Raw genomic sequence first — 57,671 nt, 5'->3', positions numbered from 1 at the left:
TGATGCACGTTATAGCGAAGCATGGTCATCATAGCTTCGTATACGTAAGCATTGTGATCGAGAGAGATAACCTCAGGTGTCATTACGCTAGAGACTTCATCCGATGGGTCAAGCCCTTCAGCTAAAACGCGAGTACATAAATCTCGGTCGGTGATGATGCCAATCACGGGTGTTGAGTCATCTTCATCATCTTCAACGATTTCTGGATCAATGATCAGCAGGGAAGAGACATTGTCTTCGGCCATCATAGTCGCGGCTTGTTGTATCGTACGAGTCTTCTCGATCATCGGCGCTTCGCTAGTCAGTAGCGTTTTTACCTTGGATGTCGTGAGATCGTTGGCATCGTTATTACTTGAGTTTGCTTGGCGAAGACGGGCGTTGTCTTCTACTTCTACGAAATCTGCAAAGGAGTCGTAGTTGTCGTAGAGCTCTTGGAAAATTGGCTCAGGAATGCAGTAGAGAAGAGTATCTTCGGTCGCTTTTACTGGGAAACGAACCTTGTTGTTGGTCAGTAGACCCATTTGCCCGAACAAGTGGCCTTCATCAAGGCGGTTATAGAGTTCGCCTTTACGACGGTAGACTTCGACTTCGCCACTTCGAACGATGTATAAGTCATGAATTTGATCACCAAAGTGAATGATAGGGGTATCTTGGCGGTAATAAGAAATTTCCACGCTACTGGTCACTTTCGCCAACATCTCCTCAGGGAGTTCTGTAAAAGGGGGGTATTGTGCCAGAAAGTTTTGAATCTCTAATAACTCAGCATCCATAATGATCATCCATTGGTTTGTATGATTTCATGGTACAACATTTGATAATATTTTGCCGTCACAAATCAATCTGTGAGCTAAAACCTTTTTAAAGTCTTATGGATAGACTAACCTTTCAATTAATGGAGTGACAGTTTAAGGATGATAGGAATGTCGAAGTGGAAGCTTAGTTTTGTATCTGCGGTTTTTATGTTTTCTCCAAGTTTGTGGGCGGACACTAACGCGGTGGATATTTTAGATTACGACCATATTTATGCCACGGCGCATTCGGGCAGTTTAAATGAAGATGCAGGAAGTAATAATAACGCCTCGTCGTATGGATTAGGCGTCAGTTACGCGATGACGGATGATTGGTTGTTGCTGGGAGACTACAGCGCACGCTTTATTCACCCTGATGACACCACAACTCGAATTGATACGCTGATGCCAGGTGTTGGTTACCGTTACAGCATTAAGAAAGATTTAGATATAGTGGCTTACTACCTGCTTGGTATCACAAAAGGTAAGGTTGAAGATAATGACACCAACCGAACTGAATCTTCAGACACTGAGTTCATCCAAGGGGTAAAAGCTGAGCTTAACTATGGCTTTGCGAAACGTTGGATAGCTAACGGGAGTGTGCAAGTGAATCGAAGTGACCTGTTTGATGAAGAGGTCTATCACTTAGGTTTACGTTATCTAGTGACCAATAAGTTTGCGATTGGTGGGTCATATCAACATCGAGATGGTGAAGGTAAAATTCGTAGCGAGCGTACTCACGAGCTAGGAGTGGAGTTTTTCCTAGAGTATTAGCCAGTAACGAAAAGGCTAAGTGCACTAATAGCTCTTATATACAAAGAGACAGACACAAAAAAGCCAGCTTAATTGCTGGCTTTTACACATCTATTGGTCTGCAAATACAGGTTTCGCTTTTCGATTAAAGAACCGCAGCGATACCTTTACATAGAGGACCCATGTTTGACTTAGTCATACCAGCAACACTGATACGGCCAGAACCAACAATGTAGATTGCGAATTCGTCTTTTAGGCGAGTTACTTGCTCTTTGCTTAGACCTGAGAACGAGAACATGCCGTTTTGACGTTCGATGAATGTGAAGTCTGCATCAACACCTTCTGATTTCAGTGCCGTTACGAATAGTTCTCGCATCTCTTGGATACGGTCGCGCATTTCTGCTACTTCTGCTTCCCATTCAGCACGTAGATCAGCATCACCAAGGATGTGAGTAACGACAGCACTGCCGTGCGCTGGTGGGTTAGAGTAGATAGAGCGGATAATGCTCTTAACTTGAGAGAATGCTGTTGTTGCTACGTCTGCAGATTCTGCAACCAGAGTGAATGCACCAACACGCTCGTTGTACAAGCCGAAGTTCTTAGAGAACGAGCTAGCAACAAGGATCTCTTTGTTGTATTGAGCAAAAATACGTAGGCCAGCAGCATCTTCTTCAACGCCTTTTGCAAAACCTTGGTAAGCAAAATCGAATAGAGGAAGCAGTTTCTTCTCAGCAACCAGTTTAGCCAGAACTTCCCATTCTTCAGCCGTTGGGTCGATACCTGTTGGGTTGTGACAGCAGCCGTGAAGAAGAACGATATCGCCTTCAGAAGCTTTCTCTAGGTCAGCAACCATGCCAGCGAAGTCTTTGTCTTTAGTTTCAGCGTTGTAGTAGCTGTATTGAGCAGTTTCGATACCTGCAGCAGCGAAAACGCCATTGTGGTTAGCCCAAGTTGGGTTACTGATCCAGATTTTTACGTCGCCTAGTTGGCGCTTGATGAACTCACCTGCTACGCGAAGTGCACCTGTACCACCCGGAGCTTGCGCTGTTTTAGCGCGTTGAGATGCAACGATCTCTGCGTCTGAACCAAAAAGAAGTTTCTGAACCGCTAGACCGTATTCCGCCGTACCTTCAATCGTTAGGTAAGATTTGGTTTTTTCGTTTTCAAGAAGTGCAGCTTCTGCTTTCTTTACTGTTTTAAGTACAGGCGTTTGACCATCTTCATTTTTGTAGATGCCAACACCAAGGTTGATTTTCTCTGCACGAGAGTCTTTTTTAAACTCTTCAGTAAGGCCGAGGATAGGATCGGCGGGAGCAGCTAACACTTTTTCAAACATAATCTTCATCCATGTCAATTGAGAGGGGATAGTATCTATGGGTAGTTATACCTGTATGGAATTTTTAAGACAATACGAAGTGAACAGAAAGGCTAAAAAAAATCCATTTCAATCAGATTTATTGACTAAAGAGGGTATTTGATAACAAAACACCCTACGGATTAACCTATAGGGTGCAAGAAGTTAGTGGTTTTTGAATAGATTACGCTGGTTGAGCAATAAAGCTTTCGCGCTCGAGTTCACTTGCGATATTTTTGCCATCTTTGTAGGTCGCGGCAATTGAAACAAACGCTTGTTCGACGACCAGAAAAGCTTGGACAACTTGCGGATCAAAATGCGTCCCATTGCCCTCTAAGATGATCTGTTTAGCTTGTTCATGAGTAAAGGCTGGCTTGTAGACTCGCTTCGAGATGAGCGCATCATAAACATCAGCTAATGCCATTAAACGGCCAGATAACGGGATATCTTCACCAGACAACTGATTAGGGTAACCGCTGCCATTCCATTTCTCGTGGTGAGTCAGAGATATCTCCTTTGCAACTCTTAAGAAAGAGCTACTTCCCAGCTGCTTTTCTGCAATAGATAACGCTTCAGCCCCAATCGCGGGGTGACCTTTCATTATCTCAAACTCTTCGTCCGTCAATTTACCCGGTTTCAATAACACGCTATCAGGCACACCGACTTTGCCTACGTCGTGCAAAGGCGCAGATTTGTAGAGCAACTCGATGTAGTTTGGTGTTAACAAGCTTGAGTGGGTTTCTGATTTGCTGAGCTCTTGTGCGAGTACCTTGACGTACTCTTGAGTTCTTAGGATATGTGCGCCCGTTTCATTGTCTCGAGATTCAGCCAATGCCGATAAGCTCACAATGGCAACGTCACGTGTGGTTTTGACTTCGTTTTGCGCGGTTTCGAGGCTATCAAGCATGGTATTGGTCATAGATGCCATTGATCCAAGCTCGTTGTAGCCGAAAATAGGTAAGCGAACGCCTTGCTCGCCATTGGTGACTTTGTTTAATGCGTGCTCTTGGCTTAGGAGAATACGCTTAATTAGCTTACTCCAAAGCGTCATGATGGTTATCGCGTAGCCACCCAGTACCACAGCCAAATAAATAAACTCTTTGATCACGCTGATCTTGCCGGTGCCATCCAATAAGCGGTCAGGGTTGTGTTCTAACCAGAAGATGTCTTTAACGGCAATCATCGTCAACATAGTCGTCAGTGTTACCAGAAGCACGATAACCAAGCCTATCATCTGCTTGACCAGTGAACTTCTTTCACCAACCAGTTGGAAGTCGAATTGTCCAGTCGTCTCCATTTTATCCATTTGGCTGAGCTTGGCATTCAATTGAAGAATGGTTCCGGTAAAGAAGCCGAATAGACTCATGCCAAACAGCACCTTCAAATTACTATCTATGGTGAATTCATAGCTTAAGTTGTAGTAGAGCGCGAAAGGCACACTTGCAGCAAAAAATAGCAGGGTATCGAGTTGCGTGAATCGGCCTTGCTTGACCAAGGTATGTTGCGCCAATGGGTAACGACGTGCGAGCCATAATAAGATAAACACAATACTGACTTGTGTGAAAATCTCTAACGTCGTTAAGCTATCGAGCATAGGGCACACCCGACTGCCATAGGTGCCAAACAGCACGCCAGCAATGACGTATAACTTAGTCGTTAGCGATTGATTGTAATTTGAAGTATCCATCGGTAAGCCTTTGTTCTCATTCTTATTAGATTTACGCATTCATTGATTCACGACTTTAGAATTGCGAATGATTAGCATAACTGACGTGAATAAGACCGGAAATTCTATCGATAGCTTTCGTGGATTGATACAAGAAACTGGTTTGTGTTAGAGATTTGTTAGCTAGGTGGGGGTTATTGCAGCATTTTTATGAAGATACTTGAATAGCCCCGGTCGAGGGTCGAGGCTATTCAGTCTGTGTATTGGGTTAGGATCGCGCGTGATTGAGTTCGCTATCTACTTTAACCCGTTACTTTTTGAGATTGATTTCAGCTTCGATTGAGCCGGTTTCAATCTCAGGGTGAGACGCTAGTTTGTCTGCAGCCCATTGGTTGATGTGTTTCAGAATAGCAGACACCGCGTGTTTTTCCGTTGGTGCTTGGTCTTGTTCGACATCGATCTTTTGCTTTGGATGTGAGCCTGTCGCATCTTCAGCAATATGGAGCCAATCTGGGTGCCAGTAATATGGCTGACCGCTCGGTGTTGTCCAACTGTGAACACCGTTTGACTCTCCTTTATAACTTAATTGGTCTGCTTCTATTTTTTTCATTGTTATCTCGCATGTTTTTGGGTTACATCAAATTATTGAGGTAGAAAGCCAACTTAGCTCCTACCTTGGGTACAAACTTAGCAAAGCTTACAAAGTTATCTGTGAACCAATTCACACTATTGTGGAAATTAGGTGCGATCATATGGATAGCAGCAATAGTTGTTGGCGTAAGTGATAAAATCACCGGCTCACAGAATTTCTCTAGGTAGTACAATTAGATGGCGCGTTATGAAGAGCTTGCAAAGGATATTCGAACTCAGATAGCCAACAATACGTGGCGATCCGGAGAGAAGATCCCTTCGGTACGCATGAGTTGTCGAAATTACAACGTCAGCAATAGTACTGTCTTACAAGCCTACCAGTTGCTAGAAAGCGAAGGGTGGATCATCGCTAAACCTCAGTCGGGCTACTTTGTAGCGCCAAGGCTGGACGGCGTTGACTACGCACAGCCACTCGTTAGTGAAAAGAAAGCCATTAATGACCGCTTATTTGATTTCTTGAAGTCGAGTTCAGCCGAAGGTGTGATTCCTTTCGGCTCTGCATTCCCAGATCCCGACCTTTTCCCGTTACCTACCTTGACTCGAAACCTTGCCAGCGCGGGTAGGAAGATGACTGGCGCGAGTGTGATAAATAATTTACCACCGGGCAGTGAGTCCTTGAGAAGGCAAATCGCACAGCGTTATCTGCAGCAAGGGATCACGGTTAATCATCAAGACATCGTGATTACGTCGGGTGCTATGGAAGCGCTCAACTTGAGCCTGCAAACGGTCACCAAGTCGGGTGATAACGTCGTGATTGAGTCTCCCGCCTTCTATGGTGCTCTGCAGGCTGTCGAGAGGCTCGGGCTTAACCCTATCGAAGTGGACGTTTGCCCAATCAATGGGTTGAATATAGAGCAGTTTGAAAACGCGCTACAAAACCAAGATGTTAAAGCGTGTTGGCTGATGACGACTTTTCAAAACCCAACGGGAACCAGTTTGTCGGAACAGGCAAAGCGCCGTGTGGTAGAGATTGCAGAACAGCATGGAACCTACATTATTGAAGATGACGTGTATGGCGATCTTTATTACGAAGGGAATAAGCCGAAGCCACTAAAGGCCTTCGATAAGACCGATTCCGTCTTGCTTTGTGGGTCGTATTCAAAAAGTTTGTGTCCTGGTTATCGAGTAGGGTGGGTTGTGAACACGCGTTTTAACGACGCGATTCAAAAGTTACAGCTTCTTTCTACGTTATCGAGTAGCGCTCCTGTTCAACTTGGTGTCGCTCATTTCTTAACGCATGAAAGCTACGACAATCACCTTCGTAAACTGCGTAAAAACCTTGTCGTCAGGAAAGAGCGATTTATCGATGTCATTAAGCAGTACTTTCCGCATTCAATAGAGATTGAAGAGCCGGCTGGTGGCTACTTGATATGGATTCGCTTTTCTGAAAAATTCGACAGCCAACAGTTTCATCAACTGGCTATCGAGCAAGGCATTAGCGTTGCATCTGGCGATCTGTTTAGTGAGCATGGCAGAGTGGATAACGCGATACGATTGAACTTCTCTTATGAACTGACAGAAGAGAAAGAACAGGCGCTCATCTGGCTTGGCAAACTGGCACATCAACTTACGCACTCGTAAAACCTTAAGTCCCTCATAAAAAAGACAATCATTCCAACTGTACGGGTTGTTTGTGGGGTAACTGTACGCCTAATTGACCAAAGAGTTGTGATTCAATAACGGTAGACCAAATATTGGAGATACCGTTATGTTGAAAATGACTATGGGAAATGAAGTTAAGCTGATTATTGTCGCTATTGTGTGTGCGCTTCTGCTTATTCTCGGCCACGTACTGCTGGCAAAAGCATTCGCTGATATGGCGTGGGCGGAATACACCACTGCCGCGATCCCATTCGTTATGATGGCAATTTGCGGTCTTGCAATAAAATACGCTATCGACCAAGATGTGGATTAGCTTTTGAAATAATGAGTCTCAGATAGTGGCACGCAGAAGCATCTGGACTCGTTTTATTCCGAACATAAAAAAACCTCCGCAAGTGCGGAGGTTTTTGTTTGTTCTTAACTTTTAATATCGAATAGGTTTCGAATTAGAAGTTTGCAGAGCGTGGTGTACGTGGGAATGGAATCACGTCACGAACGTTACCCATACCTGTTACGTAAGATACTAGACGCTCGAAACCAAGACCGAAACCAGCGTGTGGCACTGTACCGTATTTACGTAGGTCGCGGTACCAGCTCATGTGCTCAGGGTCGATACCCATAGCAATCATACGCTCGTCTAGAATGTCTAGACGCTCTTCACGTTGTGCACCACCGATGATTTCACCGATGCCTGGTGCAAGTACGTCCATTGCTGCAACTGTTTTGCCGTCGTCGTTTAAGCGCATGTAGAAAGCTTTGATGTCTTTCGGGTAGTTCTTAACGATAACAGGTGCTTTGAAGTGCTCTTCAGCTAGGTAACGCTCATGCTCAGAAGACATGTCGATGCCCCACTCAACGTCAAACTCAAATTTCTTACCAGAGTCTAGTAGGATTTGGATTGCGTCAGTGTAGTCAACTTGTGCGAAGTCAGCGTCAACGAATTGCTCTAGACGAGTAATTGCTTGCTTGTCGATGCGAGAAGCGAAGAATTCAAGGTCGTCGCGGCGCTCTTCAAGAACAGCAGCGAAAACGTACTTAAGCATGTCTTCAGCCAGTTTCGCTACATCGTTAAGGTCTGCAAACGCAACTTCAGGCTCAACCATCCAGAACTCAGCTAGGTGGCGGCTTGTGTTTGAGTTTTCAGCACGGAACGTAGGACCGAACGTGTAAACCTTGCTTAGTGCACAAGCATAAGCTTCAGCATTAAGTTGGCCAGATACTGTTAGGAACGTCTCTTTACCGAAAAAATCTTCGTTGAAGTCTACGTCGCCTTTTTCAGTGCGTGGTAGGTTTTCCATGTCTAGCGTAGAAACACGGAACATTTCACCAGCGCCTTCTGCATCAGATGCAGTAATAAGCGGAGCAGAAGTCCAGAAGAAACCTTGCTCGTGGTAGAAACGGTGAATCGCTTGAGATAGACAGTTACGTACACGTGCTACTGCGCCAATCACGTTTGTACGTGGACGTAGGTGAGCAACTTCACGAAGGTACTCGATAGAGTGACGCGTCTTAGCCATTGGGTAAGTGTCAGCGTCTTCAACCCAGCCTACAACTTTAACGTCAGTTGCTGCTAGTTCGAAGTCTTGACCTTTCGCAGGAGACTCAACAATCTTACCCGTTACTTCAACAGAGCAGCCAGTTGTTAGCTTTAATACTTCGTTTTCGTAATTATTAAGATTATTAGGAACCACGGCCTGAATCGGGTCGAAACAAGAGCCGTCATAAATGGCAAGGAAAGAGATTCCAGCTTTGGAATCACGACGTGAACGGATCCAGCCGCGAACAGTTACTTCACTGTCTACCGCTAGCTTGCCGCCAAGTACGTCTGTTACAGGCGCGTAAGTCATGTTGATTTCATTCTCCATTGAGGGACAAATTCAACTCAAAGTCTCTGGCATTGCTGCAAATAAATATACATTTGCACAATAATTAGCCGAAACATTAAGTTGTATAAACTTTTTAAATCGATTGAACATATTACCTGTCATACCGACAGCTTCAACCTTTATTCTTGCTTGGTGAAAGAAATATTGTGTCTACTGACGATAAATAGGCTTGAGGGTGTGTTTTTTGTTCGATCTTAGCGTCAGCCTTACCTTTCACCCTATGTGAGCTGCTGAACGAGCATGGCGTAATCGAAACCTTTGTTTTCAATAATGGGAGTGTGATTGTGTTGAGACTCACTCTACATTGGCGCGGATTCAGTCATTTTGGACTTGATCACCTTCTTAATTTCCCACTAAAGCAACAAGAGGAGTTTAATATCTACGTGTTAATTACGCCGCCTTAACCCCTGCATTCTCTCTACACCCGCACTTTTCGAGCGCTCGCTCATTCAAGAAAAACAGTCGATCAAATTATGTCTCAACAAGGCAGGACTGGCTGTACAAGTAAAAGAGAATTACATGCTTAATTATTTAAAAAAACACTGGTTATCAAACGTTAAAGGAGATTCATTATCTGGGATTGTGGTTGCACTCGCATTGATCCCTGAAGCCATCGCATTTTCAATTATTGCAGGCGTTGACCCTAAAGTAGGGCTCTATGCCTCGTTCTGTATTTGTGTCGTCACTTCTTTGGTTGGCAGTCGTCCGGGAATGATTTCCGGTGCAACAGGCGCTATGGCGCTACTAATGGTCACTTTAGTGAGAGAGCACGGACTAGAATATCTACTCGCCGCTTCATTTCTAGCTGGCGTCATTCAGATCGCAGCTGGTTATCTCAAGCTTGGTAACCTGATGAATTTCGTTTCCAAATCGGTGATTACTGGATTTGTTAACGCGCTCGCCATTCTAATTTTCATGGCCCAACTTCCTGAATTAATCAACGTCCCTTCAAGCGTTTACGTGTTAGTCGCTTTGGGTTTGGCGATCATTTATCTGCTTCCTTATTTCCCCAAGTTTGGTCGCGCAATACCTTCTCCACTGGTCGCGATTGTTACCCTGACAATCATTAGTTTGCTCTTCGGCTTAGATGTGAGAACGATTGGCGATATGGGCAAGCTTCCCGATTCACTGCCTGTGTTCTTGATTCCTAATATTCCATTCACGTTTGAGACGCTTGCAACCATCCTGTCATATTCGATTGCTCTGTCTCTGGTTGGCTTGTTGGAATCCTTGATGACAGCGACCATAGTCGATGACCTGACTGATACTGAAAGCAATAAAAACAATGAGTGTAAAGGGCAGGGCGTTGCGAACATCGTGGCTTCCCTTTTTGGTGGAATGGCGGGCTGCGCAATGATCGGTCAGTCGATCATTAACATCAAATCAGGTGGCTTAACCCGATTGTCCAGCATGATCGCTGGGGTGGTTTTGTTGCTAATGGTGGTGTTTGTTTCTGATTGGTTGAAGCTGATACCGATGGCCGCTTTAGTGTCTGTGATGATCATGGTTTCTATCGGCACATTCTCATGGCGTTCCATTGTTGAGCTTAAAGATCACACACTGCCAACCAATGTAACCATGCTAGCAACCGTGGCGGTGGTGGTGTTTACTCATAATTTAGCAATAGGTGTTGCGGTTGGCGTGGTGCTGTCGGCTCTGTTTTATGCACATGCCAGCAAATCCATGGTGTTTATATCCGATGAAGTCGTGACAAACGAAATGCACACCATTCACCGAGTAAACGGCCATGTCTTCTTTGCTTCGTCAGATGCGTTTGTCGACTTATTTGATTATGACAACGCGACCTCTTTAGTGACCATCGATATATCGGATGCGTCATTCTTAGATAATACCTCGGTCGAGGCGCTTGATAAGGTTGTGTTCAAGTTCCGTAAAAAAGGGGCTTACGTTGAAGTGTCAGGAATGAATAGCGTGATTGCGAACCTGATAGTCAAACACGCGATGTATCACAAGCATAAAGACTTAACCGCGGTTTCCATTACGCACTAATTTTGGTTTAAGGTACTTTTAAAGCCTGAAAGCCTGAACTAGACATTGTTATGAAGTTAAAGCGCTCATTGTTGAGCGCTTTTTTGTTGGCGATCTATGACTTCTTCTTTGTACTCGACAAAGTAAACTGATTAATCAGCGATTCAAGATGATCAGATAGCTCTTCTAAGTCATTGCTGATGTTGCGAGTTTCAGCCGCGGATTGCGACGTGTTGTTGGCGTGAGAGGTGATGGTTTCAACCTTTTGTTGAACATCTTGAGTCGCTTGTGTGGTGGATTGCGTTTGCTGCTGAATATTCTGTGCGTGAGCCAGCACCTGTTTCATCTCTTCGACCACACCATTCATTTCAATTGAAAGTGCGTCGATATCGGTTGAGCTTTGATGGGCTTGTTCGCAAACGCGATCGGCAGAAGTCAGCGACTCTTCGCTGCCTTGCTGGAACTGATGAATGATTGACTCAATACTGCCTGTTGCTTCAGCGGTTCGTGATGCAAGATGGCGAACTTCATCAGCCACCACCGCAAACCCACGACCTTGTTCTCCCGCACGAGCTGCTTCAATTGCTGCATTCAAGGCCAGAAGATTGGTTTGGTCAGCAATGCCACGAATCACACTCAATATTGAAGAGACCTCTCCGGTTTGCTCATTGAGTGTCAGTATTTTGTGTTTCACTTCTTCTATGCTGCTAACGAGGTTTTTTATCTCACTGCTTGCTTCGTGTGCTTGGTTGGCACTCTTACACGCCACATCAGCGGTGTGATTGATAAGCTCTGAAGCTGTTAAAGTCGCTTGTTCTACATTGACTTGCTGTGCCTGTATTCCTTCGACATTGTGTTGCACTTCTGCGGTTTCGCTTTGCTGGTCGCTGGCGGCTTGCTCGGTAATTTGCGCGACACTAGTCAGTTGGTTGGCAGACGCATTTAACTTGTGCGAGGTGCTTTGTACCTTTTCTAAGCTGTCAGATACGGTTCCCATGAACGAGTTGATGGAGTTAGCCAGCGTGCCAATCTCATCCTTGCTTTGTTCCGGCAGGCGAGTGGATAGGTTTTTATCGTTGCTGACTTGGGTCATAAAGCGAGAAGTCTGTTGCAGCGGGCGCACGATAATCTTACGAATTAATCCCATCGTAAGGACAAATCCGGCAAACGAGATCACTGCCATAATGCCAATAGCAGCCATGGTTTGAGTGTTAATCAGCGAGTTAACATGGTTGAGGTTATATTCGAGACGAATCGCACCCAACACTTCACCTTCTGGTGCCATATGACAGGCGACACAATTGGTTCCTCGGTAATCTTCACTCGACTTCATTGGCAGAGCAATAACCAAGCCTTTGCCCCAATCAGCAGAAAAAGGTTCGATAACGGTTTCGCCCGCTAGCGCTCGTTTATCAATATCGTCAACCGGTGTTTGGTTGTCATTACCTGGGCCATATAACTTGCTGACAGCGTCGGCGCGTAAAACACGAACGTCTTCAATGCCTTCTTGAGCCAGTGCTTTCTGACGAAGGGTCTCTTTTTGTGCCATGGTGCCGGTGAGCATCATCATATTGAGGCTATCGAAGTAGTTACTTGCTTTGTCGTGAAGCTGCTCACTTAACACTGAGTTTACAAGTTGCTTTTGTTGCGAATATTGGAAATAGGTCGATATTGCCAGCAAAAAGGTGAACACGATGGCGAGGGCCACTAGGATTTTAAAGGTGATTGTTGAGCGCATAAGGTGTTTGTTTTTATTAATTATAATGACGCAAATACTGTACTAGTAAGAATTCCTACCACCTATGGGGTATAACGAATTGTGTGACCACACTCCGGTTGTGGTTATGTTTCTGTGATGTAGCGAGTTTGTGTCGTGTCTGATGTTGAAATGGAACGCGCTTCAAGCTCCTCGCTGTTCTTAAAACAGACTGTTGTTTTGGGAAAATTGAAGTGCAGCATCGAGTTTTGATTGTGCTGATAATTAGAAAAGCCTAGGTTGTTAATTAGCTCGATGTATTTGTCCGCTTGTCTTTTATCAATAAAGACTATTGTTTTAGACGACTTAGTGGTCAATTTATATCCAAATGGTTGTTTTGTTCAATTTAATAGCAAAAATTGTGGTTATAGCGTTGTGTTTCGAGGCTCATTCGATAAGATGAAAAGACCTCTATGATAGAGGTAGGGCAGCAACGGATACGCTGCTTCAAATACTATGGAATGTGACTTATTGGACACATACATGAAATTCAAGATTACATCACCGATTATTGAACCTACGGAAGGTTCACCACATCAGTTAATGCTTACTCACGCTTCTCGTTTTACCTCTTTTAAGACAAGCTCCCCTTTGAACGCCCTGTTCGACAACGTCTCTGCACGCTTCTTTACCGCTTATCGCTCCTATTGTTATTCGTTTTATAACTTTATTTCTATCTGAACTCCTTTGTCATCCGCTCGATGAACGAAGAATCACATCTATAAAAACTAAACAAATAAGTTAAAAACAATGAATATTAAAATGATGGGTAGCTCCCTAATTATCGCTGGTACCGCTCTCGGTGCTGGTATGCTTGCGATCCCAATGGTATTAGCTCAATTCGGATTGCTTTACGGCACACTGCTTATGGTACTGATCTGCTTCGGTACGACTTACGCAGCATTACTACTTCTAGAAGCGACCATCAAAGCGGGTGGCGGTCTAGGATTAAACTCTATTGCCCGAAAAACCTTGGGTAAACAAGGTCAGTTGCTTACCAACGGCTTGCTATACGCGTTGTTGATTTGCCTATTAATGGCTTACATTCTGGGCGCAGGTGACTTGCTGAGTAAGTTACTGTCTAACTTTGGCGTCGAAATTACCGCGACTACCAGCCAAACCGTGTTTACCTTGCTTGCTGGCGCAGTAGTCGCAAGTGGTACTGGTGTGATTGATAAGCTCAATCGAGCATTGTTCTTCGTGATGCTTGCTAGTTTGTTTGCAACCATGGCCTTCTTAGCGCCGAGCATGACTCAAGAAAACTTGATGCAGGTAACCAGCCATGACCACGTTGACCTAATCAAAACCAGTGCCATCCTGTTTACGAGCTTTGGCTTTATGGTGGTGATTCCAACCTTGGTTTCTTACAACCACGAAGCGACAGACAAACAGCTGCGTAACATGGTGATCATCGGTTCTCTGATCCCATTAGTGTGTTACTTGTGTTGGTTGTTTGCGGTAGTGGGCAACTTGAGTGAAGAGCAATTCAGAAGCTTTGAGAACGTATCAGATTTGATGGCGGCGTTTGAGGCTCAGTCTCCTTGGGTGGGTAACGCTCTGTCTACCTTCACGGGCTTGGCGTTGTTGACCTCTTTCTTTGGTGTGGCGATGGCGTTGTTCAACCAGAACAAAGACATGTTCAACCAAAATACAGCGGTAACGTACTGCATTAGCTTTATCTTGCCGTTGGCTGGTTCATTGCTTGCGGCAGACAAGTTCCTACAAGTACTGAATTACGCAGGTATCATCTTGGTGTTCCTAGCGGTGTTTGTTCCTCTGGTTATGGTCCACAAACAGCGTTTCATGAAAGTTGCTGATGACCGATACCGAGCAGAAGGTGGCAGCGCAATGATGTTGTTCTCACTGCTGTTTGGTTGCTTCCTGCTTATCTCACAAGTGATCTAGTTCTTTGGTCCATTATCTAAGATGCGAATCGAGCATCTTAGATATAAGTGGCCGGAATTCAGATACAAAAAAGGAACGCATCGGCGTTCCTTTTTATTATCTGCTGATCATAAACAGATTGATTCAAAGGCTATCAACAAACAACCTTAACAGCCAAACCACCTTGAGAAGTCTCACGGTATTTAGCGTTCATGTCTTTACCTGTTTCTAGCATTGTTTCGATAACTTTATCTAGAGAAACAGTAGGAGCAGAAGAACGACGAAGTGCCATACGAGTCGAGTTGATTGCTTTAACTGCAGCAATACCGTTACGCTCGATACATGGTACTTGTACTTGGCCAGCAACTGGGTCACATGTTAGACCTAGGTTGTGCTCCATGCCGATTTCTGCAGCCATACATACTTGCTCAGGGCTACCACCCATAAGCTCAGCAAGACCAGCAGCAGCCATAGAGCATGCCACACCAACTTCACCCTGACAGCCAACTTCAGCACCAGAGATTGAAGCGTTACGCTTGTAAAGACCACCGATCGCGCCAGAAGCTGCGAAGTAACGGATGTAATCTTTCTCTGTCACTGTTTGGATGAACTTATCGTAGTAAGCCAATACAGCAGGGATGATGCCACATGCGCCGTTTGTTGGTGCCGTTACTACACGGCCGCCAGCTGCATTTTCTTCGTTTACTGCGAAAGCAAACATGTTTACCCAGTCAACAACCGACATTGGATCATTGGTTGTTTTTTCTGAAGTCATTAGCTGTTGGCGAAGTGCTGCTGCACGGCGAGGAACACGTAGTGGACCAGGCAGGATACCTTCAGTATTCATACCGCGATCCATACACTCACGCATAGTTTTCCAGATGTTAGCGAAGTAAGTGCGAGACTCTTCGTCTGAGTGGAACGCTGCTTGGTTTTTCATAACCAGTGTACTGATAGAAAGACCGCTTTCTTTGCACTGATTAACCAGCTCTTCAGCTGTTGTGAATTCGTAAGGTGCTTTGATTGGGTTTTCTTCTTCTTTGCCGAAGTTCTCTTCGTCAACGATGAAACCGCCACCAATTGAGTAGTACGTTTTTGAGTATGCAACTTCGTCACCAACCCATGCATGAATGCTCATGCCGTTCTCGTGTAGAGAAAGGTTGCTAGTGTGGAAGTTCATACCGCCATCGCGTGGGAACGATACTGTATGACAGTGCATGCCAACAGGAAGGCGCTCAGTTTCTTCTACGCGAGCAATGAAGCCAGCAATAGAATCGATATCAACACGCTCAGGAGTATTGCCAGCAAGACCCATGATGATTGCGATATCTGTGTGGTGACCTTTCCCTGTCAGTGATAGTGATCCATATACGTCCACGGTGATTTTAGTGATGTCGCGCAATTTTCCCATTGAACGTAGGTCATCAATAAATTCTTTACCCGCTTTCATTGGTCCAACTGTGTGTGAGCTCGATGGACCAACACCGATTTTATAGATATCAAATACACTAATCATAGCGATTACCTCAAAAAGAGAGCCTCCCAAGGGGAGTAGGGAGGCTCATTTATTATCATTATATTTTTTGTCTAATCTCGCGATATAAGATGGATGCCATCTTATAAAAAGGGCTTGAGATTAAAGAGCGCCGTAGATTACAGAACTAATAGCCGCTAGACCACATAAAGCTGTAAAGATTTGCACAGGTGCTGAAGTTTTGTACTTAGCCATAGCTGGTACTTTCTGCATCGCGAACACAGGCATTAGGAACAGGATAGCTGCAATCATTGGAGCACCCATTGTTTCAATCATACCTAGGATACTTGGGTTAACTACCGCAACAATCCAAGTTGTAACAACGATGAACGCTAGAGATGCTTTTTCAATCTTAGAGATTGAAGAACCAGAGCGAGACTTGATTAGACCAACAAGACCTTCGTGAGCACCTAGGAAGTGACCGAAGTAGCTAGAAGTAATCGCTGCGAACGCTACTAGAGGACCCATGTAAGAGATAAGTGGAGACTCATGTACGTTTGCTAGGTAAGAAAGAACAGAGATGTTCTGTGCTTGTGCTGTTGCTAGTTGCTCTGGAGATAGAGAAAGAACTACAGAGAATACGAAGAACATTACAAAACCCATCAGCATCATTGCTGCGCCGCCAGTGATCGCGTCAGTTTTCTTAACTGCGTTTTCACCGTATACACGACGTTGCTCTTTAGAGAACTGTGAAATGATTGGGCTGTGGTTGAAAGAGAACACGATGATTGGAATTGCAAGCCAGATAACAGAAGGCATTGTTGACCATTCAGGTGTTACTTCCATCATTGAAGTGTTCCAATCCGGAACTAGGTAGAAAGACAGTGCTAGTAGGATGAATACTAGTGGGTAAACCATTGCTGAAGTCGCTTTCAGCATCAGATCTTTACCGAATACAACACCTGTAGTCATAGCAAGGATAAGTGCACCAGAAAGAAGAGGACGAGGAATAGATTCCATACCCATTTGGTTTACTAGGAAAGAATCAACAGTGTTTGTGATACCAACACCGTAAATCAGAACGATTGGGTAGATAGCGAAAAAGTAAGCGAAAGTAATAAGGTTTGCGCCAGTCTTACCGAAGTGTTCTTCTACTGTATCTGTAATGTCAGCTTCAGGGTTTTTTGCAGACAGTACGAAACGAGCTAGAGATTTGTGTGCGAACCAAGTCATTGGTGCCGCAATTAGAGCTAGGATAACTAATGGCCAAAAACCACCCGCACCAGCTTTGATTGGAAGGAATAGTACGCCAGCACCAACTGCTGTACCGAATAGTGATAAACACCAGGTAAAATCTTTATAGTTAAACTTGCTTGAATCTTTAACGGCATTTGCCGAAGAAGTTGTTGTGTTCATGTTAAATTACTCATTTTTTGGGAACAGGAAATAAGTCGGGGCTAATTCTGCAGAATTTTCTTCTGCAAAAAATAGATCTAAATCATGTAATGAAACGGCGTGTCACATGATATGCGAAAAACGGATTTTTGATCACGAAAATAGCGTGCCACAGGTGATTTATGTTTATGCTTGGTATTAGTTTTATTTATGCGAAAGGCGGGGTTGTATAGATTTATACCAGGGAAACGTTTGCGTAAAATTGCATTAATAAATCTGTTCCATAGAAAGTCTGGATTTTGTTAACAGAGATTAAACAAAACGTAGTTGCTATGTAATTCGTTGCACTACATGTTGCTGCAATGATTGGATGATTTGCGCCGTAACGCCCCAAATTAGGTGCTCTTGGAAGGGCATCGCAAAAACACGATGCTTGATTTGTTTAAAGTTAACAGTGTGGCTGTGTAACTTGGCTTGGTCTAAAACATAGGTAGCGGGCACCTCAAAAATTGAGGCAACTTCGTTCTCATCAATGATGGCTTTATAGTCAGGATCGACCATGGCAACAATCGGCGTCACAGAAAATTTACTAATAGTACTCAATGCGGGTAATTGCCCAACAATTTTAACTTGATCCGATCGAATTCCCACCTCCTCATGGAGCTCTCTGAGTGCAGTGAATTGCATAGAAGGGTCAGAAAGTTCGTGTTTACCACCAGGAAAGCTGACTTGGCCGGGGTGATGCTTTAAATGAGCCGCTCTTTTAGTAAAAATGACATGTAAACCATCTTCTCTTTCAACTAAACCTACCACCACTGCCGCTTTACGTAATTGCTCGCCACTGATGTGCGAAACACGCTCTACTGACTCTGGGTGATAGCCAACGGTAGGGTTAAGTTGGAATTGCTGAAGGAAGTTTTCTTTATTCATATCAAGCCAATATATTGATTATTATGATTTTAAGTATAGACATAACCGTGGGCTGATTACCAATTTTGAGTGTGTCTTCATTTACTTACTTTTAGTTTAGCGATTAACTAGGCGTAATTAAGGGCCACGTAGTGACTGACATCCTTAAAATGCTTGTTTTTGCTATATTCAATATGTACACATCTGCGAGTAAGCGTTACCCATGTCATAAAATTGGGTTACGAAGCGTAGATTTTTCGTTTAAGAATTTGATAACAATGACTTAGTGAACCATTCTAAAAAGAAATAGAAGAAAAGGTATGAGATGAAAGGAATCATATTCACCGAATTTTTAGAGCTTGTTGAAGACAAGTTTGGGTTAGAGCTTTTGGAAGAAGTTCTAGAGATGTCAGAAGATGAAGGGATCTACACATCTGTCGGAAGTTACGACCACAAAGATCTGGTTAAACTCATCATTAATCTGAGCAAAAAAACCGATATAGATGCAGCAAGCTTGCAACGCGTTTTCGGGCAGTCCGTATTTAAGAACTTATTAGCCTCATTGCCGAATAAAGCGAGCCTTGCTCACAGCAATACCACCTTTCAATTTATTCAGCACGTAGAGCGCTACATTCACGTTGAAGTGAAGAAGCTTTATCCAGATGCTGAGCCACCTGAATTCAGTTTTATCACCACGACCGAAGCACAACTTGTTTTTGACTACAAAAGCGCAAGATGTATGTCTCATGTTTGTTTAGGGCTTATCGAAGGGTGCGCTGAATACCACGGTGAATCTATTGCGGTGGAGATGACGCCACAAAATGATGACCAGAGCGTGGTTAGGTTTAATCTCAAAGTAGAAAAGTAATATGGATCTGGCATCTGCCCTAGAGAAGAAGCTTAAGCGTCAAATCGCGGCAAGAAAAGCGGCTGAAGGATTGTTGGAACAGAAGAGCCTCGAACTGTTCGAGGCTAACCAACAACTTGAGCTTGCTTTGCGTCAGTTAGAAAAGCGCTCCAACGCGAATATACGCCGCATTGAATTCCAAGAACAAATCGACAACCTGTTGATTGATTTTGGGCGCGCGTTTCTAAGAAATGATCTCGATGATGTCATGTTATCTGAACTAACGACCAACGTGACTAACAGTTACTTAATCGAAGCCAGTCGTTTGATTCTACCTCCCAAGCTCATCCCTCAGTTACAGACCTATGATTATGGCGATGAGACTGTCGAGGTGTTAGAGCAAGACATTCAAGAACCTCATTGGCAAGACAACCTACTGACCGTGCCCTTAGAGGTTGAAAAAGTCATAGTTGGTGCGTTAATCGTCAGAGTCAGATTGTTAGACCAAGACTACGAGTTTATCCAAAGCCAACTGTTGTTGGTCACGGACCTTATCTGCAGTGCCTTAACCCATCAACTAGCAATCAACCGAAATATTGAATCACGTAAACGAGCGGAAGAGTCCGAAAGGGCAACGCGTGATTTTGTGGCGATGATTAACCATGAGTTAAGAACTCCACTTAATGGCTTACTAGGCAGTGCCGAGTTGATCAGTGATACCGAACTGAATAGCTCTCAGCGTGAGATAGTGAACAACCTGAGCCAATCTGGAGAGTTTCTCCGAACCATCATTAATGATCTATTGGATTACAGCAAAATCAATGCAGGGATGTTGGAGCTTATTCCAAAGAAATTTGCCCTACGTGATTTGAGAAACACGATTGAAAGTATCTTCGTCAATCGCGCGATTGAGAAGCAGATCGAATTTAATATCAGTGTCGCATCTAACGTACCTTCTCATTTCCAAGGCGATTTAGAACGTATCACGCAACTGTTTGTAAACTTAATCGGTAATGCGATCAAATTTACAGAAGAGGGGCACGTCAATGTCGATATTGAGTGGGAGAAAAACCAGTTTGTATTCTCAGTGGAAGATACTGGGGTAGGCATTGCCGAATCTGCACATAAGACGCTGTTTGAACCTTTCACACAAGCTGACAACTCAAGTAGCCGAAATTATGAGGGCACTGGGCTTGGCTTAGCGATTTGTCGCAAGCTGGTGGCTTTGATGAATGGCGTGATTGGGGTGACCAGTGTTGTTGGCTCAGGCACTACGTTTACCATCTCGATTCCTCTTCAGGTTGTCGATGTACCAGCAGAGAGTGATAGTGTCGCCAGAGGCTTTGAATCTGAAGTCGAATTGTCACTGCTTAAAGTGCTGGTGGTTGATGATATTAAGATGAACCAGATCATCATCCAACAAATGTTACGTAAACATGAGATTGAACCTGCTACCGCGAGCAATGGTGTAGAAGCTTTTGAGCTTGCTTCAGATAATGAATACGACATTGTTTTCATGGATTGCAGAATGCCCGTCATGGACGGATTTGAAGCGACAGAGAAACTTAGAGATAAGGGGTACGTTAAATCTATTGTGGCACTCACCGCCGGAACGACGCTGGAAGAACGAGAACGTTGTATTCAGTGCGGAATGGATGACATTCTTAGTAAGCCTTACACAGCCAACGATCTTAAAGAAATGCTCAAGAAGTGGGGTGTTGCGCCTGCGAAAGTAACTTAGCGCTTGTTAGCTAAAGTAGCTTAGAGCTTGTTAACTAAAGTAACCTAGAGCTTGTCAATTAAGCCTCGCTAGTTAGAAAGTGGTCATTCACATGCTCTGGCACAGAGACTAAAAAACCGAAGTGATCTTACGATTCTTCGGTTTTTTTATTTCGGCTTCTTCTTATATAGAGCTTTCGCTGGCCGTTAAGACGCGAAACTGTCAGTTAATGACGTTATGCTTAACATTCCTCAAGCACAGGTAGGATACGACTTAGTTTATCCAACGTCTCTTGGTACTCAGAAGCGCAATCACTATCAAATACCACACCACCGCCAGCCCATGCATAAAGCGTATTGTTCTCTGCCACTAACGTACGAATAGTAATGCTGGTGTCCATTCTGCCATTTCGGCTGATGTAGCCAATACTGCCGCAGTACGCTGAACGTCGATGCGGTTCTAACTCTTCAATGATCTGCATTGCACGAACTTTCGGAGCGCCGGTAATCGAGCCACCAGGGAAACAGGCTCTCAATAAGTCAGTCGCTGAGTACTGAACATCCAATTCTGCTCTAATGGTGCTGACCAAGTGGTGAACGGCAGGGAAACTTTCAATCTCAAACAATTTAGGGACGTGAACCGAGCCTGGCTTTGCGACTCTACCGATGTCATTGCGCAGTAGGTCGACGATCATCAGGTTTTCTGCCTGATCTTTTTCTGCTGCCGCTAAGTCTTGAGCATTGGCATCATCAATCATAGGGTCTTCAGAACGAGGGCGTGTGCCTTTGATCGGTTTTGTTTCAATGGTGCCACTATTGAGTTCTAAGAATCGTTCAGGCGAAACACTGATGATTGCGCAGTCGGCCAAACGGATGAAGCCAGAAAAGGGCGCCGAGTTGTATTGTTCCAATTTGTCATAGGCTAGCCATTCACTGCCTTGGTATTGGGCATTGAAACGCTGAGCCAAGTTAATCTGATAGCAATCGCCGGATAACAGGTACTCTTGAACACTATCGAATTTCGTTGCGTAGTTCTGTTCGCTCATGTTGGATTTCCACGGTGTGGTTAATCCAAAGGGCGCATGTGTTCGTTTTGACGGAGCCAATTGTTGCATCAGCCAATCATGATGTTCATCGATATTGCTGCCGACAATACACGCCGTTTTTAATTGATGGTCAACGATCACAGCCCACTCATACAAACCAACCGCCATGTCTGGTGCTTCAATGTCTCGCTTTGCGAGTGAAGGAAGTGTTTCAACTCTTCGCCCCAAATCATAACTAAAGTAGCCTAATGCACCGCCAACGAATGGCAACTCAACATGCTCTTTCGTTACAGGCAATAACTGTTGCTGATATTGGTCGAGTAGTTCGAAAGGATCGGAGTCTGAAACCTCGCACTCTTCATTAACATTAACGGTCGTTTTTGCACCGACTGTCTCAAAGGTGGCGATGGGTTGAGCAACTAAAATATCGTATCGACTATCAACGTGGCTTTCTGAAGCTGAGCGTAATAGCATTGCCCACGGTAGGTTTTCAATATGGGAAAACAGCTGTTTAGCTAAAGTTGATTGATATTCAAGCGGCTTGATTTGGATAGAGCGAAATTCGTTGTTATTCATTTGTTTAATTTGTGACAAAGAGTTCGATCACTGCATGGCGTGTGAGAGGAAGCAAGAGTATCATAAATTGAAAATAAAATGGGTTCTTGATTAGAACGGTGTAATACAAGTGGTTTAGTTTACAGCTATGCAAGCGATTGCTAAAGCAACTAAATACAGCTCAACACAATAAAAAGCTAAGCCAATTAGGCCTGAACAGTCAAACCATGAACCCACATGGAACCAGAACAATAAAGAGGCATGCAATGACGGTTATTCGTAAGCAAGATGTGATCAGCAGTGTCGCTGACGCACTTCAGTACATTTCTTATTATCACCCTTTAGACTTTGTCCAAGCCCTAGAAAAAGCGTATGAGAAAGAAGAGAGCCAAGCAGCAAAAGATGCTATCGCTCAGATTCTGATTAACTCGCGCATGTCTGCGGAAGGCCATCGTCCAATTTGTCAGGATACGGGTATTGTTACTTGTTTTGTGAACATCGGTATGGATGTTAGGTGGGAAACGGATCAAACAGTACAACAGATGGTTGATGAAGGCGTTCGTCAAGCTTACAACAACCCAGATAACCCATTGCGTGCATCTGTCCTAATGGACCCTGCAGGTAAGCGTATTAATACCAAAGACAACACACCAGCGGTTGTCCACATTAATATGATTCCAGGCAACAAAGTTGAAATTCAAATCGCGGCTAAGGGCGGCGGTTCTGAGAACAAAACCAAGATGGTTATGCTGAACCCTTCTGATGATATTGCAGAATGGGTAGAGAAGACGCTGCCAACAATGGGTGCAGGCTGGTGTCCACCGGGTATGCTAGGTATAGGCATCGGCGGTACGGCTGAGAAAGCAGCTGTGCTAGCGAAAGAATCTTTGATGGAACACATCGATATCCAAGAGCTTATCGAGAAAGGTCCTGAGAACGCAGAAGAAGAGCTTCGCCTAGACATCTTCAACCGTGTAAACAAGCTAGGTATTGGTGCACAAGGTCTTGGCGGTCTAACGACTGTGGTTGACGTAAAAATCAAAACAGCACCAACACACGCAGCATCTAAGCCAGTTTGCTTAATCCCGAACTGTGCAGCAACGCGTCACGTTCACTTCACACTAGATGGCAGCGGCCCAGCAGAGCTAACGCCACCTAAGTTAGAAGAGTGGCCAGACATCACTTGGGAAGCGGGCGCAAATACACGTCGTGTTAACCTTGATGAAGTGACTAAAGAAGACGTACAAGAGTGGAAGACCGGCGAAACGGTTCTTCTGTCAGGTAAGATCTTAACCGGTCGTGATGCTGCTCATAAACGTATTCAAGGCATGCTAGAAAGCGGCGAAGGCTTACCAGCCGGCGTTGATTTCAAAGGCAAGTTCATTTACTACGTGGGTCCTGTTGATGCTGTAGGTGATGAAGCGGTAGGTCCTGCAGGCCCAACAACTTCAACACGTATGGATAAGTTCACTGACATGATGCTGAACGAAACTGGCATTATGGGCATGATCGGTAAAGCGGAACGTGGCCCTGCAACGGTTGAATCAATCAAAGAGCACAAAGCGGTTTACCTAATGGCGGTTGGTGGTGCAGCTTATTTAGTTGCAAAAGCAATTAAAAAAGCACGCGTTGTTGCGTTTGAAGATCTCGGTATGGAAGCGATTTACGAGTTTGAAGTTGAAGATATGCCTGTAACGGTAGCGGTTGACTCTAACGGCGTGAACGCACACCAGATCGGCCCTGACACGTGGAAAGTGAAGATTGCTGAAGCTGAGAAAGCGTAATTAATCGACGCCAAAAAATCGTAATTGTCGCTAACTTCAGCGTTTGAATTGCAATTTTTGACAGAAAGTTAAAGACAAAAGTGCAGCATTATCTGCACTTTTGTCTTATTATCAATGATATAGTGATAAACACATAGTTTGATATAAGAACATAGGAGAGAGGAATGCCTCGTTTTATTCAGATCCTACAGATTATCTTGGCAGTGGTGATTGGTGCTTTTGTTGGCTACGACCTGATCTTGAAAGGGATCAGTATCTTTGATAATAAATACGTGACGATTACATGTGCGCTTTGGCTAATTGCAGAGATTGCACTGTTTGTTATCTACAAGTTGATTGAAGACGATTAGACGTCGGATATCGTGCAAAAATTCTAAAGCCCCTGATTATGAATGTAGTCAGGGGCTTTTATTCATCAAGCATTAAGAATGTGTATTGCATACTCATCAACATAAGCAAAAGCATACAAACTATCCCAACGGGGAAAGAACATAGGCTTGCCTTTCTATTATCATAACCAGCTAGCCTAACTATCACGGAGTCGTTCAAATGAAACACCTAACTCAAGAAATGAGTGACTTTATAAGCAGAGGAACGGATTCTCATATTCGAGTAGCGGTCACGGGGCTCTCTCGTGCGGGTAAGACAGCATTCATTACTTCGCTGGTTAATCAGCTTCTTCATACGTCTACCCACAAAAACTTGCCACTGCTTGCATCTGCGAGAGATGGAAGAATTATTGGCGCAAAGCGCATCCCGCAACACAACATGATGATTCCACGCTTCTCTTATGATGAAGCGATGGAGTCGTTGAATGCACAGCCACCAGAATGGCCGGTACCAACGCGTGATGTCAGTGAGATTCGTTTAGCCATCAAATATAAGCCTGCGAAGGGCGCAAAGAAGCTACTGAGTAAAAATAGCACCCTTTATCTCGATATTGTCGATTATCCAGGTGAATGGTTGCTTGATTTGCCGTTACTGGATATGGACTTCGATACCTGGAGCCAATCTCAGTTTGCCGCATTGAAAGGCGACAGAGAAACTTACTCGCAACAGTGGAACGTAATGCGTGGTGATATCGATTTGCTAGCAGAAGCGGACGAAAAGAAACTGGTCGCGATTGCCGATAGCTACACCCAGTACCTGCATACTTGTAAAAGTAACGGGTTGCATTGGGTTCAACCGGGTCGATTCGTATTACCCGGTGAGCTTGAAGGCGCACCTGTGCTGCAATTCTTCCCGTGTATCGCACCTGAGGGTAAGTTTTCAAAAACAAGTAATTACGCGGTACTGAAAGCGCGTTATGAAGAGTATCAACAGAAGGTCGTCAAAGCGTTCTACAAGAATCACTTCGCGACGTTCGACAGACAAATCGTGTTGGTGGATTGCTTACAGCCACTTAATGCGGGCTATGACTCTTTCATGGATATGCGTGGCGCGTTAGAACAGTTACTTAAGAGCTTTAAGTACGGTCGAAGCAATATCTTAAGACGTTTATTTGCGCCGAAGATCGACAAGATCTTGTTTGCAGCCACCAAGGCTGACCACGTGACACCAGATCAGCATCCGAACTTGGTGTCACTGTTACAACAGATGGTGCATCCGGCTTGGCAACAGGCGGCATTTGAACACATCGACATGAGTTGTATGAGCATCGCGTCTATTCAAGCGACCAGCGCGGGCTATATCTCGTCGGGTTCAGACAATGTTCCGGCGTTGCAAGGTGTGACTTTGGATAATGTCCCTCAAACCATGTATCCGGGAGAGGTGCCGCGTAAGTTGCCCAATAAACAGTATTGGGAAACCAACCAGTTTGATTTCACGAGTTTTAGGCCGATGGAGCAACATTCCGATGAGCCTTGCCAACATCTAAGAGTCGACAAGGTTTTAGAGTATCTCATTGGCGACAAGTTGAAGTAATTGAGGCAATCAAAATGAGTGAATTAAAAACAAAGCAGGTCTTTAATGAACCGTTGAAGACCTTTTTTGATGAGCAAGACAAGACCGACGTTGGCCCGGATTTAGGTGCTCAACAACTGTTCACAGAGCAAGAGAAATTTGTCCCTGTCGCACCGCAAGTGGAAGCCGAACTTGATGGTGAAGCTGAGCAGCAATTGGAACAAGTGATTCGACCGAGCAAAAAGAAGAAGTGGTTTGGAACGGGTTTATTGGTCGCTTTTTCTGGCCTAGTTGGATGGCAAGCAATTGAATCGGTCATTACCGCAATTCAAACTGCTGATTGGCTTGCGTTAGGTTGGGCAGGCTTTATTGCTGCCATTGCTTCATTGGGTTTAGGCGCAATAGGCAAAGAGCTGTGGAAACTGCGTTCACTTAAAGATCACTTTAGTGTGCAAGAGCAGAGTGAAGAGCTACTCCAAAGTCAAAGTGTCGGCAAGGGCAAAGCGTTCTGTGAAAACATCGCCAAGCAAGGCGGCATTATCGCTGAGTCTCCTTCGTACGATAAGTGGCGAAACAGCATTAACCCTGCACACAGTGATGCAGAAGTGTTGGATATGTACGATGCGTTAGTCGTGAGTCAACAAGACAAAGTAGCGACTCAAATCGTCACTAAGTTTTCGACCGAATCGGCGGCTTTGGTCGCGGTGAGTCCATTGGCGGCGGCTGATATGTTGCTGGTGGCTTGGCGAAATTTCACCATGATCGACAAGCTTGCTGATGTGTATGGCATTGAGCTTGGCTACTGGTCTAGGATTAAGCTATTTAAATTGGTGTTAATCAACATGGCAGCAGCGGGAGCCAGTGAACTCGCAATTGATGCAAGTATGGATCTCGTCTCGATGGATCTTGCAGGCAAAGTCTCAGCTCGAGCAGGGCAGGGGCTAGGTGTTGGTATTCTTACTGCAAGACTGGGTCTAAAAGCCATGACATTGCTTCGACCTATGCCTTGGCATAACGAGAGAAAAGTAAAACTGGCAGACCTCCGCAAAGCCGTCCTTTCAGAAATAAAGCGTATCACTCTCAAATAAAGCATTTAAAGCTCAATAGTTTGAGAAGAAGAGTAAACATATGTTTACTCTTCTTCTTGACTGAACTCAGAGCTTAATCCACACTACTGTCAACTTATCCTGACACCTATAATAGGACTATTTGTGCGTCTTGAAGTATTGTGTGAAGACAGACTCGGCTTAACGCGTGAGTTGCTCGATATCTTGGCCTCAAAAAGCATTGATTTAAGAGGAATCGAAATTGATGTTAAAGGTATTATTTATCTAAACTGCCCTGATATTGATTTTGATGCTTTTAGTGAACTTATGGCTGAAATTCGCCGAATTTCAGGTGTGAAGGATGTACGTAAAATCCAATTTATGCCAAGCGAAAGGCATAACACAGAGCTGATTGCTCTGCTGGCAAACCTACCTGATCCTGTGATTGCGATTGACCTTAAAGGCTCAGTCGATATGGCTAACCACGCCGCATTGAGCCTCTTCAACAAACAAGAAGATGAAGTCATCGGTGAACCGCTCGCGACGTTTGTTCCTAGTTTTAACTTTGCTCGTTGGATCGAAGGCGATGTAACGCGCCATCGTGAAGTTGTCGTGTTGGATGGCTTAGATTTCTCTATTGAGATCCTGCCGATTTACCTTGGTGGTGATGTCAACGAAGCGGTACTGGCAAGCGCAGTAATGACGATTCGTTCTTGTAATCAAGAGATGAACTCGCCAGATTCAATCCCAGAACAGAACAACCTAGGTTTTGAACACTTTGTTGGTGTCTCTAATCGCCATAAAGCCTTGATCAGCCAAGCTAAGAAATTGGCTATGCTGGATCAGCCTCTATTAATTGAAGGCGATACAGGTACGGGTAAAGAGATGCTGGCGAAAGCGTGTCATAACCGTTCAAATCGATCGTCTTTCCCATTCTTGATTCTAAGCTGTGCATCGATGCCTGATGACGTAGCGGAAACGGAATTGTTTGGTCATGCGCCGGGTTCATTCAACCATGAGCAAGGTCATAAAGGCATTTTCGAGCAAGCGAATGGCGGTACGGTATTTTTAGATGAAATTGGCGAGATGAGCCCGCATCTTCAAATCAAGCTGCTGCGTTTCCTACAAGATGGTTCATTCCGTCGTGTTGGTGAAGAAGAAGAGATGCACGCGGATGTTCGTATTATTGCATCAACGCGCCACCGTCTTTCTGAATTAGCCGACTCGGGTTCGTTCCGTGAAGATTTGTTCTACCGCTTGAATGTACTGACTCTGTCTATTCCAGCATTGCGTGAACGCTCAAACGACGTAGCGCCACTGTTGGAACTGTTCGTTGCAAAGTACGCGCAGCAGTTAGGTATGTTAAAACCAAAACTGACTCAAGAGTTAGTCGACCAGCTTGGTAATTACCAATGGCCGGGCAACATTCGTCAGTTAGACAACATGGTTCTACGCGCACTAACAGAGTTGGATTCAGACACGCTAACGGTTGAGCAATTCCACTTGCCACAGCTTGAAACAATGACGGCTGGAATGGCGAACCTGAGCTTAGACGGCTCGCTCGATGAGATCATGAAAGACTATGAATCTCAGATTCTAGAGAAGCTTTATCAGTCTTTCCCATCAAGCCGTAAGCTAGCAAAACGTTTGAATGTTTCTCATACCTCAATTGCGAATAAGCTTCGTGATTACGGTATCAGAAAGAACTGATCGAATAAGAACAAGATTATGGAAGATTTGAGTACACCAGAGCGCATTTATAAGCATGATGGTAATCTGATTCTACGCACGGCTGAAATCGATGATGCTGGCATGATCAGCGAGTACTTTCAGGTTAACAGAGAGTATCTGAAACCTTGGGAACCGATTCGCGAAGACGCGTTCTTTGATAGAGCGAGTTGGGCGCAGCGACTGATCAAGTTAAACGAGCTTCATAAAATGGGGCTAGGCTATTACTGTTTACTGATTAACGCTGACTCTAATGAAATGTTAGGCACCATATCGTTCAGTAATTTGTCTCGTTTCCCGTTCTACGCTTGTAATGTCGGTTACTCATTGGCGCAAAGTGCACAGGGCCACGGTTACATGCGCAGAGGTTTGAACATGGCCAAAGACTACATGTTTGATGTGCAGAACATGCACCGCTTAATGGCGGGCTACATGCCTCACAACGAACGCAGTGCTGGCGTATTAGAACATCTTGGTTTTGTCCGAGAAGGTTTTGCTAAAGACTACCTACAGATTAACGGTAAATGGGAAGACCATATACTGACAGCATTAGTTAACCCAAATTGGGAAGATAGACGCGTTATTTAGCGGCAATATTGCTAAGACGTAGTACTAGTTAAAGGCAAATAGCTTTTAAACGTAAACAAAATTTAGACGCAGCGTATATCAAGCTTTGCTAATCGCCGCTGCATCAAAAAGAACAGATAGGCATGGTAAATCCATCAGCCTGAGCAGATATTTGAGGAATTTTGATGTCATACACAACTTTGGACGAATACCAAAGAAAATGGATTTTCACACACCAGTCAATGCCGCTTCCGGCAGAGGACTTGGAAAAGATTAAGCCAATGACACAGGCGAGAGCATCTCAGTTCTGGAAAGAGAACGTGAGCCCTCAAAGCCCAGACGCAGAACGACTGAGCTCGCAAGACTGGCCAAGCAAAGCATCGAACTGGAATGAAGAGATCAGTTGGATGGCGCATTGGGAAGCGGATGAGCCTGAAATGCCAGAAGAGATTCTTAACTTTATTGATTGGCAAGATGACGTAACTGTTTATTTTTGTTACGAAAAGTACAATGTTCTTGAAACCAAATGGGCGATTTTCAAGAAGCATTGGAAGAACTTCTTGTTCTACGATGATGGCCCGATTCTAATCGGTCGTCGTCGTTCAGAAGCCCTTTGGTTTGCTACCAATGGCAAGGTGAAAATTGGTAACCGTGCTTAACCTCGGTGTGATTTAATCGAGCTAGTGCTGGTAATCCGAGCAACAGATAGATAAACAAAAAGCGAGCATCGAGCTCGCTTTTTTTGTGCCTAATGATCTTCGAAGATCATGGGGAAAGACCCACTATTTGAGCCCAACTAAAGGTGACCATATCCACTCATTTAAAGCGAGTGAATTACGAAATTGAGATCGCTATCTCATTGGGTTAGTTGAAGTTTCATGGGGTTGAGCTATCTTTATATTACTGCCTTAGTGGAGGTGAAGTATTATGATTTGGGATACTCTCGAACGTGTAAATAAACTTCGCAAGGAAGCAATGGAGGATCCAGAGTTTTTGGATTCAGCAAAAATGCATGAGGAATGGCTTTTAAGCGAAACTCATAATCAATCGAACAAAGGAGCAAAAGAGAATAAACCGAAAAAACTATCTGACATTTATGAAAATACGGATTTTCCTATCAACCCAACTGGAACCAAACATTAACAATGATGAACTGCAACACGGCTAAGGCTCTTAACCAAAAAGCTATAAGTCGATTACACATACCAGCCTTAAGCCACCAATAAAAAAGCCACTTTCAACGAATCGAAAGTGGCTTTTTCTTTTCTTGCTAGCTTCTTTACCATTAGCAACGAAAGCTAATCGTTTTCAAACCTAGTTATTGATTAGGCTTAATCCGCTTGGTAACGCATCACCAAACACACGCTTAGATTCACTCTCAGAAAGCTCAGTCACTTCACTCACTAGTGTTAACCATGAGTCAGGTACCTTGCTTTGCTTAAGTTTCTCAATCACTTGATTGCGATAGTCGTCAGAGATATCAAACTGACGGTCACCGGTTTTTCGACAAATCATCACCGCTGCGAAGGCGATCATCTGCTCTTTCTGCCAGTTCTGTTCAAGCAGTTTTGGTAACCACTGTTCAGCTTGCTCTCTAGGAATTACGCTGTGTTGGCTGCCATACAAAGGCGTTCTTGATGCTAATCGTCCTAGCGCCCACCAGTGAGCCTGTTCAAATTGGTTATGGTTGATCGCTTTGCTTAAGAACCAACTTGCCAGCAGCACTTTGTCTTCAACCTCAAGTTGCTCAAGTGACGCCGCTAAACGGACCATGGCTTCATAACCATTATCTTGCGCATCTTTGGCTGTCTTAGGGTTCTTCATTGCACCTGGGTGAAGGTATTTAGCGATGTCAGCCAAGATACTCTCTTGCTGCTCTTGGTTTAGCCCACCAGCGACACGACGCCAGAATACCCACCAGTCTGTCCAGCCTTGGTGGTTCTTGAACTGAATGTTCTGTTGGTAAAGGCCCCAAATCTGTTCGATACGCCATGAGTCAGTCGGATCGCCAAAGCCAGGACGTAGCGAGTATCCCGCCAAACGTAGCCAGTTCTTCTCGTGTGCTTCTGAGCGGCGACGACGTTTACGACCTAATGAGAAGGTATCAAATAGATGACGAAGGGTCGTGAAGTCCCATTCATCGCGTTTACCTAGTCGCTTCTCAAGATCTTTCGATAGTGTTTTGATCTCTTTCGATTCAGCACTCTTCTTGTTGCCGCTGTACAGGCGAGAAATCAACTCCTTACACTCTTCCAATCTTGGGTGAAGCGCGGAGGTATCAGATTCATCGCCTTGCTTGTTTCTTACTTCAAACTCAAGCAACCAACGCTTAGAGTCATCTTCTATACTCACACACTCCATTTTCAATGTGCCGACTTCGGTTAACTGACAAGCGAGCAGTACTTCAACACGCTCTTTTTGGTTGGCTTGAAGTTCTGCAGTACCTGAGCCTTCCAGCGTAGAAATATACGGTGGGAGAGGGGAGAACAAGTCGGCATCCACATTGACCATCACACCGTTTTGAATGGCGGTGTCATGAGCAATTTGATCGTGTGTTGAAGTCAGAAGATTAAATCGTACTGGCTCACCTAAAGTCAGCGAGAAACGACGGCTGTTCAAGCGTATCTCTTGGCCTTCTTCGGTTCCTTTGGCAAGCAGACAAAGCGCTTTACCCATCTTGTTTTTCTCTTGCAGATGCAAGAAGTAAGAACGGGCAGCACCGCCACCGATTTTCAGCTGTGCACCGCGGCGTGCTTTACCAAAGGCAACCGCGCCAAGGGCAACAGACCAATCTGGATGAGGGTTATCAAGCACTGTGATAGGAGAACCGTTCCAGTTGCCCAGTAGCTGAGTAATTCGCTCTGTTACCAGTTCACTGTTAAACACACCACCATTGAGCAGCACGCCAACTGGAATTGCAGGTTTGGTGTCATCGAACTCAATCGAGTCTGAGTTTTCTAATGCGGCTTTAGACACTTGTTGGTGTGTTGCTAGGAATTCTGCAACGTGCTTACTCACTGCAGGGTCAGCCACGTAAGGCAGACCAAACTCAACCACTGCACTGCGGCGTTTGTCGGGTGTTTCAGTAAACTCAGAAAGCGGGAAGAAACCTTCCAATGCGATTTGATGAACTTCTTGTTTGGTTAAGCCAATACTCTTAGTACCGCCAAGTAGCTTTGAACCGCTGCCCAGCATGGTGATCTTCACATCATCGGGTGCATTGGCAGAAAGTAGGCTCTCTTTTGCGGCGCGAGTTTGTTGAATTAGTTTGGTTAGGCTAGAAGCATTCAGCTTTTTGTTTTGATTGAAGCGTTGCTCTGCAAGGTGAGCAAGCGCTAAATCGAGGTTGTCACCACCGAGCATCAAGTGTTCTCCAACGCCAATACGGTCGAGTGTGAGCTCGTTATTACCGTCGGTGTTCGCATCGAATTTGGCTTCAATTAAGCTTAAATCGGTGGTACCACCGCCAACATCACACACTAGAATCAGCGGAATTTGTTGAAGTTCATCTGCTGCGGTTTGTTGGTGACGGGCATACCAGTCATAACAAACGGCTTGCGGCTCTTCGAGTAATAGAATCTTACCTAAGCCCGCAAGTTCTGCCGCTTCGAGTGTCAGCTTACGTGCTGTCTCATCGAAGGAAGCCGGAACGGTAACCACAACATCTTGATTTTCCAGCTTGTTGCTCGGGTTACGGTAGTTCCATGCTTGGCGAATGTGGTTGAGGTAGCTTGCACTCGCCACAATTGGCGAGACTTTATCGACATCAGCTGCGCCAGCCCAAGGCAGAATGTCGGAGTTACGATCAACCGCTTGGTGTGATAGCCAACTCTTAGCACTCGATACTTGGCGGCCTTCAACCTTAGCGCCTAATTCACGAGCCCATTCACCGACGATAACGTTCTTAATATCGCCTTCAACGGGGCTTGGTTCCCACGGCATCGTCAGGTCAGAAGGGGAGATTTGACCTTGTGCTGGGTGGTAACGAAAGGATGGGAGTAAGGGCTTGCGAACCACTTCACCGGGGCCGATGAGTTGGTCAATATCGAAAAGAGAAACGGGGGCATGTTGTAGGTCGTCGTTGATTTCACAGTAAGCGACAACCGTATTGGTTGTACCTAAGTCAATGCCGACTAAAAAACGAGGAGTTGCCATACAAAACCTTATTCTTCCAGAGTGATGACCAGTTTTTTGATAGCTTTGGTCTTATTGTTGTTATTCGTAAACGTCATTCCTGAGAAACAGGCAGGACTAGATTGAGAAATGCATTGATAAAGTAACGGCACCCGCTAAGGTGCCGTTGATTCATTATGCTTGTTCGTTTGAGTCGTTATTCGAGTCTTCACGAACATCGAACTCAACGTGCCACTTCTGACCGTTGTCAGTAGCAATCGCTTCTAGGTGTAAGGTGCCTAGCTCAGTAACGCGAGAAGCCAAAGTCACTGGAACCACTTCACCTTCGCGACGGCCTTCAGAAACCGGCAATGTCACTTGGATTTCAGGAAGCTCATCAAGCTCTTCAGGCGCCCAGTGATCAAGGTGCGTACCCGCTTCATCTTCACGACGAATGGTTGAACCGAAGAACTGGAAGTGTACTGGCTGACCAATCACTAGACCGAATTCTTGGCTAGGTACTTGTACGCTTGAACCTTCTTCCATACCAAATGGTGCAACACACAAAGCTTCCATCGGAGGAGCCATACCTGGGATAGCTGGCATCGCGCTTTCAATTCCTACGTAGTAAGAAGAAGCGATACCACCGCGGATACGAACGCCTTGGCCACGACGAACTGCGCCGTAGTATGAAGCGCCACTTGCAACCGCTAGGTCTAAATCTAAACCTGAAAGCTGTTTTGCGAACTCTTCGTCAGCATTGATCAACCATTCGTTGATCGTATCTGAAAGACGATCAGCAAGTAGGTTCGATTTTAGAACACCACCATTGAACAGGATTGCTGTTGGCTTGATGAAGTCTGCCGCTGGCGCTTCTGCCCCTTGCGTACCGGGCATACCGGGCATGTTTGCAAACGGGTTGAAATCTTGCTGAGCCGTTTCGCTATTTCCAGAAAGCGCGTTCGCTTGCTTAGAAAGGAATGCGGCAATGTGACGAGTGATACCTGCGTCTTGAGCGTAAGGCAGACCCATTTGAGTCAGTGCGCCACGTGTCTTTTGTACTGGATGCTCAGTCACGGCTACTTTCGGGAAGAAGCCATCAACCAATGTTTGTTGTACTTCTTGCTGAGTCAGTTCTGTTTTCAGTGTTGCGCCAAGCAGTTTAGAACCACGGCTTGGAACAACGATAGGCATAGATTGCAGTTCAGCATTGTTTAGCAGTGCTTCTTTCGCATCACGACATGCGTGAGTCATCGCTTGAACCTGCCAAGGAGCCAGTTCTTTGCCTTCTTGCGCCAGTTTCATTTTCAGACGGTAAGCCAGTGCTAAGTCCATGTTGTCGCCGCCAAGTAGGATGTGTTCACCTACTGCGATACGGTTCAGGCTTAGGTTACCGTCATCTTGTGTTACTTCAACTAACGAAAGGTCGGTTGTACCACCACCGATATCGACAACAAGAACGATGTCACCAACGTTTACTTCATCACGCCATGTGTCGTTGCTGTTATCAATCCAGCTGTAAAGAGCCGCTTGTGGCTCTTCAAGAAGCGTTAGGTGAGTGAAACCGACATTACGTGCAGCTTCTGCTGTTAGGTCACGAGCCGCAGGATCAAACGAAGCTGGAACCGTGATCGTTACATCTTGGTCTGCCAGTTTGTGTTCTGGGTTAGCGTGGTTCCAAGCGTCTTTAAGGTGCTCAAGGTACAGTTCAGTTGTCTTAAGCGGAGACACTTTTTCAACTTCTTCAGGGCTGCCTGCGGGAAGGAAAGCATCGCGACGGTTAACACCACCGTGGCACAACCAAGATTTTGCACTTGCTACCAAACGGATAGGGGTTTTAGAACCAAGGTTACGAGCAATTGCACCCACTAGCGCTTTTGGCTCTGAAGACCAAGGAAGAACGCGAGAGCCCGCATTCATTTCATGTTCGTGCGGCTGGTATAGGAACGAGCCAAGTTGGCTGCGAGTTTCTACTGTACCTGGAGCCGTCAATTGAGGGATTGACATCACCTCAACGCGAGCGTCTTCATTTGTTGTGTCGATGAAAGACAAAACGCAGTGTGTGGTACCTAAATCGATACCAACACTGAACTTAGGCGCTTGCTCTTGTGAATGCATCTGCGGCGTATGTTCTTGAGAAGAAGACTCGTGCGATGATGGCTGAGTTTGGTGTTCCATTATAGCTCTACCTCTGCCGGTGCAATTACAGATGCATCGTAGTTTTCAGCAAGCTTAGGCAGGTTCATGTCAGTTGCTTTCCAACCTTTGTGAACTAGTGTGCCGTTGAATGGTGCATTGCCCTTTACGTTGCCAGTTAGGCGAATTTCTTGAGGGTTGAAACCTTCAGCGATAGTGATACGTGTTTCTTCATCTTCAGTGCGGATGTGAGAAAGCGTTACGTAATCGGCTAATACTTTTTGACCGCCAGTGTGAATAACACGAGCTGCCGCGCCAACTTCTTCATCAGAGAATGATGTTAGGTCCTCTTTTAGGAAGTCAATTAAACGAGCTTCTTGCTGCATGATAGACAGTAGCTGCATTGCTGAATCAGTTGGTGCTGTTGCCAGCTTAGATTCAACTTCTACTACTTTTTCGATCACACGTTCAACTTCAACAACTTTCTCTACTTCGACAATTTTCTCAACTGGCTTTTCAACTTCAACGATCTTTTCTACTGGTTTTTCTACGACTTTCTCAACCACTTTGGTTTTACGAGAAACGGCAATTAACAGTAGTAAAACGCTTGATGCAGTTAGGCCTGCGTGAAGCATATCAAACGTTTGTGGGATTAGGTTCAAATCAACGATCATAGTGATTTCTCTTTAAAATTGATTTAACGGTATATTCGTCGGTTCAAAGGAATATACAGGTTGGAAAGAAACTCAGTGGCGTGAAGCCGAATTGGTCACTTTCAAGCTATAAATATGGGTGGATACTAGCATATTCAAGGCTTAAGAGTGGTATTTAATGCTCTCAATCAAGTGGGTTTTTAGTGTGTTAGCTTGAAATTTAGTCGAGATTTGCCTGAATATTGGCCTCTGATGTGAGGGGCAGGTAAACAATGCCTGTTTTATGTTAGTTTTTAGACCAAACATAAATGGAGCATGATTCCCTTCCGTTATATACTTTTAACTCATTAGAGCCTATTTGGAAGCCACATGCCCCACACAACCGACCCACTAACAGGGTTGAAGAGACGAACTCTCCCATTGGTCGTATTTTCGGTCAGTTTTTTGATTACTGTGTTGTGTTTTATACTAGTCGCACTCAACCAAAACCGCGCGTTAAATATGAATCTGGATAGCTTTGCTACTCACCAGACATTGAGCTTGGAAGCGTTTATCGCTAATGATGTGGCTTATATTGGTTCCGGTGCTAATTTTTTCTATTCTAACGACCCTGAAAACTGGGATAAATTTGATCGTTTTGCCCAGCAAACCATTAATGACTCAAAAAGCTTAATCGGCTTGCAGTGGATGCAAAAAGTGCCGGCAGACGAGATTGCCGAGCATACCGATAAGATGAAAGCAAAATACCCGTCTTACGAGCTGTATACAATCCCAAAACATGAAGCCAAAACCTATGGTTACGTCTTAGATGGTGAACCCATCTTTGTAGCTAGCGATATGTATCCCAATACCGAAGCAAACAACAGTGTTCTTGGTTTTTACTCTTCTCGCGAGCGATTCAAGCTGGTTTTAGACAATATTAAACACACGCGCAAAGCGAATATTTCAGACAAAGTTCGCTTGCTTCAAGACGGCTTAGATCAAGACATACCAAAGACAGGTATGCTGGTCTATCATCCTGTATTTGAGGGTGAAAGCGACAACCTACTCGGCGTTGTAATTGGTGTGGTTCGTACGACGTATTACTTTGAAAACTTACTGGCTTCGGCAGTGGGCGACATGGATGTCTATATTCGTGTTACCGATACGGGTTTCGAAGCAGAAGATTCCCCAATCTTGTTTGAAACCGAGGGTTATGAAGCCGTTTCTGGCCACCACATAACAAAGACGATTGAATTGACTAACCGTGATTGGAAGGTTGATTACAAAATAGATTCATGCATCTCTTTTTATGGCTATTTGGTATTAACTGGAATTGTCTTAGTGGGGACAACCATCTCTTTGTTGTTGGCGTACATCGTTAACATGCAAATCCGAGAGAAAGAACGTTTGTATCAAATGCTTGATAAAAGAACAGAAGAACTTCGCTTTTTAGCCAACCATGACAGTCTTACGGAAGTTTATAACCGACGTGCTTTCAATAAGATGTTAGATAAAGCGATACAGCGAAATGAACCCTTTAGTCTTATCGGATTTGATGTTGATATGTTCAAAGGCATTAACGACGAATTCGGTCACCCAGCAGGGGATGCGTTACTCATTCATGTCATCAAGTTGATTGCAGTGAGTCTGAAAGAGGGGGATAACCTATTTCGTATAGGTGGAGACGAGTTCTGTATCATTTCTAGCATTACAAACCATGAAGCGCTAGACCGATATTTACAATGCATTCTAAGCACAGTGAGTCACTCTCATTGTGAGCACAAAGGTCGACAGCTAAGTTGTACTTTGAGTATTGGTGCTGCCATTCGTGCCAACGAAAACACGGAAGAGATTCTGCAAAAAACAGACAGTATGCTCTATCAAAGTAAGTCGAATGGCCGAAATCGAGTGACAATTGCAGGCTAAATGAGCACTTGATACAACTAGGGTCGAGTTCTGTATTGGGCTCATGTACAATTTCACAAAATTTTTGACGAGAGAATTAGGCGACGTATGAATCACAATCGAGTTGTGTGTTTCGATTTGGAAATGTGCTGTTGGAGCGAAGACGGTGTAGGAACAACAGGGGAGATCATTGAAATTGGTCTTGCTGAGATCGATCTTGTATCTGGAACCATCGTGAAGCGCGCGCAATATTACGTTAAGCCCGAAAAAGACGAAGTCTCTCTATTTTGCGCCGAGTTAACGGGCATTACCCCTCGTAAAATCGAAAAGCAGGGTCGCCCATTAGAGTCTGTTATCAAGTCGATGATTAAGAACTTTGGTGGTCCCAAAAAAATCTACGCAGCGTGGGGACGTGACGACCTTATCTTACACAAAGAGTGTATTGAAAAAGGCATCGAGCCTCCGTTTAGCGAGTTCTTAAACATCGCAACGCTTTACCGTGTTCAGAATCGCTTGAAAGACAAACGCATTGGTCACCGCGCTGCTCAAGAAGCCAAAAATATTGAGTGGGAAGGTCGTCAGCACTCGGGTTATGTCGATGCTTATAATCTTGCGAAACTCACATTAACTATGTTGTAGCTAAATTTTTAGCTCCTCTCAGCCCTGTTTAGTCAGCTTTCAGTTTACCGATTCAAAAAAGCGACCGGTTTCTTAACCCGTCGCTTTTATTTATTTCAGTTTCCAATTCATTATTTCAGGCACTAATTTTCGCCTAAAACACTTAACTTACTCTTGATGAAGTCACTGTGGTCAACGTAGAGCAGCTCCGCTGTTTTACGGATCACAGAATCTTCGATAGGGTCAATTTCTCCGTCTGCGTGCGCCACTTCCCACATTGCTTTGATTAAGTCGATTCGCACTGGCTGAGACAGGTCTCTGAGTTGCGATGTAAAGTCATACAGCGAGACTGATTGCTCTACTTTCGGTTCTGCTTGCTCTAGCAGCACCTTTGCTTGTTCTTCGTCTAAATCCAGCAAACGTTGCAGAAGCTGTAGCTTAGCGACTCTTTCTGATTCATTGATCTGATGGTCGGCTCCCGCGACTTCACACAATAAACTCGCAATGGCGACATTAGGTGATGTTCCTTGGTTTTTGCTTAGGTCCTGGCCTTCAATCAATTGTTTAAACATTGATGTGAGAGAATTGAACATAACGAGCTCCAGTTAAAAATTTTATCGGGTTCCGTAACGCTGATAGCTATCAACTATAACCATAACTATTGGGTCTACAGAGTGTGATCGCAAGCGTCTTTACTAAAAACTGACATTACGGATAGGTGAACGATAAGGCGCACTTTCTTAGTCAGGTTCAGGGAAGCGTGTAATTTTTCCGTCGCCACTGAGTGTCGTGATCGATTGCGGTTTCCCATCAGTGTCTAGTCTTAACTCCCCAATCGCACTGCGGTTTGAAAGGCGATAGAAGGTCTGATTGTCAGGGCTTCGCTTTTCGATCTTCAAGCGTTTACGCTTAGTGAAGTAGTTCAAAACTGAGCGAGGGCTGTATAACAGACGGTCCCATACATCGCAGAATTTAAGCAGCGGAGCAGGGAACTGATTTTTAATACCACTGCAGGTGATTTGATAGATGTTCGGGCTGTTGCGACGATACCTAAGCTTGATGTCATAAGCGAAGGAGTAGTGAACATCGCCAGAAAGTACCACGAAGTTGGTCGGTGTTTTGGTATGGGTAAAGATGCTAATCAGCGTATTAGCACTGCCCGGATGTGCCATCCAGTTTTCAGCGTCAATCACTAATGGCTTGCCGATTGTGGTCGCCATCTTTTGCAGTGTTTCAATAAACTTCACGCCAAACATCGGTGCAGCAGAAACGATCACCACTTTATCTTGATTCATTAACTGATGTTGAAACTCAATCAAGGCTTCCCAGTCCATTAAACCTGAAGGCTTGTTCATGCGTGACTCTGAACGCCAACGACGCGTACGAGTATCCAACACAATGACTTTGGGTGAGGTATCTATTGTGTAATGCCACTCTTCAAAGCGGCTCAGCATCTCAATAAAGGCTTGATGCTTGTCTGGCTCGATGTTGCCAATAGAGTGAGTAGTCGCTGCATTGCCGGCTTCATTATGAGTTTGTTTACTAATGCGCGGTTGTTTAGTAATGAGCGGTTGAGCGACAAAAAGCTGTTTTGCTTGCTCGATAAACGTTTCATCGAAGCTCTCCGGTTTGTTACCCCAACCTTGACACATCCAGTAAGCCGCAAGGCCGTTACCAATGACTTGGGTCGCGAACTGGTTTTGGTCGACGGCATGCTCCCAACCCACGGTAAGGTTCCAATCATCCGTCACATCGTGATCATCGAAGATCATGTACGTTGGAATATGCGCGAACAGACGTTGCACTTGCGGTAAGCCAGCAATGAAATCATCCATGATGACGCTTTCATCACGCCATTGTTGCTGCTCAGTCGGTGTTAATTGGCGTCCACCTTGAGTGAAGTTATTCTCAATTAAACGCTCTCGATTGACGCATTGCCACAGTGTCGGAGACCAAACCAATAAGTACATCGCGATAAACTCAGACAGCGTGACCAAGTGGTTTTCACAATCGGTAGAGCTGAAAATCGGCACGCCACGGTTCGGGAATAACTTATCGAGCATGGATTCTGAAGCTGTGTGGTGCGGCAAATAGTGATGACGCTGGTATAAGTGGTATTCACTGTTATACAGAGCGTCACTGTTGTTGATTTGTTTAATTTGCGAGTCAGTCGGTAAGCTTTCGCCTACAAGGCCAAGCAGGTGAATCACTTGTTGAATAGCATCAAGTGTTGGGCCTGCCACATGGTCGGCGTAGATCTGATCGCCGCTCATCATCAGCATGTCGGGTCTTTCAGCGACGGTTTGATCGGCCATCTTGTTATCGGCTGCAACTAGGCTGTCTTTGCTTGGATGATGCGGGTTGCGGCAAGAGCCATGAAGAATGTAATCAGCTGAGGTCGATATCTTAAACTCAACGCGAGATTTACCGTTGTAAACAAGGTGAGGGGCGAGCTCTTTTAGTGAACCTGACTCTGTGTGAATATCATATTCAAGCCGCGTATTAGTCGGAAACTCACCTTGTAAGCGAATTAGCGTTATCCACGCATGTGTACCGATTTGAATCGAATCATGTTCTTCAAGCGATGAGGTATAAAACGGCTGGTCTTGTGCTGCTTCAGAATTGTCTATTTCTTGAGTATGAAGCTCGGCTCTGCCTGTAAGAGGCGAGCTGGTGGCTAACCAAAGTACCACTTCAGTCGCGGTGGTTTTTCTTAAAATGGGTCCGGCGAGTAACAGGGGAAGAGATGATGTCGTAGAGGGTTTCAATACGGTACCTAAAATCGTTGGTGGCTAGTCGTCGTGGTGTTCTTTTGTTTCGATCTTATTTGTGTCTGGCTTTGTGGTTTCAAGCGTTGATGCTTCAAGTTCTACTGAGTCAGATTCTGTTGATTATGCTCTGCAATCTCAGGCTCTGTCGTTTCAGATTCTGTTGATTCAAGAACTTCGATAACTTCTGAGCTAGAAAGTTCATGGCCCATTAGAAATATTGCCAATAGGGCATCGGCTTTGGTCTTGGTATCGGAAGGCTCGTCTAATAACAGTTCGAGCTTTTCTCGAATCATAGCAATCTCGTGCTCAACAAAGCCACGGCCTTCTTCATCCCCTTGATTGTCTTCAGGGGCATTATCGAATTCAAGAAATAGCATGTCACCGTCTAGGTTGGTATCCACCAAACGCTCAGGCAACCACGCCTCACCCATAACAATATCTGGATCGGAATCTTTGGGTAAGTGATCTATAATGTTTTGTAATTCGGAGACTTTCACAATACTTTCATTTAACCGAGAATATTCTACATTGTAACGGTCAATGCCGAGCAAACCTAAAAATAGTTAGCCGTCATGGTTAATAAATGTCTAATCAGTAAAACAATATTTTTTTCAAAGAGTAATTACACAAGAATGAAGCTCAAATATTTACCGACTCTTCCTTCATCTGGATTGGTTTTACTAGGTAGCGCTTTCCTAAGTGGCATTTTCGTAAGTGCTAATGCGTGGGCCGCTGAAGAGCAAGAGTGGGGCATCGCTGCAATGTTCCGTACAGCAAGCATCCCTTATGACACGTCTGGTGGCGACCAATCGGTTAGCTCATTCGTACCGATGCTGTTTTTCAAGAACGATTATGTGTTTATTGACGGTACTGAGATGGGGGTATACCTCTATCAAACTGACGATGAGAAGTGGTCTTTCAATGCTATCTCTCGCATGCGCTTTATTGATATTCCTGCATCTGAGCAGAACGCGATTGAAGGCGATACGGCGGACTTTGGTGCTCAACTGACCTACCAACTTGATGATTCTTGGTCTGTCGAGACGGAGTTAATGAGCGACAGTGAATACAACTTCCACGGTAACTTACGAGCTAAAGCCAAGTATGAAACTGGAGATTGGGAGTTTTACCCGAGCGCGACGCTGCGTTATAAAAGTGCTGATTTCAACAGTGAGTATTACTCCGCATCTAATGAAACCATTGGTGCTGGTGTTGACTTAAATGTTGGTGTTGAAACGCGTTACCATGTGGTTTCTAACTTGTACTTATTGGGTTCAACCAGTGTGACTCGATTGGACGATAACGCTTACGATTCTTCGATTGTTGAAGACCGTTATCAGGGGGAATTGTACCTTGGCTTTGGTTTCTTTAACGACAAAGAGAAAGCGCCAAAACCTAAACTGAGCAATGCGCCTTACTTACGTGTCGCACACGGCTGGGGAACGCCATCCAATATTGGCGACATCATGAAGTTCAATAGAGAAAAAGACGAATACAACAACCAGTTGACCTCGTTCTTCTATGGACACCCATTAACTGATGAGATCTTCGGCTTGCCATTGGATATCTATTTGACCCCAGGTATTGCGCACCACTGGAGTTCAGACGTTCAATCGAGCAGCACCGAATACATTATCGCAATCAAGGCGTACTACACCTTTGATTGGCCAACTCAGTGGCGTGTTGGTGTGGCAGAAGGTATGTCTTACATCGATTCGATTACCTATATCGAAGGCTCTGAGATGGACCGTAAAGGTTACACCGCAAGCCATCTATTGAACTACTTAGACTTCTCATTCGATGTCAACGTTGGCGACTTGATTGGTAAGAATGACTTGAACAACTTATGGTTCGGTTATTCATTGCATCACCGTTCTGCAATCTTTGAAAAATCCTCTCAGTATGGTCGTATCAAAGGCGGTAGTAACTACAACACGGTTTACTTCCAGTACGAGTTTTAACGACAACCTGTAGTTTAAAGTTCAGTTTAACGTCATACAAGCCAACTTCCGTTTACGGGGTTGGCTTGTTTTGTATGGCTTTCACAAAAGTGGTGTGATCAATGTATTTTCTGCTTTTTGTATAAACGACTTATGTATCCTTTTTATTTGTAACCTTGCCGTAACAGCGATATTGCCTCACTCGCTCTCTATTTATCTACAGAAAACATGATAACTCTCTCACATGTTTAGCTTAAATGCTTAAAGGTTTAAGCATTAAATTTTGTTCGGGTAATCCCATAATCACAAAAGGTAAATGACCACATTGCTGACAGTGTTACTCAGATGGGAATATCCGTTGTGAAACGTTTATACACAAAGGTCGATACGAGAAATGATAAAAAAAAGCCTTTTAGCTACCTGTACCCTCATGGCTAGCATGTCTGCGTTCGCTGATGTCACAATCACCGAACTTACCGTTAATCCACAGCTCTACCCAGTAGGGTTTGAACAACATTTACAAAGAAACTTGGACTTCTTTGTTGATGGCGTAGGTGTTGATCAAAAAGCCAAAGTTCCATACGACACGATTTTCGTCGATAAAAATGGCCAGATTGAACACGACTATTATGTCAACACAACAGAGATTGGCCTGTACCTAAATGTGCTTGTTGAAGCACATAAAAACGGCAATGCTGATGCACTAATACGTATCCATGAAACACTGGATGCGTTGGCAGGGGCTCCTACTTGGAAAGGTCTGTTCTTCTGGCCTTACGATATTGAGGGAGAGCAACTGAAACCAAACAAAGATGGCATTGTTCCCGCCGTAGATAACGCAAACTTAGCATTTTCTCTTGCTGGTGTAGCCGGCGCTTATCTTGACTCAAAGCAATCCGACGAAAAAGAAGTCGTTGCTAAGGTTGAGTCTATTCTTAAGAGCCAAACAGATGGTTGGTCAGCACTCTATGATGAAAGCCGAGGTCTGCTCTATTCTGGGTGGTCAACGAAGAAAGAAGCGCCACTATCATATCATATAGATCGTAAGGCAAATGAGAGTCGATTAGCCCCAGTCTGGGCTCACCTGATTACTCAAAACTCAGAAAATACGGTCCCGAAAACAGCGTTCAATGATATGGAGTTATATACGCAAGACTACTACCTCGATGGCAAAAAATATTCGCCTATGTTGACTTGGGATGGTGCTTACTTCCAAGGCATGCTTTCGATGATTTGGTTGGAAGAACGCTCATTGATCCCAGATTTCTCTATGATCGAAGATATGACAGAGATCCAAAAGTACCACGCTATCAAGCATCAAATTCCTTTCGTGTCGTCCGCAGCAACGGTTGACGATGGTTATGCGGCATTCGGTGTCCCAGAGCTATCAGAGTCTAAAGTCCGTTTTAACAATACTGATATTGCTGGTGGTGATACCGGTACACCTCATGCGCTAGCGCTTTCTTACATGGTGAATCCATTTGAAGCCGTAAAACTGTTGAACACAGTAATCGACTACTACCCACAACTTGAAACGCCATATGGCTGGTATGACGCGATAAACGGCAAAGGTGAAACCTCGACGAAAATTCTGTCTCTAGACCAAGGTATGTTTGTCGGTGCCTTCCTTTCACCGGCTATCAACCAAGATGTGCGTAAGTACCTAGAAAGTAAAAATTACTACGCAGCCATCGTGGATATGTACGAGACCTTTGAACCGAATAATAAATAGAAAAGGATTTGAGTCGTGAATTTTGAAAAAGCAGTGAACATTATCAAAGCAGCAAGCATTATCCCATTCATGGCAATTGCGATTCCATCCGTTGCTTATGCTGATGAAGCGCAAGAAGAGGTGGAAGTGGGTTTGTGGAGTGACCATCAATACCGCGAGTTGATTCTGGAAACGGAGTCGGCCAAAAGTAGTAATGCGCCACCTCGAACTCGTGCACTAACGGGTATCGAATACGAACACATTGATAACGAAAATCAACCCAATGAAGAGCTTCTTCACTATATCTACGCTGATGGTTTCACCCGTGTGACGGATAACTTCAGTATGGGTTACGTACTTAAAGAAATACACCATAGCCGAGGTGGTGAAAGTACTGGATTGAGTAATTATTCAGAGCTGATTCCAAGTTTTTACTGGCGTCAAAATGACAACGTTGCTTACAACTTGATGTTGTCGTACGAAAAAACGATCGGTGAATGGCATTATGACAAATACATGGCAAAACCGGGAATTGACCTTAGCTTTGGCCGCCACTTCTTACACTTAAGTGCAGAGCTTGGCTACAAAGATGAAAGGCAAGGCCCGGGCAGCCGAGGCACGTTCATTGAGTCTGAGCCTTTGTACCTTTACCGCTTAGATAACGGCATTAATATCGGTGCAAAGGTCATCTATGTTGAAGAGCATAACGACTTCAACTATGTCGAGTTTGCTGTTAAGCCTTTGGTGCAGTTCAACTTTGATAACGGCAACTACCTAGAGCTGCGTTATGAGAGAGGTACGTTGGACATGGGTTCAGATCCAAATAACCGCGACCATTTTGACTATGATGTTTATGCGTTATACGCGGATTTACCAATCAACGAACACTTCTCTTTCTTGGCAGATATTCAGGTGAAAGATCGTCACGCGGATCCGGCACCTTGGACAGGGGACCAATTGGTTTGGTTCTCTAAAGTCGGGATTGTTTGGAAGTTCTAACAAACAACTTTAGTTATCGTGGGGTTGCTATTCGGCTGAAACAAACGCGGATTTGACAACCCCACATCTAACCACTTGCACTATTGTTTGGATACACCGCGAAGGAAGGTGTGACCTAAATAGTGAGCGCATTTATAGATAGGAATGCAGAATCATGGCGAAAGTAACGCTACAAAATGTAAACAAAGTCTATGACAACGGCTTCCACGCTATTCACGATGTGAGTTTAGACATCAAAGATGGTGAATTCATGGTGCTTGTTGGTCCATCTGGCTGTGCTAAATCGACGATGCTGAGAATGGTTGCAGGCTTAGAAAGTATTACCGATGGGCAGCTTGTGATTGGTGACCGAGAGTGTAATGACTTGCCGCCAAAAGACCGTGGTATCGCGATGGTATTCCAGAACTACGCGCTGTACCCGCATATGACCGCTTACGAAAACTTAGCATTTGGTTTGGAAACGGCAAAGAAATCAAAAGCAGAAATTAAAGAACGTGTCACCAAAGCAGCCGAGCTTCTTGAAATCACGGATCTGCTAGATAGAAAGCCAAAGCAGATGTCAGGTGGTCAGCGTCAGCGTGTTGCCTTAGGGCGCGCAATGGTACGTAACCCGGATGTGTTCTTATTCGATGAACCGCTATCTAACCTCGATGCCAAACTACGAGTGTCGATGCGTCGCCGAATCATTCGCCTGCATAACCAGCTTCAAGAGTCGGGTAAGCCAGCAACCATGATCTACGTAACCCATGATCAGGTTGAAGCGATGACCATGGGAGATCGTGTCTGCATCCTTAATCAAGGCCAAATCATGCAAGTCGATACACCAATGAATGTGTACCACAACCCAAAAAACAAGTTTGTTGCTGAGTTTATTGGCTCTCCAGCCATGAACATGCTTGAAGGCACTCTATTGGAACAAAGCGGAAAAGTGTGCGTTCAACTCAATGAACACACCATCGAACTGTCGCAAGCACATCAAGAGAAAGCGAAAGAGTGGGTAGGGCACCGCGTCCACCTTGGTATTCGTCCAGAGCACTTATCGGTCTCTAATCAAGCGAATCAAAACACGCTACCGGCAAAAGTTGAGGCGAAAGAAGAGCTAGGGTCAGAAGTCTACTTACACGTCACCATCTTCGATAAACCAGTGGTTTGTAAGCTACTCGATACCGAGCAAACACCTGATGTCGGCACTCATTGTCACATTCAACTTCAAGTCGAGAAATGCCACGTCTTTGATGACGCTTCTCAAGAAAATATCCACTACACAGAATCAAAATAAGTTTGGAGTAAAGCTTTATGCACCACATTCAACCTGGATCACAAATGAGCGTTGGCAATGAAAGCCTAAACCTCACGTTCAACGCAGATGGCGTACTAGGCGCAATTCGCAGTGATCGTTTAATGGTGTCTTTGTTCGATACGCCTGACTCAGAAATGGCTATCTCGAATGTATTTCTTCGCATTAAAGGTGAAGGCAAATTAAATGTCACACCATTACTTTTTTTTAATAGCAAGATTGAAACGTTTAAGCAGGGCGATGGTTCATTACAGTGGGTAACAACAACGGAAGACTTCGAAGCCGTTGTCTCGATTAAAACTGTTGACCATGCATTTTTCTACGATGTGAATATTACGAACCTCTCTTCACAGCCACTGACTTACGACTTAATTTACGGTCAGGACGTTGGTCTTGCGGATGAAGGCGCGGTCAAAACTAATGAATTGTACTGTTCTCAATATCTAGATCATCAAATCTTTGAAAACGAGATGGGCTATGTGGTTTGTAGCCGTCAGAACTTACCTCAATCTTCAGGCAACCCGCGCATTCAATTGGGTTCTCTTTCTCCTGTCGTTGGCTACAGCACCGATGGTTTCCAGTTCTTTGGTAAGGAGTTTAAGTTAACAGGCGAGGCCGCAGCATTGAACGCGCCACAACTTGAAAACCAAAAATATCAATATGAGATGGGTTACATCGCGCTTCAAACTGAAGAAGTTACGCTTGCAACAGAATCGTCTAAGGAAATGGTTTTCTATGGTGTTGTCACTGCGGACTTCCCGAAATCAAATTCGGGCGAGCATATCGCACTGGAAGAGATTACAGCTAAGCACACTCAACTGACGTTATCTGAAGAGATGGAACGTGAGCCTTTATCTTGTGTGCACCAACCTAAAGGCGAGTACCTGCAGGGCGGAAAGCTGAGCGAGAAAGAGATCACAGAGCTCTTCGGTGATGATCAAACGTTCGCAGACGTTAAAGACGGTGAATTGCTGTCATTCTTCTACGGCGACAACAAATACGTGACTTTGCCAGAAAAAGAGAAGCACCTAGAGCGTATGACAGGTCATGTGATTGCGTCGGGCAATAATCAAGATTACCAGCAATCTATCATGAGCTCGACACACTACATCGGCGGTGTTTTCAACTCACAGCTAACGCTTGGCAATACCTCATTCAACAAACTATTGGGTGTGTGCCGAAACCCGTTAAACCAATTCACTCATGCAGGGCAAAGAGTATGGGTTGAAGTGGAAGGAACCTACCGCGCATTGGGCATGCCTTCGGCTTACGAAACTGGCCAAAACTATTCGCGTTGGATCTATAAACTACTTGGTGGCTACCTAGAGATCGTTTCGTTCTCAAGTGCGCAAAGCCCAATCATCCAGCTAGATATCACTAAACACGGCATCGAGGCTCCGCTTTCAATCAAAGTGTCACACCAACTTGTTTTCGGTAACAACGAAGGTGAAGGCAGTGTTGAGATTGCAAGAGATGGCGAACTGTTCACGGTGACAGGCAAAAATGAACTGATTGATCAATTCATGCCGCAGCTGAGCTATGGCCTTGCAGTGTCAGGCATGGACGTAACGGCTGAAACGATCGGGCGTGCGGATTCTGATTCAGTGGAGTACTTGGTACTCAACGGTTCTCTTGAGAGTCACTGTTCTGTCGCGATTGGCGGTAAGACGGGCGCGCTAGATACTACTGCACAATTTATGGCGTTTGAGGCAGAACGCGAGCAATACCAAAAAGGTATTAAGTCTTTGACCAAAGGCTTCAATGTTGATTTCAGTGAAGACAACGGCAACAGCCAGCGCATCAATACGTGTCTGGACTGGTTCACTCACAATGCTTTAGTTCACTACTCAACGCCACATGGCTTAGAGCAATACTCAGGTGCGGCATGGGGTACGCGTGATGTATCTCAAGGCCCATTCGAACTGTTTATGTCGATGCAGGAATACGCAAAGGCAAAAGCGGTACTAGCAGAGATCTACAGCCACCAGTATCAAGAGACGGGTACTTGGCCTCAATGGTTCATGTTCGACCAATACGCGACTATCCAACAAGAAGAAGCGCACGGTGACATCGTAGTGTGGCCGCTCAAAGCTCTGGCTGATTACCTAAATACGACGGGCGACATCAGTATTCTGGATGTTGAACTGCCGTACACGTTAGCAGAAGAAGGTTTTGTAAAGAGCGAAAACAACTTCACTTTAATGCACCACGTACAAACTCAAATTCAGCATATGCTTGATAACCTTGTGCCGGGTACATCGCTATCTTGCTACGGTGATGGTGACTGGGACGATACGTTACAACCCGCGAATCAATCACTGCGTGAGAACATGGTGAGTGGGTGGACAATTCCACTAACGCTACAAGCGCTTAAAGGTATGTACCAAGCACTTAAAGGCAGCGCACATCAAGACTACGCCGTTTCTTTGATGGAATTGGCAGACAAGATGGAAAGCGATTACCACCACTACTTGATTAAAGATGGTGTGATTGCTGGCTTTATCCACTTCGATCGTGATGAAGAGGGTAGTGTTAAGCAAATCGAGCACTTGCTGCACCCATCGGATCAAAAAACGGGTATCAGCTACCGACTATTGCCAGCAAGCCGCTCAATCATTTCAGAAGTGTTTGACCCAGAAATGGCAAGCACTCACATGGACATCATTAAGCAAAACCTTGTTCACCCTGACGGTGTTCGCTTGATGGATAAAATGGCCGAGTACAAAGCAGGTAAGCAGAGCTACTTTAAGCGCGCAGAACTGGCAGCCAACCTTGGCCGCGAAGTCGGTCTTCAATACTGCCACGCACATATTCGATTCATCGAAGCACTGTGTAAGTTGGGTGACGCGGAAGCAGTATTCGACAACCTGTACAAAATTGTCCCAGTGGGTATTCAAGACCACGTGCCAAACGCTGAGCTTCGTCAGTCTAACGCGTACTTCTCAAGTTCAGATGCGAAGTTCAATGACCGCCCAACGGCATACGACAACTTTGACCAAGTGAAAAACGGTCAAGTTGCAGTGAAAGGCGGTTGGAGAATCTACTCAAGTGGTCCAGGTATCTACGTGAACCAACTTATCTCTAATGTATTTGGTGTTCGATTCGCGCACAACGATCTCATTCTTGATCCAGTTATCTCTCCGCGAGTTGGTCAAACGAAGATCCACTTCGAGCTTGATGAGAAGCCTGTGACCTTAGTTATCGATTTGGTTGAAGGTTCACACACTCCAAAAACTATTTCGATAAACGATGAAGTGGTGCCATTCGAACTTACTGAGAACCGCTATCGCGCTGGTGGTGCGAAGATCTCACGCGAATGGTTGCTTCAGAGATTGAGTAGTGAAGAAAACACCCTTCATATCTCCCTTTAATAATCTGTTGGGCTCAGCGATGGGCCCAACCCAAAGGCTGAGTATGAGAAAAATGCAAGGTGTGAAGAGCTGGGCTCTTAAAGGAAGTAAGTGAAATGAAAGTGACCATTAAAGACGTAGCTAAAAAAGCGAATGTCTCCATCGCAACCGTTTCGTACGCAATGAATGACTGCAATCGCGTCAGTGAAAAGACGCGTCAGCATGTTCTCAATATTGCTAACGAGATGAATTATGTCGCTAACACCAATGCTAAGCAGTTGAAGCAGCGTCGTAGCTATGCCATCGGCCTGTTTTTAAACAACTGGTTTGGCCCGATTTACAGTGAGCTTGTCAAAGGTATCGAGAAGGTCTGTCACCAGCGTGGCTATGATGTCGTGGCTTGTAGCATGTATGGCAATGAAGACTCTACGGCTCACAAGTATATTCGAGATCGAGTCGTTGATGGCGCAGTGGTGTTAACCAATTCATTTGATACCGAGTTTCTAAAATCGGTCGCAGGCCCGGACTTTCCCATGGTGGTGCTAGACCGAGAGTTAAATGCTCCCGGCATCTACAACATCCTAATCGACAACTTTGGTGGAGCGTTCAGTGCAACCAAAGAGTTGGTGCTCAAGGGCTGCAAGGACATCTACTTCTTCACTGGACCTGACGACTCATACGATAGCAAAAAGCGATTAGACGGCTATATTTCCGCTTTGGGGTATTTCAATCTACCTGTCAAAAATCATCATTTGATAAAAAGCGACTTTACCGAAAAGACCGCTTACAAACAGATGAAAGACATACTTGAACAAGGACGTAGGCCTGATGCCGTATTTGCTGCCAATGATGAAATGGCGATTGGCATACTTCGCGCAGCTAAGCGTTATGAAATAGATATTCCCAACGAAATGAAACTTGTCGGCTTTGACAATATAAGAATGGCAGAGTTAATGATTCCAAGTTTATCTACCGTTACTCATGAAAAAGAGGGAATGGGGGAGCTAGCAGCATCAACATTGATCAATGCTCTCGATGATAAAACCGAAAAATTACAAGCATTAACGATTTTGCCAACCTCCTTAATTTTACGTGAAACTCTGTAGGATAGTTATGAAAAAGTGGTTGATTGGATGTGTGCTCGCATTAAGTTCGCAGATCACACTCGCAGATAATACCCGTATCGAAGTCATGACCCCAGTAGGTAATTATATGGACTTTGTCCGTTCTGAGTTAGTTCCTGAGTTCAAAAAAAGATACCCAAACGTAGATGTTGTTGTTTCAAATGATGAAAATTTAGAGACTCGTATGGCAGCAGGTGATGTGCCGAATCTCTATGCTGGAGTCTTTGGCTATCAACCTGCGAAATACGCAAAGATGGGCAAGCTAGCTTATTTGGAGCAGTTTGATGGGTTCAATGAAATGGTTGATAGGATTGACCCAGTTTTTATGCAAAAAAACTACGGTAGAAACTACTACATCCCTTGGAATGCAACAACGACATTGATGCTCTACAACAAAGAGTTGTTCATCGAAGCGGGCTTAGACCCAGAGAACCCACCTCAAACATGGGATGAATTCTTATACGCGGCTGAAAAGATTAGCCAACTACCTCCACGAGCAGACGGCAGCCCCGTGTATGGCACGGTTTTTTGGAACGAAGCGCTATCGTGGGGAAGTTGGTATTGGAGCATGTTGGCTCAGATGTACTACAACTTCAACGATGGCCAATACGGCCTGCTTAATCGTTTTGGCACCAATCCTATCTTCGATAGAGAAGAAGCGAATCTAGCGCTGTTCTTCGAAACTATGGCTAAGGCGCAGCAGTATTCTCCACTGACCATGGAGAAGAATTTTTTCTCACGCACTATTGGTATGTGGCCACAGTTTGGTTTCGGCTGGAAAGCAAACCTAACCGAAGCGGCAGGTAAACCGATGGTGGTGGGTGACGATGTTGGACTAGCACCGATTCCGACACTCAACAAAGGTGATACCTCATACTCCACACTCGATGGCCGCGCTCTGATGATCTTCAAAAACAGCGTCGAGAAAGAGCAGCTGTCGTGGGCGTTCTTACAACTGATGATGGAAGACGAGTTTAACCACAAAGCGAATGTAGCGCTGGGACAACTGCCAACACTGATCTCGCTAAAAGACCGACCTTACTACAACACATCAGAAGCCAAACCATTTGTTGAGCAACTACCAAATGCAAAATTGAATGAACCTTTTGCACTGTCATCAGACATGGCTGGCGTCATTCTTGAGCAGTATTCCAAAGCTGTGGTTAAGCAAGATGTTTCTGCTGAGGAAGCGGTAGAAGCAGCGGCAAAGCAAGCTGAAAAACTCATTAACGAATAGTGTGATAGGTCTAAGTGAAACTATGAAAAAAGATAACCTCATAACCGGCTACCTGTTCCTTGCACCATGGATTGTGTACTTTGCGGTCTTTTTGATTTACCCGTTCTTCTTGTCGTTCGAGAGTAGCTTTCTAAGCGTAAACATCTTGATGCCAGAGAACACCAAGTTCATCGGTTTAACCAATTGGATTACGGTGGTGACGGACTTCTTGTTCTGGAAGTCGTTGTTCAATGTGGTGTTTAACCAAGTCATCTTCGTGACGTTGAGCTTCGTGATTGGACTGGGTTTGGCCTTGCTCCTCAACGAGATCAAATTTTTGTCGAGCATGTTCCGCACCATCATGTTCATTCCAGTGGTGACCTCGATTACCGTAGCTATGATCATTTTTGACTTCATATCAGGTCCTTCTGGTCCCATTCAAAATACCATGGTGGGCGCGAACCTCCTTTCAGAACCGGTGTTTTGGAAATTCGAAGAGTGGTTACCAATGCCTGTGATTGCGGTGTTCAGTGCATGGAAGTGGTTCGGTGTTCAGATGATCATTTTCCTTGGTGGTATCGCCAGTATCGACAAATCTCTGTTTGAAGCGGCTGACATTGATGGCGCATCGTGGTGGCGTAAGACCAAGAAAATTACTCTGCCGATGATCATGCCGCAGATCGTGTTTGTGATGACAATGAACATTATCAACGGCTTGCAGATGTTTATCGAAGTGTTTATGAACTTCGACTTAAACGGCGGCCCTTACCAATCGGCACTCACCCCTGTGCTCTACCTCTACCAAACCGGTTTTGAGCAGATGAAGATGGGTGAAGCTTCAACCATTGGCTTAATGCTCGCTTGCGTAATTTACCTGCTGACGATGATGCAGTTAAAAATCACCAGTAAGGAAGACTAATCATGAATGCTGATAAGAAAAAGAACCTACTGATTTACGGCACACTTTTGGTTGCCACCCTTATTGTGTTGTATCCGTTCTTCTACATGGTGATCAACTCATTTAAGACGGGCCCAGAGATCATGCACAGCCCGAACAGCTTGCCAAAAGAGTGGTCGTTTGCTGGCTACATCAAAGTGTTTGATTCAGTGAACTTGGGGAGAGTGTTCTTCAACACCATCTTTATCTCGGTCACTGTCACGGTACTGAACACATTATTCTCGTCGATGGTTGCTTATTCGATTGTCAAAACCAACTTACCTGGCCGCGAGTTTTGGCTGAAAGTGATTCTTGGCTCGATGATGATTCCAGCGATTCTGTTCACCATCCCAACCTACATGATGATGTACGAGTGGAATTGGATTAACACCTATCGTGTGCTGATCATTCCGGGGGCAATCAGTGCGTACAACATCTTCTTGATGGTGCAGTTCATGAAGCAGATAGACAATGCTTACTTGGAAGCGGCACGTATTGATGGTGCGAGTGAGATGCGTATCTTCTTCAAAATCATTCTGCCTATGATGCGACCAGCACTGGCAACGGTCGGTATTCTGACCTTCATGGGTGCATGGAACGACTTTATGGGGCCACTACTTTACGTACGAGACGAATCTCTGATGACGCTGCAGCTTGCGCTGTACAACTTTAAAACTGAAGTACCGGGAACCAACCTGGAGCAACTGTGGGCGATGACCACCATGATTGCGGTTCCTGTTGTGATTGTCTTTTTCTGCCTACAGAAGAACTTCATCAAGGCATTTACTGGCGTAGGGGTTAAGTAATGAAAGTATCGACAGGATATAAATTGTTAGCGTTGGCCTCGGTTATCTTTATCGCATATGGCTCCGCTTGGCTGAGAGCTTACTCACTATCGGAAAACTACTTTGCATACGCAGAGCAGCAATACAAAAAAGGTGAGCTGGTAACAGCGTTAAAAGGGATGAACAAACTCGAACTCAGAATTGAAGATGAGTATTTAGGTGGTTACCAGCAAGTGATTGAAACTTGGCGAAGCGCAACGCTTGGGCCTAAGCCAGACGCTTACTATCAGTCGTTAGAAAAGCCCGCATTGATTATTGAGCAACTTAACGAAAAGCAGTTAATGGAGTTCATCGAGATCTACGTTCAGCTTGATTCTCGATATGTGCCAACGGCGGCCGATCAACTGCGAAGCTTAGCGAAACAGTCTGGTAATGACGCGTTATACCAAGAGATGACCGAGTTTCTAACCGAAGCTTTCCCACGATACAAATTGAAAGAGATCTAATCGATGGCTCTATACAAAGACAGCTCTGTTAGCTACCAAACTAGAGCGCAAGATTTACTGTCTAAGATGACGCTTGCCGAGAAGGTGGGTCAGCTTTGCCAATCGCCAATGCTGGATTATGACGACAATAAGCAAGAATACTTGATGAAAGTGGAGCAGGGTGCGTATGGCTCGCGCATCCTCGCTGACACAGCGTGGGCGGGTAATGCGCCGGGTGAATCGGTTGATCCGCACCAGCTCAATGAGATCCAAAAAGTGGCGATGGAAAAAAGCCGCCTGGGGATTCCAGTGATATTCGCGCGTGACGTGATTTACGGCCAAAAGACGGTGCTACCAATTCCCCTGGCTCAGGCATGTTCTTGGAACCCCAAGTTGGTTGAAGAAGCTTATGAGTGCATTGCGGCTGAAGCGGCATCGCTAGGCATTAACTGGACTTTTGCGCCGATGCTCGACATTGTTCGAGACCCTCGTTGGGGCAGAGTGATTGAGAGTTCAGGTGAAGATCCGTACTTAACCAGTCAGTTTGCAAAATCAGTAGTGAAAGGCTTCCAAGGTGATGACCCTTCACAACCAAATAAGCTGGTGGCGTGTGCCAAACACTTTGTTGGTTACGGAGCGTCAGAGGGCGGTCGCGACTACGACACGACTGAATTGAGTGATAACACCTTGCACAATGTGCACTTGCCGCCCTTTGCCGCGGCAGTGAAAGCTGGCGTTGCAACCATGATGTCTGGATTTAACGACCTTGGTGGTACGCCGGTAACCGGATCTCGACCATTAATTCGAGACTGGCTCAAAGGCGAGCATAAGTTTGATGGCATGGTCGTCAGTGATTGGGGCTCTATTTCCGATCTGGAATACTTCCAAGTTGCGAAAGACCCATCTACAGCTGCGTTAAAGGCGTTGGATGCAGGTGTTGATATGGCGATGACTCACGAGGCATATGAAGACACTCTTGAAGACCTGGTAAAGAACAATCCAAGCTTACTAGAAAATCTAGATGAAGCTGTTTACCGCGTATTGCTTACCAAATTCCGCGCTGGTCTGTTTGAACGACCATATATCGACCCTGAACTGCATAAGAGCATGCTGGGCCTAGAAGAACATAAGGTCAAAGCGCTAGCTCTTGCAGAAGAGAGCATGGTGCTGCTTAAAAATGATGGTGACTTGCTACCACTGAACTCACAAGGCTTAACCATTTCTGTGATTGGCCCTCATGCTCATTCACAAAGACAGCACCTTGGTTCTTGGTGTTTAGATGGCAATGCGGACGACGTTGCAACGATTGCAGATGGCATCCAAGCAGCAGCGCCAGAGAACACTATAATTACTGATTCAAGCGCATTTAGTGATGACATGATGGAGTGTGCGCATCGAAGTGATGTAGTCGTGCTGTGCGTTGGTGAAAGCCATCGTCGAACGGGAGAAGCGCGCAATATTGCCGAGCTTGTTCTGCCACCGGGTCAAGAAGAGCTAATTGAAGCCATTGGAAAAACGGGCAAACCTTTGGTTGTGGTGCAGTGTACTGGTAGACCCATACCGTCTCCTAAGATTGAGCAATACGCCCAGTCATTGGTTTATGCATGGCAAAGCGGTACAGAGACAGGGAATGCAATCGGTAACTTACTGTTTGGTCATAGTAACCCGAGTGGCAAGTTGACCATGACAGTACCAAGAAGCACAGGTCAAATTCCGATGTATTACGGTCGTAAGCCGATTGGAAAAATGCGAGCGTATCAAGAGTACATGCCATATAAGAATGAGCAAGATACACCGCTTTATCCATTCGGTTTTGGCTTGAGCTATTCGCAGTTTGAATATGGTAAGTTGACGGCTGTGACATCTGAAATTGCTGAGAATGAGAACCTGATTGTTGAAGTTGAGGTAGAGAATGTATCTGAAAGGGCAGGGCAAGAAATCATTCAATGCTATATATCACGTAAGGTATCTTCGACGACTCGCCCTCAACGAGAGCTAAAAGCATTTACAAAATGCTTTTTAAAAGGGAATGAACGTAAAACAATTAGGCTGACGATTTCAGCGGACGACTTAAAGTTCTATGGTTCTCAAGAGTGTTTTATGTATGAGGTTGGTGACATTGACGTCTACATTGGAGGAAGCAGTCTAGCGACCGAGTCGGTAACTGTTCATCTTGGGTAAACATTCCACTTAACGTAAATTGTTCGAAGGAAAGTAAAAGAGATTGGGTATAACCAATCTCTTTTTGTTTATACGTTGCGGTGTATCTGACTAATGTTGTACATGTTTAAACACTGTGCCTGAATAATTAAAACAACAGGCTAGGGTGGCTTTCCGTTCTATAGCCT

At 44.9% G+C, this 57,671-nt stretch carries 44 protein-coding genes and 1 pseudogene (1 of these 45 only partly in view); 29 read left to right on the top strand and 16 right to left on the bottom strand.

Going from position 1 to position 57,671, the window contains the following annotated elements; all coding sequences use genetic code 11:
- Positions 1 to 770, bottom strand: partial view of a DUF294 nucleotidyltransferase-like domain-containing protein gene (locus F0229_RS02135; protein WP_017066062.1) — the 5' end (the start) only. 1,120 nt of this gene lie to the left of the window's left edge; 770 of the gene's 1,890 nt are visible here — the first part of the coding sequence; its start codon is at positions 768 to 770; the stop codon falls past the left edge of the window.
- Between the two features lie 150 nt (positions 771 to 920).
- Here F0229_RS02135 and F0229_RS02130 point away from each other — a divergent pair, with 150 nt between their 5' ends.
- Positions 921 to 1,562, top strand: coding sequence for an outer membrane beta-barrel protein (locus tag F0229_RS02130; protein ID WP_017068768.1), 642 nt, complete (start codon positions 921 to 923; stop codon positions 1,560 to 1,562).
- Between the two features lie 124 nt (positions 1,563 to 1,686).
- Here F0229_RS02130 and F0229_RS02125 read toward each other — a convergent pair whose 3' ends face one another.
- The 3 genes from F0229_RS02125 to F0229_RS02115 form a co-directional block, all read right to left on the bottom strand.
- A complete protein-coding gene (locus tag F0229_RS02125; RefSeq protein ID WP_171732138.1) occupies positions 1,687 to 2,877 on the bottom strand; it encodes an amino acid aminotransferase in 1,191 nt (396 codons plus the stop codon).
- A 202-nt stretch (positions 2,878 to 3,079) separates the two neighbouring features.
- Entirely contained in the window at positions 3,080 to 4,621 is a 1,542-nt protein-coding gene (locus tag F0229_RS02120) for an HD-GYP domain-containing protein (RefSeq protein ID WP_171732137.1), read from the bottom strand.
- Between the two features lie 250 nt (positions 4,622 to 4,871).
- Entirely contained in the window at positions 4,872 to 5,171 is a 300-nt protein-coding gene (locus F0229_RS02115) for a hypothetical protein (RefSeq protein ID WP_017060414.1), read from the bottom strand.
- A 218-nt stretch (positions 5,172 to 5,389) separates the two neighbouring features.
- On the opposite strand from F0229_RS02115, the gene F0229_RS02110 reads away from it, so the two are divergent.
- Positions 5,390 to 6,793, top strand: a complete 1,404-nt coding sequence (locus F0229_RS02110; protein ID WP_136979623.1) for a PLP-dependent aminotransferase family protein — start codon at positions 5,390 to 5,392, stop codon at positions 6,791 to 6,793.
- A gap of 127 nt (positions 6,794 to 6,920) precedes the next feature.
- Positions 6,921 to 7,127 carry a hypothetical protein gene (locus tag F0229_RS02105; RefSeq protein WP_004734707.1) on the top strand — a complete coding sequence of 69 codons (207 nt, stop codon included), beginning with the start codon at positions 6,921 to 6,923 and terminating at the stop codon, positions 7,125 to 7,127.
- A 133-nt stretch (positions 7,128 to 7,260) separates the two neighbouring features.
- Here the strand turns inward: F0229_RS02105 and asnS are convergent, their stop codons facing one another.
- Positions 7,261 to 8,661, bottom strand: a complete 1,401-nt coding sequence (asnS, locus tag F0229_RS02100; RefSeq protein WP_017060416.1) for an asparagine--tRNA ligase — start codon at positions 8,659 to 8,661, stop codon at positions 7,261 to 7,263.
- 558 nt (positions 8,662 to 9,219) lie between these two features.
- Between asnS and F0229_RS02095 the strand changes: the two genes are divergently transcribed.
- The gene (locus F0229_RS02095) at positions 9,220 to 10,710 is read left to right on the top strand and encodes a SulP family inorganic anion transporter (RefSeq protein WP_171732136.1); all 1,491 of its coding nucleotides are present in this window, start codon (positions 9,220 to 9,222) and stop codon (positions 10,708 to 10,710) included.
- Between the two features lie 94 nt (positions 10,711 to 10,804).
- Here the strand turns inward: F0229_RS02095 and F0229_RS02090 are convergent, their stop codons facing one another.
- Complete coding sequence (locus F0229_RS02090) at positions 10,805 to 12,427, bottom strand: methyl-accepting chemotaxis protein (RefSeq protein ID WP_017065420.1); 1,623 nt, start codon at positions 12,425 to 12,427, stop codon at positions 10,805 to 10,807.
- Between the two features lie 501 nt (positions 12,428 to 12,928).
- Here F0229_RS02090 and F0229_RS02085 point away from each other — a divergent pair.
- Together F0229_RS02085 and F0229_RS02080 are read left to right on the top strand one after the other, a co-directional pair.
- Positions 12,929 to 13,126 carry a hypothetical protein gene (locus F0229_RS02085; protein WP_048611631.1) on the top strand — a complete coding sequence of 66 codons (198 nt, stop codon included), beginning with the start codon at positions 12,929 to 12,931 and terminating at the stop codon, positions 13,124 to 13,126.
- Between the two features lie 81 nt (positions 13,127 to 13,207).
- Positions 13,208 to 14,350 carry an amino acid permease gene (locus F0229_RS02080; protein ID WP_171732214.1) on the top strand — a complete coding sequence of 381 codons (1,143 nt, stop codon included), beginning with the start codon at positions 13,208 to 13,210 and terminating at the stop codon, positions 14,348 to 14,350.
- A 133-nt stretch (positions 14,351 to 14,483) separates the two neighbouring features.
- On the opposite strand, the gene F0229_RS02075 is transcribed toward F0229_RS02080, so the two are convergent.
- The 3 genes from F0229_RS02075 to F0229_RS02065 all read right to left on the bottom strand — a co-directional run bounded on the left by F0229_RS02075 (position 14,484) and on the right by F0229_RS02065 (position 18,128).
- Positions 14,484 to 15,845 carry an L-serine ammonia-lyase gene (locus F0229_RS02075; protein ID WP_017060420.1) on the bottom strand — a complete coding sequence of 454 codons (1,362 nt, stop codon included), beginning with the start codon at positions 15,843 to 15,845 and terminating at the stop codon, positions 14,484 to 14,486.
- A gap of 120 nt (positions 15,846 to 15,965) precedes the next feature.
- Positions 15,966 to 17,219 carry an aromatic amino acid transport family protein gene (locus F0229_RS02070; RefSeq protein ID WP_017065422.1) on the bottom strand — a complete coding sequence of 418 codons (1,254 nt, stop codon included), beginning with the start codon at positions 17,217 to 17,219 and terminating at the stop codon, positions 15,966 to 15,968.
- A gap of 309 nt (positions 17,220 to 17,528) precedes the next feature.
- Positions 17,529 to 18,128: a CoA pyrophosphatase gene (locus F0229_RS02065; protein WP_017065423.1), complete on the bottom strand. Its 600-nt coding sequence runs from the start codon at positions 18,126 to 18,128 to the stop codon at positions 17,529 to 17,531.
- Positions 18,129 to 18,432: 304 nt separating this feature from the next.
- On the opposite strand from F0229_RS02065, the gene F0229_RS02060 reads away from it, so the two are divergent.
- Together F0229_RS02060 and F0229_RS02055 are read left to right on the top strand one after the other, a co-directional pair.
- The gene (locus F0229_RS02060) at positions 18,433 to 18,975 is read left to right on the top strand and encodes a heme NO-binding domain-containing protein (protein ID WP_017065424.1); all 543 of its coding nucleotides are present in this window, start codon (positions 18,433 to 18,435) and stop codon (positions 18,973 to 18,975) included.
- A 1-nt stretch (position 18,976) separates the two neighbouring features.
- Positions 18,977 to 20,695, top strand: a complete 1,719-nt coding sequence (locus F0229_RS02055) for an ATP-binding protein (protein WP_171732135.1) — start codon at positions 18,977 to 18,979, stop codon at positions 20,693 to 20,695.
- 220 nt (positions 20,696 to 20,915) lie between these two features.
- Here the strand turns inward: F0229_RS02055 and pabB are convergent, their stop codons facing one another.
- Positions 20,916 to 22,295: an aminodeoxychorismate synthase component I gene (gene pabB, locus F0229_RS02050; RefSeq protein WP_108112165.1), complete on the bottom strand. Its 1,380-nt coding sequence runs from the start codon at positions 22,293 to 22,295 to the stop codon at positions 20,916 to 20,918.
- 245 nt (positions 22,296 to 22,540) lie between these two features.
- Between pabB and F0229_RS02045 the strand changes: the two genes are divergently transcribed.
- The 8 genes from F0229_RS02045 to F0229_RS02010 all read left to right on the top strand — a co-directional run bounded on the left by F0229_RS02045 (position 22,541) and on the right by F0229_RS02010 (position 30,444).
- Positions 22,541 to 24,058, top strand: coding sequence for a fumarate hydratase (locus tag F0229_RS02045; protein ID WP_102320448.1), 1,518 nt, complete (start codon positions 22,541 to 22,543; stop codon positions 24,056 to 24,058).
- A 164-nt stretch (positions 24,059 to 24,222) separates the two neighbouring features.
- On the top strand, positions 24,223 to 24,408 hold the full coding sequence (locus tag F0229_RS02040) for a hypothetical protein (protein ID WP_004734731.1): 186 nt from the start codon (positions 24,223 to 24,225) through the stop codon (positions 24,406 to 24,408).
- Between the two features lie 199 nt (positions 24,409 to 24,607).
- Complete coding sequence (locus F0229_RS02035) at positions 24,608 to 25,981, top strand: YcjX family protein (protein ID WP_017065428.1); 1,374 nt, start codon at positions 24,608 to 24,610, stop codon at positions 25,979 to 25,981.
- 14 nt (positions 25,982 to 25,995) lie between these two features.
- The gene (locus tag F0229_RS02030; protein ID WP_171732134.1) at positions 25,996 to 27,048 is read left to right on the top strand and encodes a YcjF family protein; all 1,053 of its coding nucleotides are present in this window, start codon (positions 25,996 to 25,998) and stop codon (positions 27,046 to 27,048) included.
- 123 nt (positions 27,049 to 27,171) lie between these two features.
- Positions 27,172 to 28,716, top strand: a complete 1,545-nt coding sequence (gene tyrR / locus F0229_RS02025; RefSeq protein ID WP_136974821.1) for a transcriptional regulator TyrR — start codon at positions 27,172 to 27,174, stop codon at positions 28,714 to 28,716.
- A gap of 18 nt (positions 28,717 to 28,734) precedes the next feature.
- Entirely contained in the window at positions 28,735 to 29,322 is a 588-nt protein-coding gene (gene rimJ / locus F0229_RS02020) for a ribosomal protein S5-alanine N-acetyltransferase (protein ID WP_017065430.1), read from the top strand.
- Positions 29,323 to 29,486: 164 nt separating this feature from the next.
- Positions 29,487 to 29,960 carry a DUF2947 domain-containing protein gene (locus tag F0229_RS02015; protein WP_017060433.1) on the top strand — a complete coding sequence of 158 codons (474 nt, stop codon included), beginning with the start codon at positions 29,487 to 29,489 and terminating at the stop codon, positions 29,958 to 29,960.
- A gap of 268 nt (positions 29,961 to 30,228) precedes the next feature.
- Positions 30,229 to 30,444, top strand: a complete 216-nt coding sequence (locus F0229_RS02010; RefSeq protein ID WP_017065431.1) for a hypothetical protein — start codon at positions 30,229 to 30,231, stop codon at positions 30,442 to 30,444.
- A gap of 171 nt (positions 30,445 to 30,615) precedes the next feature.
- Here the strand turns inward: F0229_RS02010 and F0229_RS02005 are convergent, their stop codons facing one another.
- The 3 genes from F0229_RS02005 to F0229_RS01995 form a co-directional block, all read right to left on the bottom strand.
- Positions 30,616 to 33,456, bottom strand: coding sequence for an Hsp70 family protein (locus F0229_RS02005; protein WP_171732133.1), 2,841 nt, complete (start codon positions 33,454 to 33,456; stop codon positions 30,616 to 30,618).
- A 153-nt stretch (positions 33,457 to 33,609) separates the two neighbouring features.
- Positions 33,610 to 35,592, bottom strand: coding sequence for an Hsp70 family protein (locus F0229_RS02000; protein WP_171732132.1), 1,983 nt, complete (start codon positions 35,590 to 35,592; stop codon positions 33,610 to 33,612).
- Positions 35,592 to 36,224 carry a DUF2760 domain-containing protein gene (locus tag F0229_RS01995; RefSeq protein WP_171732131.1) on the bottom strand — a complete coding sequence of 211 codons (633 nt, stop codon included), beginning with the start codon at positions 36,222 to 36,224 and terminating at the stop codon, positions 35,592 to 35,594. The genes F0229_RS02000 and F0229_RS01995 overlap by 1 nt, the downstream gene beginning before the upstream one ends.
- Before the next feature lie 348 nt (positions 36,225 to 36,572).
- On the opposite strand from F0229_RS01995, the gene F0229_RS01990 reads away from it, so the two are divergent.
- Both F0229_RS01990 and F0229_RS01985 read left to right on the top strand, forming a co-directional pair.
- Positions 36,573 to 38,111: a sensor domain-containing diguanylate cyclase gene (locus F0229_RS01990; RefSeq protein WP_057623350.1), complete on the top strand. Its 1,539-nt coding sequence runs from the start codon at positions 36,573 to 36,575 to the stop codon at positions 38,109 to 38,111.
- An 87-nt stretch (positions 38,112 to 38,198) separates the two neighbouring features.
- Positions 38,199 to 38,729, top strand: a complete 531-nt coding sequence (locus F0229_RS01985) for a 3'-5' exonuclease (protein ID WP_017060438.1) — start codon at positions 38,199 to 38,201, stop codon at positions 38,727 to 38,729.
- A 122-nt stretch (positions 38,730 to 38,851) separates the two neighbouring features.
- Here F0229_RS01985 and F0229_RS01980 read toward each other — a convergent pair whose 3' ends face one another.
- The 3 genes and pseudogenes from F0229_RS01980 to F0229_RS01970 form a co-directional block, all read right to left on the bottom strand.
- Positions 38,852 to 39,301: a TerB family tellurite resistance protein gene (locus F0229_RS01980; protein WP_017067724.1), complete on the bottom strand. Its 450-nt coding sequence runs from the start codon at positions 39,299 to 39,301 to the stop codon at positions 38,852 to 38,854.
- A gap of 147 nt (positions 39,302 to 39,448) precedes the next feature.
- Entirely contained in the window at positions 39,449 to 41,476 is a 2,028-nt protein-coding gene (locus F0229_RS01975) for an alkaline phosphatase family protein (protein WP_171732130.1), read from the bottom strand.
- Positions 41,477 to 41,500: 24 nt separating this feature from the next.
- A pseudogene (locus tag F0229_RS01970) lies at positions 41,501 to 42,030 on the bottom strand (hypothetical protein).
- A gap of 81 nt (positions 42,031 to 42,111) precedes the next feature.
- Between F0229_RS01970 and F0229_RS01965 the strand changes: the two are divergent.
- From F0229_RS01965 to F0229_RS01915, 11 genes are all read left to right on the top strand, one after another.
- The gene (locus F0229_RS01965; RefSeq protein WP_017060442.1) at positions 42,112 to 43,440 is read left to right on the top strand and encodes a MipA/OmpV family protein; all 1,329 of its coding nucleotides are present in this window, start codon (positions 42,112 to 42,114) and stop codon (positions 43,438 to 43,440) included.
- Positions 43,441 to 43,849: 409 nt separating this feature from the next.
- On the top strand, positions 43,850 to 45,151 hold the full coding sequence (locus tag F0229_RS01960; RefSeq protein WP_216606049.1) for a hypothetical protein: 1,302 nt from the start codon (positions 43,850 to 43,852) through the stop codon (positions 45,149 to 45,151).
- Between the two features lie 15 nt (positions 45,152 to 45,166).
- Positions 45,167 to 46,129, top strand: coding sequence for a hypothetical protein (locus F0229_RS01955; protein WP_171732128.1), 963 nt, complete (start codon positions 45,167 to 45,169; stop codon positions 46,127 to 46,129).
- A gap of 154 nt (positions 46,130 to 46,283) precedes the next feature.
- Positions 46,284 to 47,408, top strand: a complete 1,125-nt coding sequence (locus F0229_RS01950; RefSeq protein ID WP_137001158.1) for an ABC transporter ATP-binding protein — start codon at positions 46,284 to 46,286, stop codon at positions 47,406 to 47,408.
- A 17-nt stretch (positions 47,409 to 47,425) separates the two neighbouring features.
- Positions 47,426 to 50,797 carry a cellobiose phosphorylase gene (locus F0229_RS01945; protein WP_171732127.1) on the top strand — a complete coding sequence of 1,124 codons (3,372 nt, stop codon included), beginning with the start codon at positions 47,426 to 47,428 and terminating at the stop codon, positions 50,795 to 50,797.
- A 95-nt stretch (positions 50,798 to 50,892) separates the two neighbouring features.
- A complete protein-coding gene (locus F0229_RS01940) occupies positions 50,893 to 51,882 on the top strand; it encodes a LacI family DNA-binding transcriptional regulator (RefSeq protein WP_137001156.1) in 990 nt (329 codons plus the stop codon).
- A gap of 7 nt (positions 51,883 to 51,889) precedes the next feature.
- Positions 51,890 to 53,137: an extracellular solute-binding protein gene (locus F0229_RS01935; protein ID WP_137001155.1), complete on the top strand. Its 1,248-nt coding sequence runs from the start codon at positions 51,890 to 51,892 to the stop codon at positions 53,135 to 53,137.
- Between the two features lie 22 nt (positions 53,138 to 53,159).
- The gene (locus F0229_RS01930) at positions 53,160 to 54,035 is read left to right on the top strand and encodes a carbohydrate ABC transporter permease (protein ID WP_137001154.1); all 876 of its coding nucleotides are present in this window, start codon (positions 53,160 to 53,162) and stop codon (positions 54,033 to 54,035) included.
- A gap of 2 nt (positions 54,036 to 54,037) precedes the next feature.
- Entirely contained in the window at positions 54,038 to 54,859 is an 822-nt protein-coding gene (locus F0229_RS01925) for a carbohydrate ABC transporter permease (protein WP_102553179.1), read from the top strand.
- Positions 54,859 to 55,344 (top strand): hypothetical protein, encoded by a 486-nt coding sequence (locus F0229_RS01920; RefSeq protein ID WP_137001153.1) that lies wholly within the window; start codon positions 54,859 to 54,861, stop codon positions 55,342 to 55,344. Before F0229_RS01925 ends, F0229_RS01920 begins: the two co-directional genes overlap by 1 nt.
- A 3-nt stretch (positions 55,345 to 55,347) precedes the next feature.
- A complete protein-coding gene (locus F0229_RS01915; RefSeq protein WP_171732126.1) occupies positions 55,348 to 57,504 on the top strand; it encodes a glycoside hydrolase family 3 N-terminal domain-containing protein in 2,157 nt (718 codons plus the stop codon).
- The last annotated feature ends 167 nt before the right edge of the window (positions 57,505 to 57,671 follow it).

Source organism: Vibrio sp. AIC-3 (assembly GCF_013114515.1).
GTDB classification, from domain to species: Bacteria; Pseudomonadota; Gammaproteobacteria; order Enterobacterales; family Vibrionaceae; genus Vibrio; species Vibrio crassostreae_C.
Note: the sequence above shows the minus strand (reverse complement) of the source record. Positions and strands in the feature narration are given on the sequence as shown.

Coding starts and splice junctions, on each gene's coding strand:
- F0229_RS01925 (WP_102553179.1), top strand. CDS start 54,038: ATGAATGCTGATAAGAAAAAGAACCTACTGATTTACGGCACACTTTTG.
- F0229_RS02000 (WP_171732132.1), bottom strand. CDS start 35,592: ATGGAACACCAAACTCAGCCATCATCGCACGAGTCTTCTTCTCAAGAA.
- F0229_RS02125 (WP_171732138.1), bottom strand. CDS start 2,877: ATGTTTGAAAAAGTGTTAGCTGCTCCCGCCGATCCTATCCTCGGCCTT.
- F0229_RS02075 (WP_017060420.1), bottom strand. CDS start 15,845: ATGATTAGTGTATTTGATATCTATAAAATCGGTGTTGGTCCATCGAGC.
- F0229_RS01930 (WP_137001154.1), top strand. CDS start 53,160: ATGAAAAAAGATAACCTCATAACCGGCTACCTGTTCCTTGCACCATGG.
- F0229_RS02005 (WP_171732133.1), bottom strand. CDS start 33,456: ATGGCAACTCCTCGTTTTTTAGTCGGCATTGACTTAGGTACAACCAAT.
- rimJ (WP_017065430.1), top strand. CDS start 28,735: ATGGAAGATTTGAGTACACCAGAGCGCATTTATAAGCATGATGGTAAT.
- F0229_RS01940 (WP_137001156.1), top strand. CDS start 50,893: ATGAAAGTGACCATTAAAGACGTAGCTAAAAAAGCGAATGTCTCCATC.
- F0229_RS01935 (WP_137001155.1), top strand. CDS start 51,890: ATGAAAAAGTGGTTGATTGGATGTGTGCTCGCATTAAGTTCGCAGATC.
- F0229_RS02045 (WP_102320448.1), top strand. CDS start 22,541: ATGACGGTTATTCGTAAGCAAGATGTGATCAGCAGTGTCGCTGACGCA.
- F0229_RS01965 (WP_017060442.1), top strand. CDS start 42,112: ATGAAGCTCAAATATTTACCGACTCTTCCTTCATCTGGATTGGTTTTA.
- F0229_RS02035 (WP_017065428.1), top strand. CDS start 24,608: ATGAAACACCTAACTCAAGAAATGAGTGACTTTATAAGCAGAGGAACG.
- F0229_RS02065 (WP_017065423.1), bottom strand. CDS start 18,128: ATGAATAAAGAAAACTTCCTTCAGCAATTCCAACTTAACCCTACCGTT.
- F0229_RS01995 (WP_171732131.1), bottom strand. CDS start 36,224: ATGATCGTTGATTTGAACCTAATCCCACAAACGTTTGATATGCTTCAC.
- F0229_RS02085 (WP_048611631.1), top strand. CDS start 12,929: ATGAAATTCAAGATTACATCACCGATTATTGAACCTACGGAAGGTTCA.
- F0229_RS02030 (WP_171732134.1), top strand. CDS start 25,996: ATGAGTGAATTAAAAACAAAGCAGGTCTTTAATGAACCGTTGAAGACC.
- F0229_RS02105 (WP_004734707.1), top strand. CDS start 6,921: ATGTTGAAAATGACTATGGGAAATGAAGTTAAGCTGATTATTGTCGCT.
- pabB (WP_108112165.1), bottom strand. CDS start 22,295: ATGAATAACAACGAATTTCGCTCTATCCAAATCAAGCCGCTTGAATAT.
- asnS (WP_017060416.1), bottom strand. CDS start 8,661: ATGACTTACGCGCCTGTAACAGACGTACTTGGCGGCAAGCTAGCGGTA.
- F0229_RS01985 (WP_017060438.1), top strand. CDS start 38,199: ATGAATCACAATCGAGTTGTGTGTTTCGATTTGGAAATGTGCTGTTGG.
- F0229_RS01950 (WP_137001158.1), top strand. CDS start 46,284: ATGGCGAAAGTAACGCTACAAAATGTAAACAAAGTCTATGACAACGGC.
- F0229_RS01980 (WP_017067724.1), bottom strand. CDS start 39,301: ATGTTCAATTCTCTCACATCAATGTTTAAACAATTGATTGAAGGCCAG.
- F0229_RS01945 (WP_171732127.1), top strand. CDS start 47,426: ATGCACCACATTCAACCTGGATCACAAATGAGCGTTGGCAATGAAAGC.
- F0229_RS02090 (WP_017065420.1), bottom strand. CDS start 12,427: ATGCGCTCAACAATCACCTTTAAAATCCTAGTGGCCCTCGCCATCGTG.
- F0229_RS02130 (WP_017068768.1), top strand. CDS start 921: ATGTCGAAGTGGAAGCTTAGTTTTGTATCTGCGGTTTTTATGTTTTCT.
- F0229_RS02095 (WP_171732136.1), top strand. CDS start 9,220: ATGCTTAATTATTTAAAAAAACACTGGTTATCAAACGTTAAAGGAGAT.
- F0229_RS01960 (WP_216606049.1), top strand. CDS start 43,850: ATGGCTAGCATGTCTGCGTTCGCTGATGTCACAATCACCGAACTTACC.
- F0229_RS02060 (WP_017065424.1), top strand. CDS start 18,433: ATGAAAGGAATCATATTCACCGAATTTTTAGAGCTTGTTGAAGACAAG.
- F0229_RS02120 (WP_171732137.1), bottom strand. CDS start 4,621: ATGCGTAAATCTAATAAGAATGAGAACAAAGGCTTACCGATGGATACT.
- F0229_RS02040 (WP_004734731.1), top strand. CDS start 24,223: ATGCCTCGTTTTATTCAGATCCTACAGATTATCTTGGCAGTGGTGATT.
- F0229_RS02110 (WP_136979623.1), top strand. CDS start 5,390: ATGGCGCGTTATGAAGAGCTTGCAAAGGATATTCGAACTCAGATAGCC.
- F0229_RS02055 (WP_171732135.1), top strand. CDS start 18,977: ATGGATCTGGCATCTGCCCTAGAGAAGAAGCTTAAGCGTCAAATCGCG.
- F0229_RS02015 (WP_017060433.1), top strand. CDS start 29,487: ATGTCATACACAACTTTGGACGAATACCAAAGAAAATGGATTTTCACA.
- F0229_RS02080 (WP_171732214.1), top strand. CDS start 13,208: ATGATGGGTAGCTCCCTAATTATCGCTGGTACCGCTCTCGGTGCTGGT.
- F0229_RS02070 (WP_017065422.1), bottom strand. CDS start 17,219: ATGAACACAACAACTTCTTCGGCAAATGCCGTTAAAGATTCAAGCAAG.
- F0229_RS02115 (WP_017060414.1), bottom strand. CDS start 5,171: ATGAAAAAAATAGAAGCAGACCAATTAAGTTATAAAGGAGAGTCAAAC.
- F0229_RS01915 (WP_171732126.1), top strand. CDS start 55,348: ATGGCTCTATACAAAGACAGCTCTGTTAGCTACCAAACTAGAGCGCAA.
- F0229_RS02010 (WP_017065431.1), top strand. CDS start 30,229: ATGATTTGGGATACTCTCGAACGTGTAAATAAACTTCGCAAGGAAGCA.
- F0229_RS01920 (WP_137001153.1), top strand. CDS start 54,859: ATGAAAGTATCGACAGGATATAAATTGTTAGCGTTGGCCTCGGTTATC.
- F0229_RS01990 (WP_057623350.1), top strand. CDS start 36,573: ATGCCCCACACAACCGACCCACTAACAGGGTTGAAGAGACGAACTCTC.